General features: G+C 33.4%; 55 protein-coding genes (1 of these 55 running past the window's edge). 23 read left to right on the top strand and 32 right to left on the bottom strand.

Annotation, left to right across the window (positions count from 1 at the left end):
• The 18 genes from DCO46_RS08960 to DCO46_RS08870 form a co-directional block, all read right to left on the bottom strand.
• Positions 1-366 carry the 5' portion of a hypothetical protein gene (locus tag DCO46_RS08960; protein WP_116752217.1) on the bottom strand. 1,662 nt of this gene lie to the left of the window's left edge, so only the first 366 of its 2,028 coding nucleotides appear in the window; its start codon is at positions 364-366; its stop codon lies off the left edge, out of view.
• A gap of 80 nt (positions 367-446) precedes the next feature.
• Positions 447-1,193: a 3-oxoacyl-[acyl-carrier-protein] reductase gene (gene fabG, locus DCO46_RS08955; RefSeq protein ID WP_116752216.1), complete on the bottom strand. Its 747-nt coding sequence runs from the start codon at positions 1,191-1,193 to the stop codon at positions 447-449.
• A gap of 169 nt (positions 1,194-1,362) precedes the next feature.
• Entirely contained in the window at positions 1,363-1,590 is a 228-nt protein-coding gene (locus DCO46_RS08950; protein WP_116752215.1) for a hypothetical protein, read from the bottom strand.
• Between the two features lie 514 nt (positions 1,591-2,104).
• Positions 2,105-3,442, bottom strand: coding sequence for a DUF4302 domain-containing protein (locus DCO46_RS08940; protein WP_116752213.1), 1,338 nt, complete (start codon positions 3,440-3,442; stop codon positions 2,105-2,107).
• A gap of 34 nt (positions 3,443-3,476) precedes the next feature.
• Positions 3,477-4,337, bottom strand: a complete 861-nt coding sequence (locus DCO46_RS08935) for a putative zinc-binding metallopeptidase (RefSeq protein WP_116752221.1) — start codon at positions 4,335-4,337, stop codon at positions 3,477-3,479.
• Between the two features lie 19 nt (positions 4,338-4,356).
• Positions 4,357-5,835 (bottom strand): RagB/SusD family nutrient uptake outer membrane protein, encoded by a 1,479-nt coding sequence (locus tag DCO46_RS08930; RefSeq protein WP_116752212.1) that lies wholly within the window; start codon positions 5,833-5,835, stop codon positions 4,357-4,359.
• 10 nt (positions 5,836-5,845) lie between these two features.
• Positions 5,846-9,559 (bottom strand): SusC/RagA family TonB-linked outer membrane protein, encoded by a 3,714-nt coding sequence (locus DCO46_RS08925; protein WP_116752211.1) that lies wholly within the window; start codon positions 9,557-9,559, stop codon positions 5,846-5,848.
• Positions 9,560-9,862: 303 nt separating this feature from the next.
• On the bottom strand, positions 9,863-10,975 hold the full coding sequence (locus tag DCO46_RS08920; RefSeq protein ID WP_116752210.1) for a FecR family protein: 1,113 nt from the start codon (positions 10,973-10,975) through the stop codon (positions 9,863-9,865).
• Positions 10,976-11,065: 90 nt separating this feature from the next.
• Positions 11,066-11,674 (bottom strand): RNA polymerase sigma factor, encoded by a 609-nt coding sequence (locus tag DCO46_RS08915; RefSeq protein WP_116752209.1) that lies wholly within the window; start codon positions 11,672-11,674, stop codon positions 11,066-11,068.
• 374 nt (positions 11,675-12,048) lie between these two features.
• Entirely contained in the window at positions 12,049-12,477 is a 429-nt protein-coding gene (locus DCO46_RS08910) for a hypothetical protein (protein WP_116752208.1), read from the bottom strand.
• Between the two features lie 161 nt (positions 12,478-12,638).
• Positions 12,639-13,511 carry a succinate--CoA ligase subunit alpha gene (sucD, locus tag DCO46_RS08905; protein WP_089050750.1) on the bottom strand — a complete coding sequence of 291 codons (873 nt, stop codon included), beginning with the start codon at positions 13,509-13,511 and terminating at the stop codon, positions 12,639-12,641.
• Between the two features lie 84 nt (positions 13,512-13,595).
• Positions 13,596-13,958: a nuclear transport factor 2 family protein gene (locus DCO46_RS08900; protein ID WP_116752207.1), complete on the bottom strand. Its 363-nt coding sequence runs from the start codon at positions 13,956-13,958 to the stop codon at positions 13,596-13,598.
• Between the two features lies 1 nt (position 13,959).
• On the bottom strand, positions 13,960-14,889 hold the full coding sequence (locus tag DCO46_RS08895; protein WP_116752206.1) for a UDP-3-O-(3-hydroxymyristoyl)glucosamine N-acyltransferase: 930 nt from the start codon (positions 14,887-14,889) through the stop codon (positions 13,960-13,962).
• A 137-nt stretch (positions 14,890-15,026) separates the two neighbouring features.
• Positions 15,027-15,593 (bottom strand): elongation factor P, encoded by a 567-nt coding sequence (gene efp, locus DCO46_RS08890; RefSeq protein ID WP_026985157.1) that lies wholly within the window; start codon positions 15,591-15,593, stop codon positions 15,027-15,029.
• Between the two features lie 116 nt (positions 15,594-15,709).
• On the bottom strand, positions 15,710-16,495 hold the full coding sequence (gene lpxA, locus DCO46_RS08885) for an acyl-ACP--UDP-N-acetylglucosamine O-acyltransferase (protein ID WP_089050747.1): 786 nt from the start codon (positions 16,493-16,495) through the stop codon (positions 15,710-15,712).
• A 75-nt stretch (positions 16,496-16,570) separates the two neighbouring features.
• Positions 16,571-17,959 (bottom strand): bifunctional UDP-3-O-[3-hydroxymyristoyl] N-acetylglucosamine deacetylase/3-hydroxyacyl-ACP dehydratase, encoded by a 1,389-nt coding sequence (locus DCO46_RS08880; RefSeq protein WP_116752220.1) that lies wholly within the window; start codon positions 17,957-17,959, stop codon positions 16,571-16,573.
• Positions 17,952-18,995 carry a UDP-3-O-(3-hydroxymyristoyl)glucosamine N-acyltransferase gene (lpxD, locus tag DCO46_RS08875; protein ID WP_116752205.1) on the bottom strand — a complete coding sequence of 348 codons (1,044 nt, stop codon included), beginning with the start codon at positions 18,993-18,995 and terminating at the stop codon, positions 17,952-17,954. Before lpxD ends, DCO46_RS08880 begins: the two co-directional genes overlap by 8 nt.
• Before the next feature lie 39 nt (positions 18,996-19,034).
• A complete protein-coding gene (locus DCO46_RS08870; protein WP_116752204.1) occupies positions 19,035-20,264 on the bottom strand; it encodes an HD domain-containing protein in 1,230 nt (409 codons plus the stop codon).
• A gap of 225 nt (positions 20,265-20,489) precedes the next feature.
• Here DCO46_RS08870 and DCO46_RS08865 point away from each other — a divergent pair, with 225 nt between their 5' ends.
• The 5 genes from DCO46_RS08865 (at position 20,490) to DCO46_RS08845 (ending at position 24,832) form a co-directional block, all read left to right on the top strand.
• Positions 20,490-22,043, top strand: coding sequence for a bifunctional response regulator/alkaline phosphatase family protein (locus DCO46_RS08865; RefSeq protein ID WP_116752203.1), 1,554 nt, complete (start codon positions 20,490-20,492; stop codon positions 22,041-22,043).
• 109 nt (positions 22,044-22,152) lie between these two features.
• Complete coding sequence (gene tsaE / locus DCO46_RS08860; RefSeq protein WP_116752219.1) at positions 22,153-22,560, top strand: tRNA (adenosine(37)-N6)-threonylcarbamoyltransferase complex ATPase subunit type 1 TsaE; 408 nt, start codon at positions 22,153-22,155, stop codon at positions 22,558-22,560.
• Positions 22,561-22,662: 102 nt separating this feature from the next.
• The gene (locus tag DCO46_RS08855; protein ID WP_116752202.1) at positions 22,663-23,136 is read left to right on the top strand and encodes a GNAT family N-acetyltransferase; all 474 of its coding nucleotides are present in this window, start codon (positions 22,663-22,665) and stop codon (positions 23,134-23,136) included.
• A gap of 85 nt (positions 23,137-23,221) precedes the next feature.
• Positions 23,222-24,421: an alanine dehydrogenase gene (locus tag DCO46_RS08850; protein WP_116752201.1), complete on the top strand. Its 1,200-nt coding sequence runs from the start codon at positions 23,222-23,224 to the stop codon at positions 24,419-24,421.
• Between the two features lie 36 nt (positions 24,422-24,457).
• On the top strand, positions 24,458-24,832 hold the full coding sequence (locus tag DCO46_RS08845; RefSeq protein WP_116752200.1) for a DUF4258 domain-containing protein: 375 nt from the start codon (positions 24,458-24,460) through the stop codon (positions 24,830-24,832).
• Between the two features lie 141 nt (positions 24,833-24,973).
• Here the strand turns inward: DCO46_RS08845 and DCO46_RS08840 are convergent, their stop codons facing one another.
• On the bottom strand, positions 24,974-25,639 hold the full coding sequence (locus tag DCO46_RS08840) for a uracil-DNA glycosylase (protein ID WP_116752199.1): 666 nt from the start codon (positions 25,637-25,639) through the stop codon (positions 24,974-24,976).
• Positions 25,640-25,772: 133 nt separating this feature from the next.
• On the opposite strand from DCO46_RS08840, the gene DCO46_RS08835 reads away from it, so the two are divergent.
• Both DCO46_RS08835 and DCO46_RS08830 read left to right on the top strand, forming a co-directional pair.
• Positions 25,773-27,938, top strand: coding sequence for an endonuclease MutS2 (locus DCO46_RS08835; protein WP_116752198.1), 2,166 nt, complete (start codon positions 25,773-25,775; stop codon positions 27,936-27,938).
• Between the two features lie 213 nt (positions 27,939-28,151).
• Positions 28,152-28,565 (top strand): thiol-disulfide oxidoreductase DCC family protein, encoded by a 414-nt coding sequence (locus DCO46_RS08830; protein ID WP_116752197.1) that lies wholly within the window; start codon positions 28,152-28,154, stop codon positions 28,563-28,565.
• A gap of 164 nt (positions 28,566-28,729) precedes the next feature.
• On the opposite strand, the gene ettA is transcribed toward DCO46_RS08830, so the two are convergent.
• From ettA to holA, 3 genes are all read right to left on the bottom strand, one after another.
• A complete protein-coding gene (gene ettA, locus DCO46_RS08825) occupies positions 28,730-30,421 on the bottom strand; it encodes an energy-dependent translational throttle protein EttA (RefSeq protein WP_073481331.1) in 1,692 nt (563 codons plus the stop codon).
• 80 nt (positions 30,422-30,501) lie between these two features.
• Positions 30,502-30,684 (bottom strand): CAL67264 family membrane protein, encoded by a 183-nt coding sequence (locus tag DCO46_RS08820; RefSeq protein WP_035680915.1) that lies wholly within the window; start codon positions 30,682-30,684, stop codon positions 30,502-30,504.
• A gap of 66 nt (positions 30,685-30,750) precedes the next feature.
• On the bottom strand, positions 30,751-31,755 hold the full coding sequence (gene holA, locus DCO46_RS08815) for a DNA polymerase III subunit delta (protein WP_116752196.1): 1,005 nt from the start codon (positions 31,753-31,755) through the stop codon (positions 30,751-30,753).
• A gap of 98 nt (positions 31,756-31,853) precedes the next feature.
• Here holA and DCO46_RS08810 point away from each other — a divergent pair, with 98 nt between their 5' ends.
• From DCO46_RS08810 to DCO46_RS08800, 3 genes are read left to right on the top strand one after another with little or no spacing between them, the layout of a single operon-like run.
• Positions 31,854-32,306 (top strand): type I restriction enzyme HsdR N-terminal domain-containing protein, encoded by a 453-nt coding sequence (locus DCO46_RS08810; RefSeq protein ID WP_116752195.1) that lies wholly within the window; start codon positions 31,854-31,856, stop codon positions 32,304-32,306.
• A 17-nt stretch (positions 32,307-32,323) separates the two neighbouring features.
• Positions 32,324-33,343 (top strand): glycosyltransferase family 2 protein, encoded by a 1,020-nt coding sequence (locus DCO46_RS08805; RefSeq protein ID WP_116752194.1) that lies wholly within the window; start codon positions 32,324-32,326, stop codon positions 33,341-33,343.
• 34 nt (positions 33,344-33,377) lie between these two features.
• Complete coding sequence (locus DCO46_RS08800; protein ID WP_116752193.1) at positions 33,378-34,211, top strand: flagellar motor protein MotB; 834 nt, start codon at positions 33,378-33,380, stop codon at positions 34,209-34,211.
• 189 nt (positions 34,212-34,400) lie between these two features.
• Here the strand turns inward: DCO46_RS08800 and DCO46_RS08795 are convergent, their stop codons facing one another.
• The 5 genes from DCO46_RS08795 to DCO46_RS08770 form a co-directional block, all read right to left on the bottom strand.
• Positions 34,401-35,021 (bottom strand): L-threonylcarbamoyladenylate synthase, encoded by a 621-nt coding sequence (locus DCO46_RS08795; protein WP_116752192.1) that lies wholly within the window; start codon positions 35,019-35,021, stop codon positions 34,401-34,403.
• Between the two features lie 152 nt (positions 35,022-35,173).
• Entirely contained in the window at positions 35,174-35,587 is a 414-nt protein-coding gene (locus tag DCO46_RS08790; protein ID WP_116752191.1) for a hypothetical protein, read from the bottom strand.
• 1 nt (position 35,588) lies between these two features.
• Complete coding sequence (locus DCO46_RS08785) at positions 35,589-37,925, bottom strand: ATP-dependent helicase (RefSeq protein WP_116752190.1); 2,337 nt, start codon at positions 37,923-37,925, stop codon at positions 35,589-35,591.
• A gap of 531 nt (positions 37,926-38,456) precedes the next feature.
• Positions 38,457-38,756, bottom strand: a complete 300-nt coding sequence (locus DCO46_RS08775) for a hypothetical protein (RefSeq protein WP_116752188.1) — start codon at positions 38,754-38,756, stop codon at positions 38,457-38,459.
• 112 nt (positions 38,757-38,868) lie between these two features.
• Positions 38,869-39,636: a sulfite exporter TauE/SafE family protein gene (locus DCO46_RS08770; protein WP_116752187.1), complete on the bottom strand. Its 768-nt coding sequence runs from the start codon at positions 39,634-39,636 to the stop codon at positions 38,869-38,871.
• Positions 39,637-39,760: 124 nt separating this feature from the next.
• Here DCO46_RS08770 and DCO46_RS08765 point away from each other — a divergent pair, with 124 nt between their 5' ends.
• The 5 genes from DCO46_RS08765 (at position 39,761) to DCO46_RS08745 (ending at position 45,647) form a co-directional block, all read left to right on the top strand.
• The gene (locus DCO46_RS08765) at positions 39,761-40,282 is read left to right on the top strand and encodes a hypothetical protein (protein ID WP_116752186.1); all 522 of its coding nucleotides are present in this window, start codon (positions 39,761-39,763) and stop codon (positions 40,280-40,282) included.
• Positions 40,283-40,697: 415 nt separating this feature from the next.
• Positions 40,698-42,281 (top strand): hypothetical protein, encoded by a 1,584-nt coding sequence (locus DCO46_RS08760; protein WP_116752185.1) that lies wholly within the window; start codon positions 40,698-40,700, stop codon positions 42,279-42,281.
• A gap of 69 nt (positions 42,282-42,350) precedes the next feature.
• On the top strand, positions 42,351-43,451 hold the full coding sequence (locus DCO46_RS08755) for a phosphotransferase family protein (RefSeq protein ID WP_116752184.1): 1,101 nt from the start codon (positions 42,351-42,353) through the stop codon (positions 43,449-43,451).
• Entirely contained in the window at positions 43,438-44,403 is a 966-nt protein-coding gene (locus DCO46_RS08750; protein ID WP_124019553.1) for a T3SS effector HopA1 family protein, read from the top strand. Before DCO46_RS08755 ends, DCO46_RS08750 begins: the two co-directional genes overlap by 14 nt.
• An 11-nt stretch (positions 44,404-44,414) precedes the next feature.
• Positions 44,415-45,647, top strand: a complete 1,233-nt coding sequence (locus DCO46_RS08745; RefSeq protein WP_116752182.1) for a lanthionine synthetase LanC family protein — start codon at positions 44,415-44,417, stop codon at positions 45,645-45,647.
• A 65-nt stretch (positions 45,648-45,712) separates the two neighbouring features.
• On the opposite strand, the gene DCO46_RS08740 is transcribed toward DCO46_RS08745, so the two are convergent.
• Positions 45,713-46,612, bottom strand: coding sequence for a patatin family protein (locus tag DCO46_RS08740; RefSeq protein WP_116752181.1), 900 nt, complete (start codon positions 46,610-46,612; stop codon positions 45,713-45,715).
• A gap of 55 nt (positions 46,613-46,667) precedes the next feature.
• Positions 46,668-48,728, bottom strand: coding sequence for a M1 family metallopeptidase (locus DCO46_RS08735; RefSeq protein ID WP_116752180.1), 2,061 nt, complete (start codon positions 48,726-48,728; stop codon positions 46,668-46,670).
• Positions 48,729-48,821: 93 nt separating this feature from the next.
• Here DCO46_RS08735 and DCO46_RS08730 point away from each other — a divergent pair, with 93 nt between their 5' ends.
• Genes DCO46_RS08730 through DCO46_RS08720 form a run of 3 tightly spaced genes read left to right on the top strand, consistent with a single transcriptional unit; the run spans position 48,822 to position 50,805 of the window.
• Positions 48,822-49,583 carry a diphthine--ammonia ligase gene (locus tag DCO46_RS08730; protein ID WP_165828884.1) on the top strand — a complete coding sequence of 254 codons (762 nt, stop codon included), beginning with the start codon at positions 48,822-48,824 and terminating at the stop codon, positions 49,581-49,583.
• A gap of 21 nt (positions 49,584-49,604) precedes the next feature.
• Complete coding sequence (locus DCO46_RS08725; protein WP_116752179.1) at positions 49,605-50,111, top strand: hypothetical protein; 507 nt, start codon at positions 49,605-49,607, stop codon at positions 50,109-50,111.
• 4 nt (positions 50,112-50,115) lie between these two features.
• Positions 50,116-50,805 carry an aspartyl/asparaginyl beta-hydroxylase domain-containing protein gene (locus tag DCO46_RS08720; protein ID WP_116752178.1) on the top strand — a complete coding sequence of 230 codons (690 nt, stop codon included), beginning with the start codon at positions 50,116-50,118 and terminating at the stop codon, positions 50,803-50,805.
• 12 nt (positions 50,806-50,817) lie between these two features.
• On the opposite strand, the gene DCO46_RS08715 is transcribed toward DCO46_RS08720, so the two are convergent.
• Positions 50,818-51,357 (bottom strand): DUF1697 domain-containing protein, encoded by a 540-nt coding sequence (locus DCO46_RS08715; RefSeq protein ID WP_116752177.1) that lies wholly within the window; start codon positions 51,355-51,357, stop codon positions 50,818-50,820.
• 48 nt (positions 51,358-51,405) lie between these two features.
• Here DCO46_RS08715 and DCO46_RS08710 point away from each other — a divergent pair, with 48 nt between their 5' ends.
• The 5 genes from DCO46_RS08710 to DCO46_RS08690 all read left to right on the top strand — a co-directional run bounded on the left by DCO46_RS08710 (position 51,406) and on the right by DCO46_RS08690 (position 55,678).
• Positions 51,406-53,220 carry a recombinase family protein gene (locus DCO46_RS08710; RefSeq protein WP_116752176.1) on the top strand — a complete coding sequence of 605 codons (1,815 nt, stop codon included), beginning with the start codon at positions 51,406-51,408 and terminating at the stop codon, positions 53,218-53,220.
• A gap of 22 nt (positions 53,221-53,242) precedes the next feature.
• Positions 53,243-53,782, top strand: coding sequence for a hypothetical protein (locus DCO46_RS08705; protein ID WP_116752175.1), 540 nt, complete (start codon positions 53,243-53,245; stop codon positions 53,780-53,782).
• A gap of 99 nt (positions 53,783-53,881) precedes the next feature.
• On the top strand, positions 53,882-54,661 hold the full coding sequence (locus DCO46_RS08700; protein ID WP_116752174.1) for a hypothetical protein: 780 nt from the start codon (positions 53,882-53,884) through the stop codon (positions 54,659-54,661).
• A gap of 21 nt (positions 54,662-54,682) precedes the next feature.
• Positions 54,683-55,006 carry a hypothetical protein gene (locus DCO46_RS08695; RefSeq protein WP_116752173.1) on the top strand — a complete coding sequence of 108 codons (324 nt, stop codon included), beginning with the start codon at positions 54,683-54,685 and terminating at the stop codon, positions 55,004-55,006.
• Positions 55,007-55,048: 42 nt separating this feature from the next.
• On the top strand, positions 55,049-55,678 hold the full coding sequence (locus DCO46_RS08690; RefSeq protein WP_116752172.1) for an Abi-alpha family protein: 630 nt from the start codon (positions 55,049-55,051) through the stop codon (positions 55,676-55,678).
• Positions 55,679-55,700: 22 nt separating this feature from the next.
• Here DCO46_RS08690 and DCO46_RS08685 read toward each other — a convergent pair whose 3' ends face one another.
• Complete coding sequence (locus tag DCO46_RS08685) at positions 55,701-56,318, bottom strand: recombinase family protein (protein ID WP_116752171.1); 618 nt, start codon at positions 56,316-56,318, stop codon at positions 55,701-55,703.
• Positions 56,319-56,379: 61 nt separating this feature from the next.
• On the bottom strand, positions 56,380-56,718 hold the full coding sequence (locus DCO46_RS08680; RefSeq protein WP_124019552.1) for a hypothetical protein: 339 nt from the start codon (positions 56,716-56,718) through the stop codon (positions 56,380-56,382).
• Positions 56,719-57,671 lie beyond the last annotated feature (953 nt).

Raw genomic sequence — 57,671 nt, 5'->3', positions numbered from 1 at the left:
TTCTTTTGAAGATTTTAAGTCCGCATCAAACTGATACGACTGAATATCGAATTTTTCCTGAAGTGCAGCATTAGAAGTTAATTCTTTATACAATTCAAGAACTTTTTTATCTGATTTTAAAGCAGTGACAGATCCTGAATTATCTACTGCAATTGCCAGGGGTGTTTTTGTTATCTCCAGGGAGTTTTTTGTCACAACCGGATTTATCAGTAAAACCAATAGTCCAAAAATGGCCAAAAAACGTAAAAAAGCCAAAAGTATAATCACATTGGATTTACTTTTGGCTTTGAAAAAATATTGAAAATACGACAAACCACCCGCTATTACTATTGAAAGTAATAATAATAAAATCGTGTTTGTAGTCATATATATTTTAGTTTATAGTTTTGAGTTTATCGTTTTTGGTTGCAGAACAATAAACAACAAACCATTAACAATTAACAATTTTAGGTAAGCATTCCTCCGCAAACATTAAGAACTTGTCCTGTAACGTAACCGCTAAGGTCTGAAGCCAGGAATAAACATGCGTTTGCAACATCTTCCGGAGTTCCTCCTCTTTTTAAAGGAATACCTTCTCTCCATCCTTTTACTACATCTTCACCTAATTTTGCAGTCATTTCAGTTTCAATAAATCCTGGAGCAATTGCATTGCAACGAATATTTCTTGAACCTAATTCAAGTGCTACAGATTTTGTAAAACCAATTGCACCGGCTTTAGACGCTGCATAGTTAGTCTGCCCTGCATTTCCGGATACTCCAACTACAGAACTAATATTGATAATTGAACCTGCACGTTGTTTCAGGAAAGTTTTCTGAATTGCTTTTGTCATATTAAAAACAGATTTCAGGTTAACATCAATTACCTGATCAAAATCGGCTTCAGACATACGCATTAACAGGTTGTCTTTTGTGATTCCGGCGTTGTTGATTAAGATATCAACGGTTCCAAAATCAGCCAAAACAGCGTCAACAAAAGTTTGCGCTTCATTAAAATCAGCTGCATTTGATTGGTATCCTTTTGCTTTTACGCCAAGACTATTAAGTTCAGCTTCAAGTGCTTCAGCAGATGCTACAGACGAACTATATGTAAATGCTACGTTTGCTCCGTGTTTAGCAAAAACTTCAGCGATTCCTTTTCCAATTCCGCGGCTTGCGCCAGTAATGATGGCAACTTTTCCTTCTAGTAATTTCATATTTAGGTATTCGTTTTTATTTTTTGAAATACAAATATAGATTATTTGGGCGTTTAATAAAATTTGTCATTGAAAAAATGGCTTCAATAATCCTATTGATTAGATAATCAAATTAAAAAAAACCGTTTTAGAAAGTAAAACGGTTTTTAATTTTTTAACATTCAAATTTTTAACATTCAATAATAGTTCCGTCCGGTAAAAATGTTGGAAGACATGGTACTGGCTCATAAATATCTGCACATGGAAAATTTGGATAATTTGCCGGATTTGCCCCCACGGGAGCCCAGTTACCATCTGAACAAACCGGATGTACCGGTGCTCCTTTTCCGATAATGTTTTTTTGCTCTTCTTTACCAAGCACTTCAACTCCTCTTGAATTTAAAATTGATTTCAACATAATAGTAAATGTATTAGATATTCATTAGCTCAATCATTTTATGTCCGTTGAGATTCAGACTAATCGTGTTAAATTAAAAAACCAGAGAAAAAAAACAGCTCAAAATTGAGCCGTTCTCTTCAAAATAAAAATTAAAACTAAAACTTTATATGTGATCTTGTTTTGTGATAAAAAAGAAAGCTATCATTATTACAGCCATAAACAACATGCTGTAGATTGACGATTTAAAATTTTCCGTATTATTGATTTTGTCTTCTTTTCTTTGCTTATTTAAATTATAAATCGCAAAGGGAATTGCAAGGATTATCGATAGATATTGATAAGGCCTTAGGTACTCATAGTAATACTGGTTTATTAATAAATGTCCAATTCCCCAGATAAGAACTACAACAAGAGCTGGTGTAAAAATTTTCTTGATCATATTATCTTTAATTTTTTAATAGTGAGCAATTAAAAGAGACAGTTCAAAATTCTGAGCTGTCTCTTCTCAAAATAAATTAAAAACTAAAATTTTCTACAACTGATAAGTAGTCATTCTAAAACTGCTTGATGCACTGGTAAATGTATAAATAGTGTTAGTGTACGTAATTTTAAAATCTTCTCTTTTTACATATAATCCTGCGGTAGTCAGAAATTCTGCATCCAGTTCGGCTAAGAAGCCAGGTGTTGGAATTATTGCTGCGCCATCATCCCAATAATCATCAGTTAAAACAATTGTTTTATTGGCTGTATTTTCACTGGTTGTTACTGTGTGATACAGGCTTGGTTTTCCTCCATTGAAACGGTATTGTATATAAGTTCCAAAAGGTGAATTAAAATAAATCTGGATTCTGGCAATTTTTTGATTAGCTGGTAAAGTTGCATTTGCTTTATCAATCAAGTATCTGAAATAATCAGAAGTTGTAGAAGCTGTATATAGGTTAGCTGCTATATAACCAACTACCATTTGTGGCTGTCCATCCAATAATTTTTTGTAATCATCTGTAATTATTGGCGGTGAATTTGTGAATTTAATAGTTGCACTTACTCCACCCGTTCCTGTTGCTACAAAATTATTAGTTGCGGCGTCATACACAAAGTTTGATAATTTTTGACCTTTTACTACTACAGCCGGTTTTACTATTGCTCCTGTAGGAGTATAGGATAAAGCCAAATTGTGACTATCATCAGAATCTAAAGATGTTGCAACACCAAATCGGGCATCAGAATTAAAATCAAATTCATATTGATGTACTGCTGCTCCATCGTTTATTTCTAAAAGCCTGAATAATGGGCTTTCCATGTCTCCGGTAATATGTTCGATAATTGGAGTATTTCCGGCTAAGTCTGTCCAATCCTGAGAGGTTGCTTTGACAAATCTTATTTCCTGAAAGTTTCTGTTTGTTCTAAAAATAATCTCTCCATTTTCCTGTCCATAATAGAAAAACTGAAAATCACCAAGATATCCTTTTCCCAAAAGTGCTGGAGTTGGAAAATTATCAGACTGAGACAACAAATGGATTCTGTTGGCAGTAGTAAAAACTAAACTTACGGCACTACCCAACTGGATATCATACTGGCTTCTGTGAATAGAAGTATCACCATCATAATCTGATGCCATATCTACTTTCCCGTCAGGAAGAAATTTAAATAAATGGGTAAAACCTCCTAATTGTGTACTGTCTGTATAATAAACTAATTTCCATCCTTTATCTGACGAAAGTACAAGATCCTTTAATTCTTTTTTCTGAGCATTTAGACGCTCTGTTGGTGTACTGTCAAATTTATCGTCAACTTCTGTGTTGTTACAAGAAGCCCATAATATTGCTGTAAAAACAATAACAAGGTACTTAAGTATATTTTTTACTTTCATAATATTAATTTTTATAATTAATGTTCAGGATGTTTTATAGTTCAATAACTTCATCTGTATTCTTTTGTGCTTCATCTCTTAAAGCATAAAAATCTATACCGAAAGCATCTTTATAATACTGAACAACAATAGCTTCTTTTTTAATCAGATTCGCTTTGGCTGTCGGGCTAACCACACTTGCCAGAAACGCTGCATATTCTGCTTCTGAATATGTTAATATTGTTGATGCTGTTTCTGCAAAATCTTCGTAAACATTTAATCTCGCATAACTTGTAATAAATCCTAATTCTCTTGAAGTTGCAAGTGAATAAATATACCAGCTTGAAGTATATCCCGATGGTGTTAATTTTGACCAGGCCTGTACATCAAATGGTTTTGTCTGATTTAGGATGTGAACATACTCATGCTGAATAGTATGAATAAATTCGGTTACATCCGGTCTGCTATTTTTGTTCAGATAATCTACCTGAAAAAGCGTAACCCTTTGTCCTCCTTCTGCTAAACCTAATATCTGTGTACCTGTTGTATTAAGGTTTGTTCCTCCCACTAAAACAAATTCTCTTGGTGAAATTTTCTTAACAAAATCAGCTCCTCCGATAGTAGAATAACTATCAATCCAGATTCTTTTTACGATCTCAAGTGCAGGCTGTACTTTATCTACTGTTGGCGGAAACAAGAAACGATTGTTGTCTACCAAATTCTGGTTCCACTCATAATATACTTTGATATTGTAAGGATCTAAAAAACTACTCGTAATCCATTGATCTAAAGGAGTTTTACTAGGCACTGAATAATCTAACTGACTTTCTGTAGGCTGATCTTCATGAGCACAGGCTGCAAATAATACTGCTCCGGTAATTATTGCAATAAATCTTTGTACTTTTAATATTTTCATACTATTTAAAATTAAATTTTTATCTAGGATTTTTTTCGATACCATTATCTGATGCTCTTTGCGGTATTTGCAACGCTCTTCTCTTATCTCCTTTTGTCAAAACATTATTTCTGACTACTTGTCCGAATTGAACTGTGTTATGTGTTACAACAAGATCAAAACGTTTGATATCAAACCATCTCATTCCTTCCTGAATAAAATCTCTTCTTCTTGCTTCTGCAATAGCTTTGATGTAAGATGTTTGTAGCGGTGTCAAAGCATAAAACGGAGTGAACTCGTTTGCAACAGCCGGATATGTATCGACAATATATTCTTCAGTTAAGATATCTGTTGAAGGATCATAATCTTCAATTCTTGTTCCTAAAAAGTATTGCAATTCAGCCCTTGCTTCTGACAATTGATTTTTCATTACATGAGCTTCAATTCTGTTTAAGAAAAATTCATCATTACTCAACAGTACTGTTCCTGTGTAAGGCTCTCCAATACCTGCAGTTACGTTTGTATACTTAAAGTATTCGTAAAACTTAGGCATCAAAACATTATTTTCATAAAACTGTGATGTATAGATTAACCACGGTTTTCCAAAAAGATACGTATCAGAACCTAAAATTTCGTCTGCTCTGTTGGCAGAAAGATAAAATCTGTTTACATACCCTCTTCCTGCAATAGAGTTTGGATAAGCCACCAACAGGTTTGTTGGATTCTCAACTCTTGAATACACAATTTCTTTTTCAGCAGATGGTGCAGCATTAAAAGCATCATAATCTCTAAGGTTTGTTGGTTCTGAACCCAGATCTTTTGAATATTCCAATACTTTATCCCAATCTCCTTTTACTAAATAAAAACGGCTGGCAAAAGCTTTCGCAGCTTGTACATTAAAATGGTATTTTGGTTCTTTGTAATTACTTGTTACATACTTCATCCCTTCTGTAATATCCTGCTCAATAAAATCAAACACTTCTTTGACACTATTACGTTTGTATTGTGCCAGCAATGCTGTTTCTGGTTTTGTTACGTATGGTATACCCAAATCTGTTGCCGCAGTTGCAGGATTATAACGTTGTGACCAGAATGAAACCAACATAAAGTGCGAGTATGCTCTTGCAAATAATGCTTCTCCTTTTTGCGGATTTAAACTGGAAGGGTTTCCAAGTTCGTCAATTGCAACCAATGCCTGATTTGCAGCTGCAATGGCTCTATAGCATGAATTCCAGAAATCTCCTTCGGTATCAACACCAAACTGAGTTTGCATTTCCCAGTTAAAACTCTGGGCATTATCTATATTAGATGCCGCCATTTCACTGTCAAAAACGTTGTCAGACATTGTTTCTGCAATTACTGCATAAGTTCTGTCAGGATAGGCAGTTACTAATAATTCTGATATTTTTTCCGGTGTATCTATTTGAGTTCTGTTATCTGGTACTTCTGATAAAAAATCATCACAACTTGTGAGCGTGATCAATATCAATAGCGATAAAGTTATTTTTATATTTTTCATAATCAATTTATTAAAATGAAATATTTATAGCAAAAGTATATTGTGATGTAATAGGCAAAGCTACCCCTCCGGTATTACGGAATTCCGGATCTTGTCCGTGTAAAGCTTTGTCTGAATAAATCAACCAAGGGTTTACTGCTGATCCTTTTAGCGTAAATGTGCTAAGACCTAATTTTCTTTTGTAATCTTTTGGAAATTCCCAGCTAAGTGAAACATTTTTCAATCTTACAAAATCACCATCAGCAACTCTTACATCAGAAAAATTATAGGTATTGTATGCAATTGCTAAATCATTAGTTCCATAATTTCTGTTTAATAATCTATCTGCAATTACAGGAACGTTTGTATAATTTTCGTCTCCCGGATTAATCCATCTGTTTGTATATTCTTTTGTAAACACAGTTAAATCATTGTATTCATTACTGTAAACCGGGTTTAAACGAACTTTATTTCCTCCTGAACCTACTACAAAAACATATAATGACCAGTTTTTATAAGTAAATGTATTCGCTAAACCAATAGATTTATTTGGCTCAATAGACCCTTCATATTTCAAATATTTGGTAACATCATTTGTATCCTGAAAATCAGCTCCGGTAATGTTACTCCCTGCTCCGTCCTGTAAATTAAAGGTTGGTAAACCCTGATTATTCAATCCTGTAAACTGGTAAGAGTAAATAGAATTTCTAGGGTGTCCAACTGCATTTCCTCCATTTGAATCTACTAAATCAAAAGCTGATGGTCTGTTGGCTAATTTTGTAATTTTCTGATCATAAACTGACATGTTTAATGTTGTTGACCATTTAAAATTATCTGTTGAAATATTTTGTGTTGTAAAACCAAGCTCAATACCTTTTGTCTCCATATCGGCATTATTACCTTGTTTTACGTCTTCTCCACCTACACCAGAAGTAATTACATAATCAACTAAATCAAACGCTTTACGGCTGTAAACGTCTGCAGTCAACTGTACTCTGTTATTAAACATTCCTAAATCAACACCAATATTAGTTTCAAATTGTTTCTCCCAGGTCAAATCGCTATTTTGCAAATCTTCAATGTTTATTGCATTTTCTCTGTCTGAAAGATTAAAACGATCTGTGATATAACTTTTATAAATAGCTAATGAATTTGTCGCCGGACCAGCAGTTGCAGTAAGTCCGTATGAAGCTCTTAGCGCCAGAGTATTTATAGATTCAACATCTTTCATGAATTTTTCTTCAGCCACATTCCATTTTCCACTAAAAGTATATGTTGGAAGCCATCTTCCTGAACCGCTGTTTCCTTGTCTGTTAGATCCGTCATAACGTCCTGTGATAGATCCTGTATAACGACGATCGTAAGTGTAACCTACTTTTCCAAAGAAACCTACTGTTCTTTCTCTTTCTTCACCAAATTCATAATAAGAATCTCCTCCGTTTACAATTTTTTCAATCATTCTAGGGTCAATAAAAGAAGTAAGACCTTTGTCATATTGAATTCCGACAGCAGTAAAATTGTCATTTTTTCTGTCTACTGATCTAAGTTCTGTACCAAAGAAACCTTCAAGTTCATGTTTATCTTTAATTGTATTTCTATAAGTAATACTATTTCTGATATTATATGAAGTCATATCATTAGTGAATTTTCTTAAGAATCCACCACTTGGCAATACAGATACTTTTGGAGCAGTCGGATCATTTGGGTCCTGATACAAGAATACGTTGTCATCTTGTATTTTAGTATTTATATTATCCCCTACACCAGCATTATAGGCACCTACAACATTTGATCCTTCCATAACTTTGTGCTCTCTCGAGGTATTGGCATAACGTGCAGAACCAGTAAGATTATAAGTTAAGTTCTTGTTGATTTTATAATCAACATCCACCTGGAAACGAATATCATTTACTTTTATATCTAATGTATTGTTTTGTAATTCGTTAACAATATTCATTGGAGCCCAGTTGTTTTGGTAGTATTCAAAATTACCATTTTCATCATAAGGCCTCAAAGTTCTGCTGGTATTTAAAACATAATTAAATGGATTAATATCAAAATCCCTTGTAGTACGACCGTATACAACGTCTTGTTTGCTTTCATAAGCTCCAGGAGCACCCTGATTACGAATAGATCCTAATGTGGATAAAGTAACATTTAATCTGTCATTTACATAAAAAGTTCCTTTTATGTTAGATGACAATTGTTTAACATTATCAGCAATAGTCCATCCCGGATCTCCATAGTATCCTAAAGAAGCATAAAATGTATTGTTTTTTCCACCACCTGAAAAACTTAAGGAATGAGTTTGAGTGATCGAAGGTCTGAACAAAACACTAAACCAGTCTGTGTTTGCTAATTCATATTTTTTTAGAAAATTATTGATGTACGGCTGTTCATTTTTAACGCCAAACTGACCATTTGATGTATCGTAGCGATTAATTTCTTTTGCAAGAATATTATATACTCCACCAAATCTTCCAGTATATGAAGAACTTAAGTCAAGATAACCTTTTGCTTTCATTTCCTGAAAAACACTCATAGATTCCTGAGAATTCAGGATATCATATTGTGTATAACTAGGCACAGTTCTTACGGTATTCTCTACAGAATAAGTCACTTTTAGAGGTGAATCTCTACGACCTTGTTTTGTAGTAACAACCACAACTCCGTTTAAAGATCTTGAACCATAAATAGAAGTTGCAGATGCATCTTTAAGAATTTCAATACTTTGAATATCATTAGCATTTAAACCTGCTACAGAAGAACTTAACAATGTTGATGAATTTCCTGAAGCTAAATCTGCAAATGACATATTGATAATATCTTCCTGTACAACACCATCAATAACCCATAATGGTTTTGTATCTCCAAAGATTGAAGAAGATCCACGAACAGTAATTTTTGGAGCTGTACCAAAAGTTCCGGTAACGTTTTGAACCGTAACCCCTGCTGCTTTTCCTTCAATCATTCTGCTGACATCTACTACACCATCAACTTTTAATTCGGCACCTGAAATTTTACTGATTGCTCCGGTAAAAGTTCTTTTAGATGTTTTTTCGTAACCTGTTGTTACAACAACTTCTTTTAAGTTTTGGCCAGCTTCACTTAAAATTACTGTAGGAGACGTATTTTCTATTCCGATTTCTTTAGTTTCCATACCAACATAAGAAATCACCAATGCTGTACTGTTTGCAGGCATGTTGATCGAAAAATTTCCATCAAAATCTGTCAGAACAGCAATTTTTGTTCCTTTAGCCAAAACAGTTGCACCCGGAAGCGGAACACCGCTTGGGTCAGTTACTTTTCCTTTAATGATTGGCCCCTGCGCTAAAATATCAAATAATGTATTTTGCGTTTCTGCGCCTGTAAAAAGATTTTTATTGCTTTTTTGCAATACAATCTGATTACTAATTTCTGTATAAGTGATATTTAAAGGCTCCAGAATTCTGGACAAAATATCCGATAATGCTTCGTCATTAGCCTCTATACTAATTTTCTGGTTCAGTTGAGTTATTCTTGAATTATAAGAAAACTTTACGTGAGCAGATTTTGAAAGTTTAGATAGTGTATTGTCCAAAGTCAAATTTTCAACTGTAATTGTTACTTTGGTATCTAATTTCTTTTGTCCATTTATATCGTTAGCCATAGCAACACTTGAAAATACAAGCGCTAAGACAAACTGAAATAGTGTTATTTTCATGATTCGATGGAGTAATCGTTGTTTAACAACTGGTTTTTTCATAATTTTGGTTTGTTTTGATTAATACTGTTTAGAGCGTATTTTAAGAAACAATTGAATTCCTTTTTACAGAAAGAAATTCAACCTTATTGAGTGTCGGAATGTTACAGCATTTCGGCACTTTTTTTTGCATTCTAAATTCACATAGGCGTTTATTTTAAATTTTTAAATACTTTATTCAGGGGTTTAAATTTTACTGTTTTTAAAGAAATACATTATGTTTTATTTGTTAAATCATGAGATTTTACATCAAAAAAATTCAATTTAAAACAACAGAATCAGACATAATTAATTTCAAAATTGGTATTAATTACATCCTTCCGATGTTATGATAATCTGATTTCCGTTCATCTCAAAATTGGTATTATTACCAATACTTCTACAGACAATTTTTAATTTTTCTGTTAGCGGCTGATCACTAAGAGAAGTTGTAAGATGACAATCTTTTAATTTGTTTTCAGGATAATCAATATCAATCAGGTAAGCCTGCTCTATTGTCTCAAAAATTTGAGAAACAGGGATATCATTAAATTCAAAACTTAATTGCTCAATATTTCCAACACTCTTTACGAGTACTTCATCCTGGGTAATATTTGTAATTTTCTTAAAAACCAAATCGCTGCGCACGAAACGCAACGCCTGGTTAGGAAGCAGGACAACCTCCTGCTCAGAGGATGAAACTAGTTCATTAGATTTTACCTTAACTTTACCGGTGCGAACAAGAACTTCCACATTGGGCTGATCAGAATAAGCCTTAACTCTAAAGCTGGTTCCGACAACTTTTGTGACAATTTCATTTGCATAAACGTAAAAAGGTTTTTTAGGATTTTTACTAATTTCAAAGAAACCTTCGCCGGATAAATAAACCTTTCTTTCGTTTCCGGTAAAGATTTTAGGATAACTTAATTTACTATTGGGTTGCAATAAAACAGAACTTCCATCAGATAAGGTAATAATTTGTGGTTTGTCCGAATTATTTGTTTGTTCAACCAATCCTTCACTATTGGTATCAATAAGTTCATTATAGGTTACAGCTTCGTGGGTAACATTGATTGTATTTCTATAAAACCAAACTGACATTAAACCAAACAGCAATGATGCAGCAACACCATAAAAGAAATATTTTCTAAGAAATCTTAAATTACTGTTTTTGGATAAATCAATTTTATTTTCTTTGTTTTCAATTTTCTGCCAGGTTGTCTGCAACGCATTGTAAATATCAGAAGGTGATAATTTTGAATTTGGCACTTTCATGGCAAGTAAAAACAATCTTGCGTCTTCAACCAATTTTGCACGTTGTTGACTCTCTAATGTCCATTCTTCCCAGTTGTCTTCATCTACTTTAGATAAAATCCACAGCTGAAATGATTCATCAGATAGAAAATCTTCAATTTCGGTATATTTATTACGTTTTTGCATGTATTAAATGAGGTTACAAAAACATAGAGGACAGAACTCTTATTATATACTCACCAAATTGTGATTTTTTTTTATTTTTTTTGAAAAAAATTAAAAAGTGCCTGATGATAATACCGCTATTAAGGAAAAAGCTCCTTTCCATTCCTTACGAAGAGTAAGTAAACCGCGATATAATAAGTTACTTGCCGACTGGTAATTTACATCCAGCATTTCTGCAATTTGCTCTACCGTTAGTCCCTGATGGTATCTCAGATATAGAGCTTCTTTTTGCCTTTCTGGCAAATCATTTAATAATTTATTAAGGTGAGAAACTTTTTCTTTTGTAACGTAATCATCGTCAATAAGATCATGTTCTACCGAAAATTTTAATAAAAAAGCAACAGAATCAGTACTTGCGGCTTTACGAAAAATATGGTCTCTTTCGTTTAAACGCGCAATTCGTTTACGAACACTTGACAGCAGATAGGCTTTTACGACTACTGAACTCTGCAAACTATTTCTATAAACCCAAATATCTGTAAATACATCCTGCACGCAGTCCTGTACTTTCTCTTCAAATGGAGAGAGCGAATTCCCATAACTTACTAAATCACTATAATACCTCTCAAACAAAATAGAAAATGATTTTTCATCACCCTCCTTGAGGCTTACCCAAAGTGCATTATCATCAAAAGTGGTTAGTGAAATTTTAGTTTTCATAATTTGATTGGGATAGTATTATTAAAAATAGCTCCTTTTGTTAATGCAGAGAAAATATTTTTTTAACATTATTATTCTACATTGTGCGATAAATATATAAAAGCAAAAATTTAAAAACAATTTATTTACAAAAAAGAGACAGTTTTCTAACATTGAAAAACTATCTCTTTTTCCTATATTACAGTGAATAACCATAATTTTTAAGGTAAAATAAAATTGTTATTTTTTAAAAATTGTAAGATTTAACCTAAATTCGTTTTTAAGACAATTTTAACATTTTATTGCAGTTTGCACTGAAAATGAAAAAAAAATCTGAAAAATAAAAAAGCCCTACTAATTATAGCAGGGCTTTTTTATTCTTGATCGATTGCTTTTTAGAACGCAACATTCCATCTTGGCAGTTTTGCATTTTCATCCAGAAAATTTTGCAAAACCTGTCCTTCAACAGTAGTCGGAATACCTTTTGAATCAGCATTAAATGTTTCATACCAAACTACTTCTAAAGCTGAAATGTTTTCCAGCTTCATTTGTGCAGGCCATGAATATTTTCTTCCTGTCTTAGCAAATTGATGTCCATTTACGATTTTATCATAAAGACCGCCATTCTTACTTTTCAAAGTTCCATCATTTTGGACAGTCCCTGTTGAACCTACCATGATTAATTCTTTTGCATCACCTTCAACAGCATAAACAACAAATACTCCTGCGCCAGATTCCGGTGCGTTACAAGCCTGTTCTAAGCTGTCCTCTACTGTAAAAGTAAAACTGTTGCTTACTTTAAACTTTTCTAATTCTTTGTACATATTATTTTTTTAAGCTTCTAAGATACTGAGGTTCTAAGACGCTATGTTTTTTTGTTTATACCTCAGTATACTAAAATATAAAAAAGTCTCAAGAAATATTGAGACTTTTTTGAAATTTGATATTTCATTCCGTTCCGAAGTTTCAGGATCGGAAATGAAAATTATCCAAGTATTTCTTTTACTTTTTTACCAATTTCAGCTGGTGAATCAACAACGTGAATTCCGTTGTCTCTCATAATTTGTTTTTTAGCAGCAGCTGTATCATCAGAACCACCAACAATAGCACCTGCGTGACCCATTGTTCTACCAGCAGGAGCAGTTTCTCCAGCGATAAAACCAACAACTGGCTTACGGTTACCATCAGCTTTAACCCATTTAGCAGCATCAGCTTCTAATTGACCTCCAATTTCACCAATCATGATGATAATTTCAGTTTCAGGGTCATTCATTAATAATTCAACAGCTTCTTTAGTTGTAGTTCCAATAATTGGATCTCCACCAATACCAATAGCCGTAGTAATTCCTAAACCTTGTTTTACAACCTGGTCAGCAGCTTCATACGTTAAAGTTCCTGATTTAGAAACGATACCAACTGTTCCTTTTTTGAAAACAAAACCTGGCATAATACCAACTTTAGCTTCACCCGGAGTAATAATTCCAGGGCAGTTTGGTCCGATTAATCTTGAATTTCTTTCTTTAACATAATTATTTGCTTTAATCATATCTGCTACAGGAATTCCTTCTGTAATAGCAATAATTACCTTAATTCCGGCGTCAGCAGCTTCCATAATTGCATCAGCAGCAAAAGCCGGCGGAACAAAAATGATAGATGTATCAGCACCAGCCTGATCTACAGCATCTTTTACTGTATTAAAAACTGGACGATCTAAATGGCTTGTACCACCTTTTCCGGGAGTTACACCACCTACAACATTAGTACCGTACTCAATCATTTGAGAAGCGTGGAAAGTTCCTTCGCTACCTGTAAATCCCTGAACAATTATTTTGGAATCTTTATTAACTAAAACACTCATGATATATATTTTATGTAGTTTTTAAAATTGTGTTGCAAAAGTAAGGTTTTGTAATGTATTTTAACCTTTTTGTCATCAAAAAAATCAAGAAAATTGACTCATCTGATAACCACGATATAATTTATTGTCTTTAATTTGCCAAATGGTAGAAAAATGAGCCAGCAACATTTCTTCTCTCGGGTTTTCTATAGTTTTAACGTAGTGGGAATAACGTATTGATACTAAATCATCTTCAGCTATAATATGGCTAATCCTGACTTTTGAACGGACATACGCACGACTAAGCTCATTAGCCATATCTAACATCGTGTTATAATCCATTTCGATTAGACCTTTGGTGCTATGCCAATCTAACTTTACATCAGGATGTAAATACGTTTTCATGATCTCGCTGTCAATCAGGGCATCCGACTTATAAAATTTTTGAACAAATTCTTTTATCGACATATTACTTCAATTTATTTAAAATTTCAGGAATCTTTTTGATATTGGCTAATTGTTTTAACTTTTCTCTTGATTCTTCGATTGGAGTTCCAAAATAAGATTTTCCTCCTTCAACCGATTTTGTCACTCCTGTTTGTCCCATAATAACAGCCTTCGCTCCTATTGTGATACCACTTGTTGTCCCTACTTGTCCCCAGATAGTTACTTCATCTTCTATAATCACACAACCCGCAATACCGGTCTGTGAAGCAATAAGACATTTTTTACCAATTACTGAATCATGCCCAACATGAACCTGATTGTCTATTTTAGTCCCTTCTCCAATGGTTGTATCTCCTGTAACGCCTTTGTCAATAGTACATAATGCACCAATACCAACGTTATTTTCAATAACAACTCTTCCTCCGGAAATCAGCTGATCAAAACCTTCTGCACGTTTTTTATAATAAAATGCATCAGCTCCCAAAATACTACCGGCATGAATAATCACATTATCGCCAATAACCGTATGGTCATAAATAGATACATTTGAATGAATCAGACAGTTCTTTCCGATTTGTACGTGATTACCAATAAATGAATTAGGCTGAATAACAGTTCCTTCTCCAATAACCGCAGAAGCTGAAACAGCAACATTTGCAAACTGAAAAGGTTTAAAGTGTTTGGTTAAAGTATTAAAATCTCTAAAAGGGTCATCAGAAATTAAAAGAGCTTTACCTTCCGGGCATTCTACTTTCTTATTGATTAAGACAATAGTCGCAGCCGATTGTAAAGCTTTATCATAATATTTTGGATGGTCTACAAAAACTATATCTCCAGGCTCAACAACATGTATTTCGTTCATGCCTAAAACCGGAAAGTTTTGGTCACCTATAAATTCGCACCCGAGCAAATTTGCAATTTCTTGTAAAGAGTGAACTTTTGGAAATTTCATATTTTATAATTAGAAAATTTGTCAATTAGAAAATGTGTCAATTAGAAAATGAGTCAGCCAGAAAAATGAATGTTCAAAATTATGTCTATTCAAAAATTTTCTAATTGACTCATTGACAAATCATCTCAATTAAGAAACTACTCTTTTACACGCTCCATATAAGAACCCGAAGCAGTATCAATTTTAATTTTATCACCTTCGTTGATGAACAACGGAACGTTTACTGATGCTCCGGTTTCTACCGTAGCAGATTTTGTAGCATTTGTAGCTGTATTTCCTTTTACTCCCGGCTCAGCATAAGTTACTTCAAGAATTACAGAAGATGGCATATCTACTGATAAAGGTAAATCAGTTTCAGTATTTACCTGAACCATTACACTTGTTCCTTCTTTTAATAAACCCGGAGCATCTAAGATATTTTTATTCAAAGAAATTTGCTCAAAAGATTCTGTATTCATAAAGTGAAATTCATCACCTTCAGCATACAAAAATTGGTAATTATGCGTTTCAACACGCACATCGTCAATTTTATGTCCGGCAGAAAATGTATTATCTAATACTCTTCCTGTAGTTAAACTTCTTAATTTTGTTCTTACGAATGCAGGACCTTTTCCAGGTTTTACGTGAAGAAATTCAACGATTTTATAAATATCGTGATTGAATTTAATACACAATCCGTTTCTAATATCTGATGTAGACGCCATTTTGTTTTTTATTTTAGATTTTAGAATGTAGATTTTAGATTCTCAACAAGATTAAATTCTACATTATTTTATTTTTATTTTTTTTAATTTACAATTTAGAAATCTAAACTCTAAAATTAATAGTTTCCTGAATAACCTTTCATGATTCCTCTTGATGAATTTCTGATAAAATCTAAAATTTCATCTCTCTCTGGAGTAGCTTCCATTTCAGCCTCAATTATACTCAAAGCTTGTGTTGTATTGTAATTTTTTTGGTATAAAATTCTGTAAATTTCCTGAATTTCCCTTATCTTATCAGTACTAAAACCTCTTCTTCTCAGACCTACAGAGTTTATTCCTACGTAAGATAATGGTTCTTTTGCAGCTTTTGTATATGGAGGAACATCTTTTCTAACCAAAGATCCACCAGAAATCATAGCATGGTCTCCAATATGAATAAATTGATGAATAGCAGCTAAGCCACCAATTACAGCATGGTTACCAACAACCACGTGACCTGCCAGTGCAACCCCGTTTACGATAATAGCATTGTTACCAATTTCACAATCGTGTGCAATGTGTGCATAAGCCATAACCAGACAATTATTTCCCAGAATAGTTTGCCCTGAAGCCACTGTACCCCTGTTGATAGTTACACATTCTCTGATGGTACAATTGTCACCAATAATAGCCAAAGAATCTTCACCTCCAAATTTTAAGTCTTGTGGAACAGCTGAAATTACAGCCCCAGGAAAAATATTACAATTTTTTCCAATACGGGCACCTTCCATGATGGTTACATTTGAACCAATCCAGGTACCATCACCAATAATAACATTATTATGAATCGTTGTAAAAGGTTCAATTACAACATTTTTAGCGATTTTAGCGCCAGGATGAACATATGCTAATGGTTGATTCATCTGTATGTTTTATATTTTTAATTAAAAATAGTCTGATTTGGGCAACAAACGTAAACAATAATTTTGATTAAACTATTATTGTTTTTTTACAATTTGCGCCATTAATTCTGCCTCAGTAACTAATTTTCCATTTGCGTATGCATTTGCCTGCATATGACAAATTCCTCTTCTGATAGGAGAAATCAATTCACATTTGAAAATTAAGGTATCACCAGGCAATACTTTATGCTTAAATTTAACATTATCTATTTTCATAAAATAAGTCAAATAATTTTCCGGGTCCGGAACTGTACTTAGAACTAAAATCCCTCCTGTTTGTGCCATTGCTTCTACAATTAAAACTCCTGGCATCACCGGAGCTTCAGGGAAGTGACCTACGAAGAAATTTTCATTCATTGTTACATTCTTCAAACCAACCACATGACGATCAGACATTTCAATAATTCTGTCAATCAATAAAAATGGTGGCCTGTGAGGAAGCATCGCCATGATCTTATGAATATCCATCAGGGGCTCCTGATTTAAATCATAAACCGGAACATGATTCCTTTGTTCTATTTTAATAATTTTAGCCAGTTTTTTAGCAAATTGAGTATTTACAAAATGCCCTGGTTTATTTGCAATAATTTTTCCCTGAATACGAACCCCAATAAGAGACAAATCTCCAATAACATCAAGTAATTTGTGTCTTGCAGCCTCGTTTGGGTAATGTAAAGTCAAGTTATCTAAAACACCGTTAGGTTTTACGGAGATTTCATCCTTACCAAATGCTTTCTTTAAATTTTCCATTGTAGAAGCAGAAATTTCTTTATCTACATAAACAATTGCATTATTTAAATCTCCACCTTTAATAAGTCCGTTTTCTAATAATGATTCTAATTCATGTAAAAAACTAAAAGTTCTTGAACTTGCGATTTCTGCTTTAAAATCAGAAATACTTTTAAGTGTGGCATTTTGAGTACCTAAAACTTTAGTACCAAAATCTACCATTGTTGTAACCTGATAGTCATCACTTGGCATTACAAGAATTTCACTTCCTGTTGCTTCGTCAGTAAATGAAATAACTTCTTTTACCACATACACATTACGACTAGCATCCTGCTCTTCAATTCCTGCTTTTTCTATCGCTTCAACAAAATATTTTGATGAACCATCCATAATTGGTAGTTCAGAGGCATTCAGTTCAATAATAATATTATCCAAATCGCAACCAACTACTGCAGCTAAAACGTGTTCCGGAGTCTGAATTTTTACTCCTAATTTTTCAAGATTTGTACCTCTCTGCGTATTAACAACATAATTAGCATCAGCTTCAATAATTGGCTGACCTTGCAAATCAACTCTCACAAAAGTGAAACCATTATTAATTGGAGCAGGTTTAAAAGTCATTGTAACTTCTTTTCCAGTATGTAGTCCAACTCCTGTTAGTGAAATTTCATTCTTGATGGTCTTCTGTTTAACCATTATTTCCATTTTTTGGGTTTATTACTTGTTTTTTTAATTCTTCCAGTTCGGTCACAATTTTAGGTAAGTTCTTAAAATGAACATATGATTTGTTAAAATCTGTATACCCAAGTGACGGCGTTCCCTGAAGGATTTCATTATCCTTAATGTTTTTTGCTACTCCCGATTGAGCCTGCAGCCTCACATTGTTTCCTATAGTTAAGTGGCCTGCTATACCAACCTGCCCACCAATCAAACAGTTTTCACCAATTTTTGTAGAACCCGCAACACCTGATTGTGCTGCAATTACAGTATTTTTACCAATTTCTACATTGTGTGCAATCTGTATCTGATTGTCCAATTTAACTCCTTGTCTGATAATCGTAGATCCCAGAGTTGCTCTGTCTATTGTAGTATTGGCACCAATATCTACATTATCCTCTATAATAACATTACCAATTTGTGGTATCTTGCTATATACACCTTCTTCATTTGGCACAAAACCAAAACCATCAGCACCAATTATAGTCCCTGAATGTATAGTGCAAAAATTGCCAATTATAGTTTCAGAGTATATTTTAGCGCCTGCAAAAATATACACATTATCACCAATAACAACATTATCACCAATAAAACTGTTTGGATATATTTTTACATTATCACCCAAAACCACATTTTGTCCAATATAACTAAAGCTTCCCAAATAAAGATTTTCTCCGTATTTAGTTCCTTCCGTCATAAAAGATTGTGGTTCTATCCCGTTTTTATTCAATTTTACCTGATTATAAAACTGCAAAAGTTTAGAAAAAGAAGCATAAGCATCTTCAACTTTTATGAGAGTAGTAGTGATTTCAGATTCTGGTATAAAGCTGTCGTTAACAATAGTTACTGATGCTTTTGTAGTATATATATAGTTGATATATTTAGGATTAGCCAAAAAAGTAAGGGATCCTTCCTCACCTTCTTCGATTTTAGATAAACGGGAAACTTCTGCGTTGGGATTCCCAACAACTTCTCCTTCTAAAATTCCTGCTATTTGTTCTGCTGTAAATTTCATCGCGACAAAAATATAAAAAATAGATTTTAAATGTTAATTTTAGATAAGTTGTTTTGGAAAACAGATGTAATATTTTGTCACCAATTTAGATAACGATTTCAAATTCAACTGATCAGAAGCTTCAACAACATCTTCAATTGTTTTGTCTTTTTTCAAAATCCTTATAGGTTCAGCTTCCTTGCTGTAGGCCTGATTTTTTATTTTTCCTCTAAAAATAAAATAACCTGCATCTACTGCCGATATATGATGTTGTTCTGCAAATTCTTCTTTTAACGATTGTGATTCCTCCATCGGAATTTTTTCTGCACTCAGTTTTATTTTAAGCAAATCCCTGTTAATGATCATTTTACTCAAAGTAGAAAGTATGAAATCATCTTGTTTCTGCCATGCCTTCAGAGCGCTTATGATATCAAAATCATCCAGTTGCGAAAACAAATCCAGCTTATCAGCATCAAAGTTTTCTAATGTGATTTTGTTCTTCATAAAATACTGAAGAGGCTCGCTGCATGGTAAATTCACTCCTTTCAGCGTTAATTCTTTGGCTCTTTTTAATACTTTCATTAAAATTAACTCTGCCACCAAACTTGTTTTATGCAAATAAGCCTGCCAATACATTAATCGTCTGGAAAGCAGGAATTTTTCAACAGAATAAATCCCTTTTTCTTCAATAACCAAAACTCCGTCAACAACATTCATCATCTGAATTAATCGTTCAGAATTTACATTTCCTTCAGCAACACCGGTGTAAAAACTATCACGTTTTAAATAATCCATCCGGTCCATATCCAACTGACTCGAAATCAGTTGCAGCATGAATTTCCTATGGTATTCACCCTTAAAAACCTGAATGGCCAAACTTAATTTACCGTCAAATTCATCATTCAGCCTATTCATAAACAATAATGAAATAGCTTCATGATTGACATCTTCAACTATACTTTTTTCCATGGCATGCGAAAATGGCCCGTGACCAATATCATGCAGCAAAATAGCTATATATAGTGCATTTTCTTCTTCAGAAGAAATCGCAACACCTTTGAAACGAAGGGTTTCAACTGCTTTTTGCATTAAATGCATGCAGCCCAATGCATGATGAAAACGAGTATGATTGGCTCCCGGATATACCAAATAAGACAAACCCATTTGAGAAATACGGCGCAAACGCTGAAAATACGGATGCTGGATTAAATCGTAAATAAGCTCGTCTGGGATGGAAATAAACCCGTAAATGGGATCATTGAATATTTTTAACTTATTAATGTGAGTCACTATTTGGTTATTTTTTAAGTCAACAAATATAAGTAAATAACTATAAAGAGTTTTCTGATTTTTACTTAAAAATATTAAGTTTTAATACTAATCGTTAATTAAAGAAATTTCATTCTAAAATAATTTAAATAAAAAAAACGCATTTCTTTATTCTGAATTTTATACTATTTTTAATACTTTTTAAGTTCTATACCTTGTAAATTGCAATAAAATTAAAATTCGTTTATGGATAAGATAAAAATACTTTGGGTTGATGACGAAATCGACCTTTTGAAACCACATATATTATTTCTTGAAAAGAAAAATTACCATGTTACCACCTCCAATAATGGTTTAGACGCCATTACTTTATTTGAAGAAGATAATTTTGACATTGTTTTCCTTGATGAAAATATGCCCGGAATGAGCGGTCTGGAAACGCTTTCTGAGATGAAAGAAAAAAAATCAGCTATTCCGATGATTATGATCACTAAAAGTGAGGAAGAATACATCATGGAAGAAGCTATAGGCTCTAAAATTGCCGATTATCTGATAAAACCGGTAAATCCCAATCAAATCTTATTGAGTTTAAAGAAAAATCTCGATGATTCAAGGTTAATTACCGAGAAAACTACTCTTGATTATCAGAAAGAATTTAGAAAAATCTCCATGGAATTAGCGATGGTTAATTCGTATGAAGACTGGGTTGAATTGTATAAAAAATTACTTTTCTGGGAATTAAAGCTGGAAGACATTAACGATCAGGCGATGATTGAAATCCTTGAATCACAAAAGGTTGAAGCCAACTCTCAGTTCGGAAAATATATCGAGCGTAATTATGAAGACTGGTTTGCACCCAAAGCAGACAAACCTATTCAGTCGCATGATTTATTTAAAGAATTAGTTGTTCCGGAAATAAAAAAGAAAGACAAACCTATTTTATTTGTGGTAATTGATAATTTGCGTTACGATCAGTGGAAATCTTTTGAAACAGTGATTTCAAATTATTATAAATTAGAAAAAGAAGTTCCTTATTTCTCTATCCTTCCAACAGCTACTCAATATGCCAGAAATGCAATATTTTCAGGTTTAACGCCTTTGGATATGGAAAAAAAGCATCCTGAATACTGGAAAAATGACGTAGAAGATGGAGGGAAAAATCTTTATGAAGCCGAATTTTTGTCCGCACAATTAAAACGTTTAGGACTTAATATTAAGGAAGATTATTTTAAAATTACCAATTATGCAGGCGGTAAAAAATTAGCCGAAAATTTCAAAGCCTTAAAAGGAAATGACCTTGTTACAGTTGTTTACAACTTTGTAGATATGCTTTCGCACGCCAAAACAGAAATGGAAGTGGTAAAGGAATTAGCTTCTGATGACAAGGCCTACCGTTCGCTGACCTTAAGCTGGTTTAAAAACTCTCCTTTGTTAGAAATCATCCAACAGGCACAGCTTTTAGGCTTCAAATTAATCCTGACAACCGACCACGGAACAATAAATGTAAAAAATCCGTCGAAAGTTGTGGGAGATAAAAATACAAGTTTAAATTTGCGTTACAAAACCGGACGTAGTTTGACGTATGAGCAAAAAGATGTGTATGTGGTAAAAGAACCAAAAGTAATTGGTTTGCCCGCTATAAACATGAGCAGTTCGTTTATTTTTGCCAAAAATGATTTCTTTCTGGCCTATGTAAACAACTACAATCATTATGTGAGTTACTACAAAAATACCTACCAGCACGGTGGTATTTCATTAGAAGAAATGATTATTCCGTTTTTGGTTTTTAATCCTAAGTAAAGAAAGCCGCTACGAATTTCACAAATTTGCACTAATTTATTTTTAAAACTAAAAATTAAATTTTAATTCGTGAAAATTCGTGAAATTCGTGGCAAAAATAAAATATACAATGAACATCGTTTTTTCATTAGATCAAATTCAGGAAGTTGCCGGGCAGATTATTGCTTCAAATCCAAAAAAAATCATTCTTTTTAATGGAGAAATGGGAGTTGGAAAAACTACTTTAATCAAGCAATTATGCAAAACTTTAGGAGTTGAAGGCGCGACAAGCAGTCCTACTTTTTCCTTAGTTAATGAGTACTATACTTCTAATAATCAAACCGTTTATCATTTTGACTTTTACCGATTAAACAAAGAAACAGAAGCACTCGATATGGGTGTTGATGATTATTTGTATTCAGGAAACTGGTGCTTTATCGAATGGTCTGAAAAAATTGCCAGTCTAATTCCGGAAGAACATTCTACAATTACTATTGAGCTATTGGAGGATGGAAAAAGAGAACTAAAACTAAATTAAAATCTTTGTGAATCTCTGCGGAAATTTTGAGAATCTTTGTAAAAAATCACACAGAGATAAAATGAGGAATTTATCACAAAGAAAGACAAAAAAACATCCGAAATGAATTCTCAAGACAATGTAGAAATAATCCCTTTTTCATCTGATTTAAAAGAACATATCAAAACTTTAAACAAAGAGTGGCTTCAAAAGTATTTTAAAGTTGAAGAAAAAGATGAACTGACACTTTCTAATCCGCAGGAAGAAATTATTGATAAAGGCGGAATGATTTTTTATGCCAGATATGATAACGAAATTATCGGTACTTTTTCCCTGATAAAAGTGGATGAAGATACATTTGAGTTAGCAAAAATGGCTGTTTCGGATAAAGCGCAAGGCTTGGGAATTGGAAATAAAATGTTAGTTTTCTGCCTGAATCTGGCCGAAAAAAACAATATCAAAAAAATACTTTTATACTCTAACAAAAAACTCTTACCAGCGCTGCATTTATATGAAAAGTTCGGTTTTGTCGAAGTACCATTAGATGCAGGACTTTATGAAAGAGCCGATATAAAAATGGAGAAAATATTATTATGAACTAACCTTGTTTTAAGAGCAGAAAATTAATACTAATTTTAAAACTTTTTGCGTAATTTGCATCTTTAAATTTTGTAATCATCCCATGTCAATAACCTTAACTCCATTTACGAAACAACAATTACTTCCACAGGAAGAAAAACTTGAAGTTGGCCGTTTTAAAAGAGAACTTTTCATAGGAATTCCTAAGGAAACAAGTTACCAGGAACGTCGTATTTGCCTGACTCCCGATGCTGTTAATTCATTGACATATGAAGGACACCGCGTTATGATTGAATCCGGTGCAGGAGAAAGTTCAAGTTATACAGACAAAGAATACAGCGATGCCGGTGCAGAAGTTACAAAAGACACTAAAAAAGTTTTTGGCTGTCCGTTTTTACTAAAAGTAGAGCCTCCAACTTTGGCAGAAATTGAAATGATAAATCCTGAAACGGTTATTATTTCTGCTATTCAGTTAAAAACAAAAAAGAAAGCTTATTTCGAAGCTTTGGCCCAGAAAAAAATCACCGCACTTGCTTTTGAATATATTAAGGACGAAGACGGATCTTATCCGGCTGTAAAATCATTAAGTGAAATTGCGGGAACAGCTTCGATCTTAATAGCTGCCGAATTAATGATTACAGATGAGTTCGGAAAAGGACTTTTATTCGGAAATATCACAGGCGTACCTCCTACTGATGTTGTTATTTTAGGCGCAGGAACAGTGGGCGAATTTGCAGCTAAAACCGCAATTGGTTTAGGTGCAAACGTAAAAGTTTTTGATAATTCAATTACAAAATTACGCCGTTTACAAAATAATTTAAATCAAAGAATTTTCACTTCTACTGTTCAGCAAAAAGCATTATTAAAAGCTTTAAGACGCTGTGATGTTGCTATTGGTGCTATGCGCGGAAAAGAACGCTGTCCTATTATAGTTACTGAAACCATGGTAGAACACATGAAAAAAGGTGCTGTAATTGTAGATGTCAGCATCGATACCGGAGGTTGTTTCGAAACATCAGAAGTAACAACCCACGAAAAACCAACTTTTATAAAAAGCAATGTTTTGCATTATTGTGTACCAAACATTCCTTCCAGATATTCCAAAACTGCCTCATTATCAATCAGTAATATCTTAACTCCTTACCTTCATCAGATCTCAGAAGACGGAGGCTTAGAAAGTGCTATAAGATGTAATAAAGGCTTAAAAAACGGAATTTACTTATACCACGGAATCCTTACCAACAAAGCCATTGGAGAATGGTTTGATTTACCTGATAACGATATTAATTTACTTGTATTTTAAAAGAACTTTAATGTACCTTTGCAAAAATTTTATTTCATGAAGTTCGTACATCGTTTTGCTTATTATTTGATTGGTCTCGTAATGGGATGTTTTGTTGTAGCAGCTATTTTTAGCGGAAAAGACACTCGCTGCAATTATTTTCCAAACGCCAGAGTTCTAAACAACCTTCGAACAAAACCTTTTCAATATTCTGATAAAGCTATCCAGACTTTAAACGAAAAATGGGTTGACACAGCAGATATTAAAAATACATTAACTTACGGAGATGTTGATTTTGACCAAAGCAATGTATCTTTCAAAAAAGGAAAACTTTATATTATTGAAGGAAAAACGATAAAAAATCAGGAAATTATTCTAAAAGTAATTAATTACGAAAACAAAGCCATTCTTGACGAGATTGTAAAAAAATAAAACAAATTAAGTCTTCTGTTTTTGCAGATTTTGCAGATTCAGAAGATTTTTTTTTAATTAAAATATTTTACTTAAAGTCACAAAGACGCAAAGTTTTTCCTTTGCCCCTTGTCGCTCTGAAACTTTGTCACTTTTAAAAAATTACCACTCAATCTCCTTTAATCCCTTTGATTTTAAAAAGTCGTTTGTCTGACTAAAATGCTTATTCCCAAACCAAAATCCGCGGTTCGCACTCAAAGGTGAAGGATGTCCGGATTTTAAAATATGATGTTTTGAACCATCAATCAAAGCTGCTTTTTTCTGGGCAAAACCTCCCCAAAGCAGGAAAACAACATTTTCTTTTTCAGCTGAAATTTGCTTAATTACTGCATCTGTAAATTTTTCCCAGCCTTTTCCCTGATGACTTCCTGCCTCAGATTGCCTAACCGTCAACGTAGCATTCAAAAGAAAAACACCCTGATCTGCCCAGCGTTCCAAATTACCTGTTTTAGGCATTGGCTTGCTCAAATCAGTTTCTATTTCTTTGAAAATATTATGTAATGAAGGAGGAAACGGAATTCCGTCATTCACAGAAAAACACAAACCATTCGCCTGATTTGGTCCGTGGTAAGGATCCTGACCTATAATAACAACTTTTACCTGATCAAAATGACAATGATCAAAAGCAGAAAAAATCTGACTTCCTTTTGGATAACAAACCTTAGTAGTATATTCTGATTTTACAAAAGCAATTAATTCATTAAAATATGGTTTTTCAAATTCTTCATTCAAAACCGGTTTCCACGAATCATGCATTTTAACGTCCATATTTTTTTTAGGCTAAATTCGGAAATTTTCTAATAAAATCATATTCGCCTGACAATAAAATTTAGGTATACCGTTTGTAGAATTCAATCATATAGTTTTTGTACTTTTGTGTATACTTTGTTATAAAAATTAAATGATTAGCATTACAGAAAAAACATTACAGGATTTACAATTTCCAACGGTTCTTGAAACCATTTCAGCAGGATGTAATACTGATATCGGAAAAGAAAAAGCCTTAAATATAACTCCATTTAAAGATAAAGAAACTCTGATGCAGGCTTTGATGCAGACATCTGAGTATGTTTCATCGTTTCAGAATAATAACGCAATTCCGAATCACGGTTTTGATGCTATTACGAATGAAATCAAATTCCTGGCAATTGAAGATAGTTTCCTGGAAGTCGGTAGTTTTAGAAAAATTGCTACACTTTCGTCAACATCAAATTTTCTTTTGAATTTCCTTAAAAAATTTGATGATTATTATCCAAACCTAAATGCAAGAGCTTCAAGAGTAGAATATACAAAAGATATTGTAACCCTAATTGATGCTATTGTAGATAAATACGGAGAAATAAAAGACAATGCTTCTCCTGCCCTTTTGAGTATTCGCCAAAACATGAATATTGTTCGTGGAAAAGTAAATCAAAGCTTTGGAGTGGCACTTACGCACAATAACAGCCTTGGTTATTTAGATGATATTAAAGAGAGTTTTGTACAAAACCGCAGAGTTCTAGCGGTTTTAGCCATGTACCGACGAAAAGTAAAAGGCTCTATTTTAGGAAGTTCCAAAACCGGAAGTATTGCCTATATCGAACCTGAAGCCACATTGCAATATTCTCGTGAATTAAGTAACCTGGAGTACGAAGAAAAAGAAGAAATCACCAGAATTCTGAAACAATTATCAAACGCAATCCGACCATTTTTGCCTTTGCTAATTGAGTATCAGGATTTCTTAAGCGATATTGATGTTGTTGCCGGTAAAGCAAAATATGCTAACCGAATCAACGGAATTCTGCCGGCAATTACCGAAGAAAGAAGATTATTTTTCAGAGAAGCGTACCATCCGATTTTGTACTTAAATAATAAACAAAAAAACGAAGTAACGCATCCGCAAACTATTGAATTAAAACAAGATAACAGAATAATTGTTATTTCCGGACCAAATGCGGGAGGAAAAACAATTTCGCTTAAAACGGTTGGATTACTACAATTAATGCTGCAATCAGGAATGCTGATTCCTGTTCACGAACGAAGTGAAACTTTCTTGTTTGACAGGATTTTGACGGATATCGGAGATAACCAATCTATTGAAAATCACCTAAGTACTTATAGTTACCGATTAAAAAACATGAATTATTTCTTGAAAAAATGCAACAAGAAAACCATGTTTTTAATTGATGAATTTGGTACAGGATCAGATCCGGAATTAGGCGGGGCCCTGGCTGAAATTTTCCTTGAAGAATTTTATCATCGTGAAGCTTTCGGAATTATTACAACGCATTATTCAAACTTAAAAATTCTCGCAAACGAATTGCCTTTTGCAACAAACGCAAATATGATGTTTGATGAAAAATCGCTTGAGCCAATGTATAAGTTAGCTCTTGGTCAGGCCGGAAGTTCATTTACATTTGAAGTGGCTTTGAAAAACGGAATTCCGTTTGGATTAATAAATCGTGCAAAAAAGAAAATCGAAGTTGGAAAAGTTCGTTTTGACAAAACGATTGCAACGCTTCAGAAAGAACGTTCGAAGCTGGAAAAAACTTCCATCAATCTTAAAGAAGAAGAAACCAGAGCACGTGAGGAAAGCAAAAAGATGGAAAACATCAATGTAAAAATCAAGCAAAAACTTGAAAGTTATCAGGAACTATATGACAGCAACCAGAAGACAATTTACATTGGTCAGAAAATTGAAGACATTTCAGAGAAATATTTCAACAACAAAAATAAAAAAGAACTGATTGGTGAATTTTTGAAAATCGTTGAGATTGAAAACTCAAAACGTAAAAAAGCAACTCCAAAGGAAAGTAAAGCTATAATTGAAAAGAAAAAAGAAGTTATCGCGGAAGTTTCTGTAAAAGTCGAAGAAATTCGAAAAGAGAAAAAAGAAAAGAAACTTAAACCGGTTATAGAGAAACCAAAACCAATCTTAAAAGTCGGTGACCGTGTAAGAATGCTCGACGGAAGATCGGTTGGAAGTATTGATTCAATCGAAAAAAATAAAGCAACCGTCAATTACGGGATTTTTACTTCTAAGGTTAGTTTGGATGAGTTAGAACTTGTTGAAGCTGCAAAAAAATAAATTTCCGTGTTTATTACGATTTTTCATCCTTGAAAATCATGAAAATTACTCTAAAATTAAAATAAGACGATTTAAGAAAGTATTTCAAAAAAGATAATTACAAAGATGGATATTTTTAAAAAATGGCTTAAAAATAATTTATGAACACTGTTTTTGATTTAAAAAAATTATGAATAATATTTTTTCAATAGAGAAAATAAATGATATGTTTTTATGATAGACCTTCCAAAAAACAAAAAGATAATCCTGTTTGATGGTGTTTGCAATTTATGTGACAGTGCTGTACAATATATCATTAAGCATGACAAAAAAGATATTTTTAGGTTTGTAGCACTACAGTCTGAATTGGGTATTTCGATTTGTAAATATCTTGGAATCAGTTTTTCTAAAATGGACAGTATCATATTATATGATCCCGGGACCGCTTATTTTTATAAATCTTCGGCAGTTATTGAAATCGCCAAAAACTTTGGCGGATTTTGGAAGTTAATTCCGGTTTTTAGAATTGTGCCAATATTTATCAGTGACAGAATTTATGATTATGTTGCAAAGAATAGATATAATTGGTACGGTAAAAAAGAAAGCTGTATGATTCCCACTCCGGAATTGAAAGCTAAGTTTTTGTAAATTCCAATTTTTACGCAATATTGTCATTGTCGAGCTTCTCGCGAAGATTTCTCCTTCGTCGAAATGACAAACAAAACGGAAAAGCCTAATAGAAACAAAAATCCCAAACTCAAATTTATTACAATTTGGAATTTGGGATTTTAAAAATTTGAAATTAACTAAAGTTATCTAATCAATTTTCTGTATTTCAAACGTTTTGGAGTTAAATCACCACCAAGGCGTTTCTTTTTATTTTCTTCATAATCAGAGAAACTTCCTTCAAAGAAATAAACTTCAGAATCTCCTTCAAAGGCTAAAATGTGCGTACAGATTCTGTCTAAGAACCATCTGTCGTGAGAAATAATTACAGCACAACCAGCAAAATTTTCTAAACCTTCCTCAAGCGCACGAAGTGTATTTACATCTAAGTCATTCGTTGGCTCATCCAGTAAAAGTACATTTCCTTCTTCTTTCAATGTCATGGCTAAGTGCAAACGGTTACGCTCACCACCAGATAACATGGAAACTTTTTTATTTTGCTCACCTCCGCCAAAGTTGAAACGTGATAAATAAGCTCTTGAATTAACCTGCTTTCCTCCCATCATAATCAATTCCTGACCATCTGCAAAGTTTTCCCAAATTGATTTATTCGGATCAATATTTGAGTGAGACTGATCTACGTAAGCAATTTTCACCGTTTCACCAACTGAAAATTCTCCGCTGTCAGTAGCTTGTTCACCCATAATCATTTTGAAAATAGTAGATTTACCAGCACCGTTTGGTCCAATAATTCCAACAATTCCGGCTTGCGGCAAAGTAAAGTTCAAATTATCGTATAATAATTTTTCTCCAAAAGCTTTGGCAACATTTTTAGCTTCGATAACATTCGTACCTAAACGAGGACCATTCGGAATATAGATTTCCAGGTTTTCGTCCAGTTGTTTTTGGTCTTCATTTAATAATTTATCGTAATTCTGTAAACGGGCTTTTTGTTTCGTCTGACGTCCTTTTGCACCCTGACGAACCCACTCCAACTCACGTTCTAATGTTTTTCTGCGTTTAGAAGCTACTTTTTCTTCCTGAGCCATACGGCTTGATTTTTGGTCCAACCATGAAGAATAATTTCCTTTCCAAGGAATACCTTCTCCTCTGTCTAACTCTAAAATCCAGCCTGCAACATTATCAAGGAAATATCTATCGTGCGTTACAGCAATTACAGTTCCGGCATATTGTGCCAAGTGCTGCTCTAACCAAAGTACAGATTCAGCATCTAAGTGGTTGGTAGGCTCATCAAGTAACAATACATCTGGCTGTTGCAATAACAAACGACATAAAGCTACACGACGACGCTCACCTCCGGAAAGGTTTTTAATAGGCGTATCACCTTCAGGCGTACGCAAAGCGTCCATTGCAATTTCTAATTTTGTATCGATTTCCCAGGCACCAAGAGCATCAATTTTATCTTGTAATGCTGCCTGACGGTCCATCAACTTATCCATTTTATCTGGATCTGAGTAATTTTCTTCAAGACCAAATAAATCATTTATCTGATTGTACTCTTCTAAAACTGCCATTGTTTCTGCAGCTCCTTCGCGAACAATTTCTATAACTGTTTTAGAATCATCAAGAATTGGCTCCTGCTCTAAATATCCAACAGTATATCCTGGCTGAAAAACTACATCACCCTGATAATTTTTATCAACTCCTGCAATAATTTTTAAAAGAGAAGATTTTCCTGAACCATTAAGTCCCAAAATACCAATTTTAGCACCGTAAAAAAAACTAAGGTAAATATTTTTAAGCACAGGTTTGTCTGCTCCCTGATAGGTTTTACTCAATTTCTGCATTGAGAAAATTACTTTCTTATCGTCTGACATTCTATTTATTTTTAATTTTAATAATTATTTTTTATTGATTTTCTACTGTAATTGATTGTTGCAATAGATATTGAAATTGTTTAAACTCTACCTTTCAATGCATTAAAAACCCAGGCATTGGCAAAAAAACCAACACCAACTGCTACAAATCCCCAGCCGGAAACATCTCTGTATCTAAAAGCTCCAAGACCTATAAGTAACAATCCCATAAGTACCATTATAAAAGTAGCCCATCCTAAAACGGTATTTTTATTCATTCCCATAGTTGAAATAAATATTTTTTAATGTGATTTAATTTTAGAAATGCAAATATCGTGAATTATAACGGCTTAATTAAATATTTTGTAAAGCATTTCTTTTAACAAGTCCGACTGAGGCAGGGCATTTGCTCCAACCCCTTTACTTTTTACATCAATATCACGCAAAGCCCCAACAATCTGGCTCACTTTTCGCATTGGATAATTCTTTACAGCCAAATCATATTCCTTTAAGAAATAAGGATTTACGCCAATGGCAGCCGCCACATTTTTAGGGTTTTTATCTTTTAATCCGTGGTATTTTAAAAGCTGTACAAAAAATCCAAAAACCAATCCGGTTGTCATAACCAATGGATATTCTTTAGGATTATGGGCAAAGTTTTCAGCGATTTTATAGGCTTTAACCTGATTTCTTTCCCCAATCGCTTTTCGGAGTTCAAAAACATTATAATCTTTACTAAAACCTATATTTTCTTCAATATGTTGTGGCGTAATCATGGTTCCCTGTGGCAAAATAATCTGAAGTTTTTCAAGTTCGTTATTAATTTTACTCAAATCAGTACCCAAAAACTCTACGAGCATAGCATTTGCTTTGGGATCAATTGTATATTTTTTGCCGGCAAGAACTCGTTTTATCCAGTCACCAACCTGATTTTCATATAATTTTTTGCTTTCGTAAACAATTCCATTCTGAGCTAATAACTTCGTTACTTTTTTACGTTTATCGAGTGTCTTGTATTTATAACAAAAAACAAGAACTGTCGTTTTCATCGGATTATTGACATACGATTCAATTTTATCAATGTTTCTTGATAAATCCTGTGCCTCTTTTACGATAACAACCTGACGGTCAGACATCATTGGATAACGTTTTGCCGTTGAAACAATATCTTCAACAGAAACATCTCTGCCGTACAATACCGTTTGATTAAACCCTTTTTCATCTTCCGAAAGTACGTTCTGCTCAATATATTCAGATAATTTATCAATATAGTATGGCTCCTCACCCATCAAAAAATAGATAGGCATGATATTTCCGGCCTTGATATCATTAACAATTTTTACAACTTCGTCCATTCAATATTTTTGTTTCATGTTTCAGGTTGAGTTCCAAAACCTGAAACTTTATCGCGAGACTTCGGGAGAAACCTGAAACTATTTTATATTTTTGCTTTATGTTAAAACTAAATTTTCCTAATTATACTTTCCGATTCAAAAATAGCGAAAATAAAGTGTCTATTTTTGATGAAATAAGGAAAAAATTTATCATTCTGACACCCGAAGAATGGGTTCGTCAGCATGTTGTTCATTATTTAATGAAGGAGAAGAAATATCCCAAATCACTAATAAATGTAGAGAAAGTTCTAACCATCAATAAATTACGAAAAAGATACGATATCGTAGTCTTTAATCCTGATGGTTCTATACATATATTAGTAGAATGTAAAGCACCCGAGGTAAAAATTTCACAGGCAACTTTTGACCAGATCGCCCGTTATAATATGACAATGAAGGCACGGTTTTTGAATGTCACGAATGGTCTGAGCCATTATTATTGCCAGATGGATTTTGAAAATGAAAAATATGAATTTTTGCAATCCTTACCGGATTACAAAATAGAATTATAAATTAAAAAAAGGTACTCTTGAATAAAATAGCAGTCGTCATTTTAAATTGGAACGGAGTAAAATTATTAGAGCAGTTTTTACCCTCCGTAATTCAATTTTCTGCAGAAGCCACTATCTATGTTGCAGACAATGCATCAACAGACGATTCTATCCATTTCGTCGAGAAAAATTTCCCCACAGTAAAAATTATCAGAAATGATGGCAATCATGGCTTTGCAAAAGGCTATAATGATGCCTTACAGCATGTAGATGAAGAAATTTATGCTTTGGTCAATTCTGATATTGAAGTCACTGAAAATTGGTTAAAGCCCATTATAGAAACATTTGATAACGAAAAACAAACTGTAATAATTCAGCCAAAAATTCTTGATTTCAAAAACAAGGAATATTTTGAATATGCCGGTGCAGCAGGCGGATTTATTGATAAGTATGGATATCCTTATTGTCGCGGACGAATTTTTGACACAGTCGAAAAAGATAATGGACAATATGATGATAATTGTGAATTATCATGGGCTTCAGGAGCTTGCTTTTTTATTAGAAAAGAAGTCTACAATGAATTAGGAGGATTTGATGAAACCTTTTTTGCCCATCAGGAAGAAATTGATTTATGCTGGCGTGCGCTGAATGAAGGTTACGTTATAAAATACAACTCACAATCAACTGTTTATCATGTTGGTGGTGCAACGCTGAATCAGAGCAATCCTAAAAAAACGTATTTGAACTTTAGGAATTCCTTATTAATGCTGGTGAAAAACCTTCCCAAAAAAGACCTTTTTTTCATCATTTTCTTCCGTATGGTTTTAGATGGAATTGCAGGTATCCGTTTTCTTACACAAGGTAAATTCAGGCATACTTATGCGGTATTACATGCCCATTTTTCATTTTATTGTATATCTTTAAAGTATATAAGAAAAAGAAAGGATTTCCAGATTCAACAATACTATACTGTAAAAAGTATCGTTTACTTATATTACATAAAGAAATTGACTTTATTTAAAGAAATCTTTAACAGTATTCAAAATATTAAAAACTAAATTTGTAAATAACGTCTAAAATTAAATTTAAATTATGAGAAAAATAGTAATTGCACTATCAGTATTAATGGCTTTAACTTCGTGTGTTTCAAAAAAAGAATACGCAGCTTTGGAAGCTAAAAACAAAGAGATTCAAGACTTATTAAATTCTTGTACTGTAAAACTTAATTCATGCCTTGAAGAAAAAGCAGGTCTGGCAGCTACAGCAGAAAGCTACAAACAACATAATCAAGACTTAATAAACAGTTCTAAAGATTTAACAGTTTTAACTACTAAAGGTGCTGAAAATCTTGAAAAATCTCTTGAAAGTTTAAAAGAAAAAGACTTGAAAATATCAAGACTTCAGGATGCTTTAACTAAAAAAGACAGTGTAACTTTAGCTTTGGTAACAAGTCTAAAAGGAGCTGTTGGTATTAATGATCCGGATATCGAAATCAATGTTGAAAAAGGAGTTGTATTTATTTCAATCGCTGATAAACTATTATTTAAAAGTGGTAGTTATGATGTAAGCGATAAAGCAAAATCTGTTTTAGCTAAAGTTGCAAAAGTTGTAAATGACAAACCAGATTTCGAATGTATGGTTGAAGGTCATACAGATGACGTACCGTACAAAAGTAATGGTGTTTTGTTAGACAACTGGGATTTAAGTGTTAAACGTTCTACTTCTATCGTTCGTGTATTATCAGGAGAACTAGGTGTTAATCCGGCTAAATTGATTGCTGCAGGTAGAAGTTCATATGTTCCATTAGTAGCAAATGATACTGCAGAAAACAAAGCCCGTAACAGAAGAACACGTATTGTTGTTATGCCAAAAATCGATCAGTTCTATGATATGATTGAAAAAGAAATGAAAAAACAACAAAAATAATTTAAGGTTTAAATACTTTATAATACAGAAAAAGCAGGTCTAATGACCTGCTTTTATGTATCCTTAACTTTTTTAATAACCAATTAAATATAAATCAAGAATAGCATTATTTTCAATTAACTAACTAAATTTTAACTTAACTAAAGTTAGTTAATATTTTTAAAACCTTTACACTATTTAGGTTTTTTTTTACAAAATATCAATATCTCCTTTTCCTTCTCTGACAATAACAGGTTCATGTTCTGATAAATCTATGATTGTTGAACCAACATTATCTCCATAACCACCATCAATTACCAGATCTACAAGGTTTTGCCATTTTTCAAAAATCAATTCAGGATCTGTAGTGTATTCAATTACATCATCCTCATCACGTATCGAAGTTGACACAACCGGATTTCCTAATTGTCGTACAATTTCCAGGATGATATTATTATCCGGAACACGAATTCCGACTGTTGTTTTCTTTTTGAACTCTTTTGGCAAATTATTATTTCCAGGCAAAATAAAAGTATAAGGCCCGGGTAAAGCTCTCTTTAAGATTTTAAAAGTAGCTGTATCAATTTGTCGTACATAATCTGAAAGATTGCTCAGATCATGACAAATAAATGAGAAATTAGCTTTCTCTAATTTTACTCCTTTAATTTTTGCAATTTTTTCTAAAGCCCTTGAATTGGTTATATCACAACCTAAACCGTAAACAGTATCTGTTGGATAAATAACCAAACCACCATTTTGAAGCACTTTTACCACTTTTGCAATTGCAGCTTCACTGGGTTTATCGGGATATATTTTTATAAATTCGGCCATTCTGTTTTTTTGTTTAAAGTTTGATTTGTTTCAGGTTTCACTTCTGTCAGGCTGAGTTAACCCCGTAAGTTAATAAGCTCTTAGACTTTATTCAGAGTGACAGACGTTTTCCAAAACGTAATTTATATTTAGGACATTAACTAATCAAGTCTTTAATAATCTATTAAACCTTCAAAATAGTAAACATCATTATTTTCAACTTTTGCATCTGACGGTTTTTCAGAAAAAAACACCTCATTAACATTAGAAAAACTATAATTGATTACAGTTAAAATATGAGTTCTCGAATTTAATTGATAATATTTATCATTATCTGTCCACCAAGTTCCTCTTTCATTCCAAACTTTTATTTTACAATCAATAAATGATGTAAATACAATAAAGTAATTTCCATTTTCTTCTCTATTAATAGTCCAGTATTTTGTTTGGATCAGTGTTTCATCATCAAACTCAGCTCCTTTCCAATATCCAACTAATTTTTTATCATTTTTTTTTATTACTATCTCTGATTGTCCACAAACACTAAAAGAAACTAAAAATATTAAACAGCATAATAGTGTATTCATACTATCCAACTATATCTAATTTTGCAAACCTCAGTAAAAGTTTCTTAATACCTCCGACTTCAAATTTGATTTCTGCTTTTTTATCAGCACCAACTCCTTCTAAATTTACTACCTCACCTTTTCCAAAGCGTTCGTGCATAACGACATTTCCAACAGTAAGTTTACTGTCAAATAAATTTGCATTTGTAGAAATTGGCGCATTTCCTGATACAGGCTTAAGTTTACGGATATTTAAATCCGGCCTTGGCTCGTTATCAGTGATATGTTTGGGCGGGGTTCCTCCTACCGGTTTTGCCAATCGCAATTTAGACTTATCAATATCTCCAAAAATATCACTATCTATCATTGGTTTATATCGATAATTGCTTTCAGCAGGCGTTAAGTATTCCAAATATTGCGGATCAATTTCTTCAATAAACCTTGATGGATCACTATCTGTAAGTTTTCCCCAACGATATCTTGATTGTGCATACGTTAGATAAGCCTGATGTTCTGCGCGGGTCAGCGCCACATAAAACAGACGTCTCTCTTCTTCCAACTCACTTCTTGTACTCATACTCATGGCGCTAGGAAATAAATCTTCTTCCATCCCGACAACAAAAACATGAGGAAACTCAAGTCCTTTTGCTAAGTGAATCGTCATTAATGCCACACGATCTTCATCTGTGGTATCTTTATCTAAATCGGTTGCAAGTGCTACATCCTCCATAAATTCAGATAAGGCACCTCTTGCTCCGTCTATTTCTCTTTGTCCTTCCGTAAAGTCTTTTATACCGTTCAAAAGTTCTTCGATATTCTGGATTTTTGCCATTCCTTCCGGAGTAGCATCTTTCTTTAATTCCTGAACTAAGCCGGTTTTTTTAGCTACATAATCGGTAATATAAAAAGCATCCTGATTTTGGTCAATAACCTGAAAACTCTGAATCATGGTCACAAAATCATTCAGTTTTTGTTTGGTTCCTGAGTTTAATTTCAGGTCGATTTTGTCAATATTTACCATTACTTCCCAAATCGAGCGTTTGTAATGATTCGCTGCAATGGTCAGCTTTTCAACAGTAGTATCTCCAATTCCGCGTGCCGGATAATTGATGACACGAATTAATGCTTCTTCGTCTTTTGGATTGATTACCAAACGCAGGTAGCATAAAACATCTTTAATTTCCTTACGTTGATAAAATGATAATCCGCCATAAATCCTGTACGGGATATCTCGTTTTCTCAACGCATCCTCCATGGCACGGGATTGCGCATTTGTACGATACAAAATAGCGAAAGAACCATTGTGAAGCTGATTTTGCATTTTCTGTTCAAAAATCGTACTTGCCACAAAACGTCCTTCTTCTGCATCGGTCAAACTGCGGTGAATTTTAATCTTTGGGCCAAAATCATTGGCTGTCCAGACAATTTTATCCAGTTTGGTTTTATTCTTATCAATAATGGTATTCGCTGCTTCAACAATATTTCGGGTGGAGCGGTAATTTTGTTCTAATCGAAATGTCTTTACCCCTTCATAATCCTTTTGAAAATTCAGGATATTATTGATATTCGCTCCACGGAAGGCGTAGATACTCTGCGCATCGTCCCCAACCACGCAAATATTCTGGAATTTATCAGATAAAGCCCTTACAATCAAATACTGAGAGTGATTCGTATCCTGGTACTCATCAACCAGTATATAGCGGAAACGATTTTGATATTTAGCCAATACTTCCGGAAAACGAGTCAGTAATTCATTGGTTTTCAATAATAAATCATCAAAATCCATTGCTCCGGCCTTAAAACATCTTTCAACATATTGCTGATAAATATCTCCCAGTCTTGGTTTTTTTGCCATAGCATCGGCTTCAACCAGTTCAGGATTGTTAAAATATGCTTTTACGGTAATCAAACTGTTCTTGTAACTCGAAATCCTGCCTAAAACCTGCTTTGGTTTGTAGATATCACGATCTAATTGCATTTCTTTTATAATGGAAGAAATCAATCTCGCAGAATCCTGGGAATCATAAATTGTAAAATTGGACGGATAACCCAAATGCTCTGATTCTGAACGAAGAATACGTGCAAAAATCGAGTGAAAAGTTCCCATCCAAAGATTTTTTGCTTCAGTTGGTCCAACAATATCAGAAATCCTGTGTTTCATTTCCCTTGCCGCTTTGTTGGTAAAAGTCAGCGACAAAATATTAAATGCATCAACACCCTGATGCATCAGGTAAGCAATTCTAATCGTTAAAACACGTGTCTTTCCTGAACCTGCACCAGCAATAATAATCATTGGCCCGTCCTTTTGTAAAACGGGTTCTCGTTGCGCTTCGTTGAGCTGGTCTATATATTTATGCATGAAGTTTTCTCCTTTTAGGCAAAAATAAGAATTAATCCTCTAATTAGCTACTAAGTTTCTGAGGTTCTAAGCAGCTAAGTTTTTTACTTTTTGAAGCCAAAAAACAGGCTTTTTATTAAACATGGTTTCCCGCTTTCGGCTTTATCTCTGCGAGGATATCGCCTCTATCGGGGCTAGAATTAAACAATTTGTTTTCTTTGAATATTTTGAAAGAAAATTCTTTAATTTTTAAAAACCTTTTATATTTGTACAACTTATAAACTAATAATGAAAGTAAAATTAACCGAAATTGCTGAAAAGACTTATTTTCAAATTATTAGTAAATATAATGATTCTAAATCAGCTAAATTCTCGAAGCAAACTATTGAAACGATAGAGATGATTGTACAAAACAATCTTATCGGTTCAAGGTATAAAAAAACTTCCTTTCGCAAGTTTCTTATATCAAATCAAGTTTATTTATTTTATATAATCGAACAAGAAGAAATATACATAGTTCTATTCTGGGATAATAAAAGGAATCCAGCTGAATTAGATGTTATACTTAGCTCTTAGTTTTTGTTTGAAATCTTCAAAATCAATAGTTCTGCCGGCTTTAATATCTTCTTCGCTTTTTTTCAATTCCTGCATTAAAATTTCTTCAGGAAACAATAAGGTCGTAATTAATTTCACTTCTTGATGCGTAAAACTATTCGATTTTAATTTCCGATAATAAGTTGCATGTTTTAAGCCTAATTTTTGCATAAAAAATTCAGCTTTATAATAAGATTTACTAATCAATTCTGGTAAACTACAAATGTAATTCTCGTAATTTTGGACTATTTCTATCATTAAATGATATTTTCTGTATTATTATTTAACAAAAATAATCTAATAAAATGATATTTAGTAGAAAAATAAGTTAAAAAAAATTAGTAGTCCGGAATCTTAGTATCTCATAACCTTACTTAAAAAACACGTCGTACGCAAAGCGAATCAGTGTTCCAACGACAACAACCAAAAAGAAAATCCTGATAAATCCGTTTCCTTTATTGATCGCCAGTTTAGCACCAACCCAGCCACCAAGTCCGTTACTTACCGCCATTGGAATTGCTATTGACCAGATGATTTTTCCTTTGATCATAAACAAACAAATTGAGCCAAAATTTGTCGCCAGATTGACCATTTTAGCATTCGCGGAAGCGTGAAGAAAATCAAAACCTAAAAGCGCAATAAAAGCCACTACAAAAAAGCTGCCCGTTCCGGGACCAATAAATCCGTCATAAAAACCAACAATTACACTAATAATAACGGCATAAATAATTTGTGTTTTAGCTGAATGATCTTTGGCAACATGTTGTCCGAAGTTTTTCTTGGCGTATGTATATATGAATAATAAAGATAAAACCACAAGCAAAAGCGGTTTCATAAAATCATTGCTTACCAAAGTCAAAATAGTAGACCCCAAAAACGCTGAAGGAACGGCTAAGCACATCATTATTAAAAGCAACTTCCATTGAATCACTACTTTCTTAAGATATTGAAAAGCAGCAAAAGCCGTACCGCTAAAAGCCGGGATTTTCAAGGTGCCAATAACTGTAGAAACTGGGAGATTAGGTAATAAGATTAACCCCATTGGCGTCTGGATTAATCCGCCACCACCAACAATGGCATCAATAAATCCTGCAGCAAAAGCCGCTAAACAAAGTAAAATTATAATATATGAATCCATTTATGATTGGTTTCGGTCGGTTTATAATGTTGCATGCAAAAGTAAACTTCCCTTTTATTTATTACAATAAATTTAAAGTGGATTTCTCCTCAAAAAGTATATTTTTGTTGAAAAATTTACAAGAATGGATTTTACGAGAATTATAGAATTAGCAAGTTATACTTTGCCAGCCATTGTTACCGGATTTGTGGCTTACAGTTTTTTTGAATTACATATTAAGAACAATGACAGAAAGCGGGCTTTTTTATTAAACAAACAGGCTCATAAAGAATCTCTTCCGATACGCTTGCAGGCTTACGAGCGTATGACTTTGTTTTTGGAGCGTATCAATCTTACTAAATTACTGATCAGAATTACGCCTATTTCTACTGAAAAACATGATTATGAGAATTTTGTAATTGACCAGATTGAGCAGGAATTTGAACATAATCTTACGCAGCAAATTTATATGTCTGATGAATGCTGGACGATTATTACCACTGCAAAAAACTCTACGATTCAAATGATTCGTAAAGCAGCAATGAGCGAAAGAGTTGACAGCGCAGACAAATTGCGTGAAGTGATTTTAAACGATTTATTAGAAAAACAATCTCCAAGCAATGCTGCTTTAGGTTACATCAAAAATGAGGTTGCCGAATTGTGGTAACAAATTTACTTTCTGATACCTTTGCTTCTTCAATAAAATACATAAATAACTAAATAACAATTAGTTAAACAACTATTTTATATTATACCCTTTCATTATTTGGAAGGGTATTTTTTTTATGCCCTATTTCTCTTCTTTCATGACATAGAATTTCCTGCTCATGCCATTTCTTCCCTACAAGGCTAATTAGCCAGGTAATTTTATTTCCGAATAATAAATTAAAAGCTAGCATTATTAATTATTCGGCTTATCAAATAAAATGATTTACGACAATAAAACCAACATGTGCTTACATGACATCGCAAATTAAAAATATTGTCAATCAGTATTATAACGATAAGCAACCCCACCAAAACATAGGGAAGAAAACCGAAAAACCCTGAAAAAGAGTAGGTATCTAATCAACCATTAAATTATGTCTAAAATTTCAAACGTAGAAAACGGGGCTGTGTACGAAGGGTACGATAGCCTTGCCGCTTCAGAGTGGTGTACGCCCTCATTCCTGGGTTGTAGTGCGTGTATCTCTGCCAGTGCCGTAAAAGGTCAGGTTACAATTACGATAGGATTAAAAACTCCTTTTGGAAGTGTAAGTAAAAGTTTCAGCTTTAACACCAATACAAGCTTTACATGGCAGCCATTTAGCAAATTCAAAATTACAGTGAGCATCACTAACTTCAATGAAGCCGGTGGTGTTTTTAGTTTTGATTTAGGTCTGAATCCATGCATTGATGTTCCGTTCCTTGGATGGAAATGTTTTAACTATAGTCATACATTTACAGTTCCTCTATTACTTGCTGGTATCCAAAGTGATATAGATGATAGTCAATTTGTAAGTCTGTTAACACTTCACGCAAGTGGATCGTTAAATGCACCTTGCCAATGTGATGATCATTCCGGATCTTCTTTACTAAAAGGAGATATTTATAGTAATTATTTAAACAATCAGGCAGCAATACCTACATTACCGATCAGCCAGTGTATACCAACTGTATCTTGTACAGGTATATCTCCTATTTGCTCTCCACAAGAAACGGGAAAACCTGTTACGATATTACCAACAATGCCTTGGCAGTGCTTGATTCCTACAGTTACACTTTGTACAACTATTCCTGCTATATGCCTTTCACAACAAGCACCAGAAGCAGCCTCTGCTGGTATACCAACATTGCCAATAAGTCAATGTATACCTACAGCATCTTGTACGGGTATTTCTCCTATCTGTTCTCAACAACACAGCGTTGGAGCAAATGCAGCTGCAATACCTACATTACCAATTAGCCAATGTATACCTACAGCATCTTGCACAGGAATACCTTTCATTTGCAGTGCTGCTCAGGTCAATACAGGATATTTGAATGCAGGACCACCACATTCAGTAGTTTGTTGGCCGACTGTGCCAATGGCATGCAAGCCAGGAGTTGCTACAGATAGTGCAGCAATACCTACATTACCGATCAGTCAATGTATACCGACAGCATCTTGCACAGGAATACCTTTCATTTGTGCTGCGCAACAACAGGCAAATACTGCAGCGATTCCAACATTGCCAATTAGCCAATGTATACCTACAGTATCATGTACAGGAATATCTCCTATTTGTCTGCAACAACAACAGCAGGCAAATACTGCAGCAATTCCAACATTGCCAATTAGCCAATGTATACCTACAGTATCATGTACAGGAATATCTCCTATTTGTTTGCAACAACAACAGCAGGCAAATACTGCAGCAATTCCAACATTGCCAATTAGCCAATGTATACCTACAGTATCATGTACAGGAATATCTCCTATTTGTTTGCAACAACAACAGCAGGCAAATACTGCGGCGATTCCAACATTGCCAATTAGCCAATGTATACCTACAGTATCATGTACAGGAATATCTCCTATTTGCTTGCAACAACAACAGCAGGCAAATACTGCAGCAATTCCAACATTGCCAATTAGCCAATGTGTGCCTACTGTATCATGTACAGGAATACCATTCATTTGTTAACCATCCATTTTTAAAAATCGCAGGACCTTAAAAGTCCTGCGATTGTTTTTAAACTTTAAAACTAACATTATGCGATTAACACCCGAATCTGTATATCAGTACTTACATAAGCGTCAACTTATAAATGAAGATGATGTTGTTAAAGGTCGTTTTATGGTTCATCCGGTAAAAACGAGAAACAATATTATGAAAATTTTAGTTCAGCCGCATAACTCTCTATTTGTAAAACAAATGGATACTGATTTGGTATCTAATAATTTATTTCTAAGGGAAATAAATACCTATAATTTCTTTAAAAATAGTTCTGAGTTTGCGTCAATAGCGTCTTTCGCTCCTGAACTTTTAGATTATGATGATGAAAATAATATTGTGATTACTGAGCTTTTATACAATGCCAGAAACTTACATGAATATTATATGCTTACAAAAAACTTTGACATTAATCTCGCTTACGAGCAAGCCACAATATTATCAGAATGCCATATTATTCCGGATTCCAAAACAGATATTTCTGAATTACCAAAGACATTGCCCTGGGTTTTGCAACTGGATAAATATAATGCTAATCAGTTTTTTTTAAATAATGAATTCAGTGCAAATATCATTCAGTTAATTAAGGAAAACCATGTATTGCAAAACACATTAATTGATTTAGCCACGTCCTGGCAATACACGCACTTCATACACGGAGACATTAAATGGATTAATTTTTTAACTATTGAAGATAATGGAGGTTTCACACAAAAACTAATCGATTGGGAATTAGCTGATATTGGAGACCCTATGTGGGATGTAGCTGGTTTAATGCAATCGTATATTACAGTATGGCTCCTTGGTTTCGACAATAATGATCCTTCCAGTTATAAATTACCAGAGTATATGCAACCTTATGATCTTAAAAACACACAATCATCAGCTCAGGCATTTCTTTATAAATACATGCAATTAAAAGAGTATCCAGAATCTTATTATACCACTTTTTTAATTAAAGTTATGCAATTCACAGCGGCAAGAATTATTCAGACCAGTGTCGAAGGCATAACTTATAATTCAAAAATAGAAGCCAATAATATGCGCTGTATTCAGCTTGCTTTTAATATTATGAATGATCCAATTGTTGCATTAAATGAATTGTTTAATATAAAAGTGTATGATTATGTTCCAGGATAAAGTCATTATTAACGAACTTACACGGCTTATTAGTCAGTTACATATTTCAGACGCGTTTATAACGTTTCGAAACAAACAGTATGCGGTTACCTCTGAAAATAAACTATCCTATCTTACCAGTATACTGTATTCTGAATGTTATGCTTTAAAAGAAAGTTGTCAATCAGGAACAGACAACAGACAATTTGATTTCACCGAAACTGATGATGCTTTTACAGAGATGTTATCACAAAATAATCATAGTAAAAATAAGACTGAAGAGAACTGGATAGTAAAAAGTATTTATCCCAACGGCTATTTAGAAATTGCAAAAGAGACCGAAATTCGAATTGTTGCGGCATCTGCATTATTAAATATACCTGCAGGTGCAACAGCAGAAACTGGACAAATTGTAACGGTATTATTTCCAAAAGAAGACAAATACAGGCAACCCACTTTTTATTATGTTTTCAGCAATCAGTATTTTAATGCATCACAAAAATTAACCCGTATTTACTGGAATTGCACCAGTGAAGGCGCAGCTGTTCTTGTTAATGCTGTTACCAGCAAACTAAATCATTATAATATTCCTTTCCTTTTTAAATGTCTTAATCATCCTAATTTTTATTTCCGTCGTGATGCCGCTGTGTTGTACATAGAAGATTCAATGCTTTCTATCATTAATATGATTTTGCCTGAAATTTGTGAAGAAATGAAAGAATATCTTGAGGAAGATGTCCCGCTTTTTGCCTACGCTTATGCAAAAGGTGTTGGTATAGCCGAAAGTCCAAACGAATATGAAAGTTTCGGAATGAACCGGGCAGCAATTATAGCGGAAACTTTACTACAAACAGCATCAAAAAATCAGGATGCAAATGCAATTCTAAATGAAATTACAACCGCATTTAGCAATAGAGGAATAAGCCCAAAAGCAACTTACCTTAATAAGGGATCAAAAATAATATTCAATTAAAAAAAAATACCATGAACCAGACCGACAAAAATAATTTTCTTGAAACTGCCTGGAATATTGGCTGTCATTTAATGAAAAGTAGTATTTGGCATAATAAATCCTGTACGTGGCAAGGGTATTCATTTGAACCTTTGGATGGTACTTATCAACCTGTCATGAAGACCTTTGGCCCTGATGTGTATTCCGGAACTGCCGGTATTGCTTTGTTTTTGAATGCTTTATACAAGGAAAAAAAAGACCCGATTTTACTTAAAACGATAGAAGGCAGTATAGAACAAGTCAAATCAACTATGTACGATGCTATCAATCATGGTTTCTATGCGGGAAAACCGGGAATTGCTGCTGCTCTGATAAAAATAGGAAAAGAAATGGAAAGGGAAGATTGGGTAAAAGATGGAATCGATTTACTGAATAGCATTCCTTCTGAATCTCTTCAATCATATGAAATTGATATTATCAGTGGTGCAGCCGGAACAATACCTGTTCTTTTAGATTGCTATACAACGTTCAGACAGCAGGCGTTTCTTGATAAGGCTATTGCTTTAGGCCATTTACTATGTAATGCCGCAGTTAAAAATAATAACGTCTGGTCCTGGGCAACAGTGCCTTCCAAAAAGAATCTGACAGGTTTCTCACACGGTTCGTCGGGAATAGCTTTGGCATTGTTGCAATTGTATCAGGTAACGGGAAATCAGACTTTTTTAGAAGGTGCAGAAGGTGGCTTTAATTATGAGCGTCAGTCTTTTGATGTCTCACAGCAAAACTGGCCGGATTTCAGAGATGATGTAACTTCGGTTTCTACAGGAAATATATGCAGTATTGCATGGTGTCATGGCGCACCCGGTATCACAATATCCAGATTAAAAGCCAATCAGCTTTACCCTGATCAGGTTTTTACAAATGAAATGAATACTGCCCTGACTACCACATCCAAATCTATTTATAATAGTCTGATAGAAAATCTCAGCAATACCAATTACTCTATCTGTCATGGTATAGCCGGAAATGCCGACATTATCCTTGATTGTGGAGGAACTGAATACCAACAACTTGCAGAAGCCGTAGGAAATGCCGGCATTAGCAAATATCAGGATAATAATATTCAGTGGTCAACAGGATTAAGTACAGGACATTACACCCCAGGACTTATGATGGGTGTTGCAGGTACTGGTTATTTTTATCTCCGTCTCTTTGATAAAGAAAAACATAAAAGTCTCTTAGTACCGCAACTGGGACTTTCCTAATATAGAAAAGGTCGTAAATAAATAACTTTACGACCTTTTCTATTTTACTATTTTAAAGAATGAATTTATTTGTTATCACTCATCACTTCAGATTTATTCTGAGCATACTCATAACCTTGTTCCCACCACTCTTTCATGACTTCTTTGTTAAAAATCAGAGCATTATCCGTTAATTTTGTCGGGGTGTAGTATAAGTTAAGTTTCACATTCTTATTGTTTGCCATAAGTTTTCCTATAGCAATATCGTGTTTTTCAACCTGATCCAGTGCAATTCTAAACAAATCGATCATCAGTGAAAACGGGTTTTTACCAATTACCATTTTGCTTGTATTGACTTCTGTTTCGAGAATAATAACGTCTATTTCGGTAGCACCACGATTTATAGCTTCACGGATTGGCACTAAACTGGAAAATCCTCCGTCGCCATATTCATAATTATTTTTGGTTACCAAACTCATAAACGGAATATAATTACTGGAAATCCAGGTCCAGTCACAAAATTCTTCGTAACTGCACTCTTTTACCGATTTATACTCTGCTTCGTTTTTGGTTAAATTGGTAACGGTAACAATGACATCCGAATTTAGTTTTTTGAGTTTATTAAAATCAGACAGTGAAAAGTTGCTTTTGATATATTTCTGCAAGCCTTTACTTTCGCCAAAAGTTCTTTTTCCTTTAAAAAACTGACGTAAAACATTAAAGTGGTTGATGGTAACAATATCAATTCCGTCTTTAACTTTTACCACAAAAGGGCAAATATTAAAGATTTTATTCATCGTTACATTTGTATAGACCCAATGAATTTTTTTAATATGCCCAAGAGCCAAATGCGGAATTAATAAACTTCCTGTCGAAGTTCCTAAATACATATCGTACTCGTGCCTTTTTTCTTCTATTAAATACTGTGCGACACCACCGGCAAATGCGCCTTTACTGCCGCCACCGGAAATAACCAATGCTCTCATAAACTTAATGTAGGTATTTTTTTGTTTTGGGGTTGATGAGTAATTTTTAACAAAATCATTCTTTTAGCAAACGATTTAACTGGAACTGTTCATCGGGGGTCAAATTAGGCAAAATTCTTTCAAACGACGCACGCATTTCCGAATTTTTTAATAAAATTCTAATAGAATCTCTTCCAAATTTCGAAAACTGCCACATATGATGGGTAGTAGAATTCACTAAATTACTCAAAACCTGATCGTTAATCAGTTTAAAAGCAATTAGTTTCTCCAGTGCATTTTGCCGTGTGGTGGCTTCGTATTTGGTTGAAGAAAAAGCAATTAATTCAGAAATCAGAGTTTCGGGATTTTCACTGTAATCCGGAGTTGATAATGCCAGTGAAAGCCACAAAGTTCGAAGATTATAGTCGTTGAAACCAATCCAGTTCTTTGATTTATTTAAGTATGCTGTCCGGTGATCAGGAAAGTTTTTCCATAAATAGTATAAAGCAATTTCCTGTGTCTGATACGATTTATCATCTAATAAAGTTTCATATTCAGTTCTGAAATCTTCCGGAATCTGACTAAGCGTACCAGCAACTGCCTGACGAACCTGCAAATTATTGGTATGCATTGCAAGCTGTAAAAGTTCTTTTTTAGCTTCATATTTTTCAGTCTGAACCTGGTCAACAATCGCTTCTTTTACAGTATGATATACATCTGATTTTAGCGTTTTGATTAAAAAATCCTTTTTTTCAGGCAAAGGTATTTTCTTTAATTTATCTACTTCCAGTCGAATTTGAATTGCTTTATTTTTACTCAATAAAGCATTTGCAGCCGGGGTATCAAAAGCAACCGATTCCAGCCATGTTTTCTGAAACTGAACCAGGTCAAAATCAGAAACTTTCCTTATTTCATCAAAGAAATTCTCCGTATTTACGGTTTGATAGGCATATTTTTTCAGGTAACTTTTGATTGCTTTTTTGAAAGCCTTGTCTCCAATTGATTCATGAAGAACAAACAATGCCCACGCCCCTTTTTCATAAAAAGTCAGCGAACTTGCTTTTGCATTCAAAACCGGAATTGAATCTGTCCTTGACGCAAACTTAATCTGCTGTGCCGTTTCATATAATTTGGAATAAAAATAATCATCTCCAAAAATATCCCTTTCGGCAAGTAAAGCATAATAAGTTGCAAAACCTTCCTGAAGCCAGTGATGTGTACTGCTTTGAGCGGTAATCAAATCTCCAAACCAGTGATGTGCCAGTTCGTGTGCATCGACATTTGTGTAATTTCTGTCTGTAAAACCTGTAGAGTCCACCACATAACGGGTTGTAAATAATGTTGAAGTCGTATTTTCCATTCCCCCGTAAAGAAAATCACGAACAGGAATTTCCCTGTAAATTTCCCAGGGATATTTTACTCCTATTTCTTTTTCCAGAAAATCAAAAATGCGTTTTGAATATCGATAAGTCGGTTCAAAACGGTCTGCGTCTTTATTTTCCAGATAATATTCTAACGGAATTCTGGATTTTGACTGCAATTGTTTTTTATCAAATTTACCAATCGCCAGCATTAGCAAATACGAACTCATCGGATTTTTCATTCCGTATTGCCAGTGAAACTGATTGTTGTTTTCTGTTTTATTTTGTAAAACTCCGTTAGAAATTACCTGATATGCTGCATCATACGTAATTCCGAGATTAAAAATCACTTTTTCATTTACATCATCAAAACTCGGAAACCAATTGCTTGTGTACCTGCCCTGCCCCTGCGTCCAGATTTGTACTTCCGAATTCTCAATAGCAACAAAATACAAGGCTTGTTTTGGTTTAGCCGAATACTCAAAAGTCAGGTGGTTTTTGCCTTTTTGAAAATTATAAGCAATCTTTAATTCTTTCCCGGTATTTACAAAAATCACTTCTTTTCCATCTATTTTCACTTGTGTGAATTCCATGTTTTTCGCATCAATTTTAATGGTATCAGTGGGTTGCAGCACATCAAAAGCGTAGTCTATAGAACCGGAAAGTGATTTTTCCTGAGCATTTAATTTTAATTGAGCCGAAACTGATTTAAAATCAACAAATTGGGTTTGCTGTGCAAAAGAAAAACAGCTTATAAAAAAAAGAATATATTTCATTGAAAATAAATTAATACCAAAATTCCAAAGTTACAAAGGTTTGATAAACAAATCGAATGAAATTTGTATGTTTACTATACAAATTTCAAAATCGTGTCAAAACCAATCAAGGCCATATTTAACTGGAGCAGCGGAAAAGATTATGCTCTTAGTCTGTATAAAATTTTACAAAATCGTGATTATAAAATTGAATATTTGCTGACAAGCGTCAATGAGCAGTTTCAGCGAATTTCAATGCACGGCGTTCGTGTCGAATTACTTGAAGCACAAGCCAAAAGCATTGGTTTGCCATTAAAAATCATGCAGATTCCTGAAATGCCAACAATGGAAGTTTACGAAAATATAATGATACAAACCTTAACCGAATTAAAAAGAGAAGGAATTACCCATTCTGTTTTTGGTGATATATTTTTAGAAGATTTGCGAAAGTATCGTGAAGTTCAGCTCGCAAAAATTGGTTTTGAAGGCGTTTTTCCAATCTGGAAAATCCCATCGGAAGAATTAATTCAGGAATTTATACAATTAGGTTTTAAGACTATTGTGGTTTGTGTAAATGAACGCTATTTGGATAAAAGTTTTGTTGGCCGGATTATAGATCAGGATTTTATAAATGATTTGCCTGAAAATGTAGATGTATGTGGAGAAAATGGTGAATTCCATACCTTTACATTTGACGGTCCTGTTTTTTCCGAACCCATTAATTTTGAAATTGGTGAGATCGTTTACCGGAAGTATGAAAAGCCAAAAACCGAAAATTCATCAGATACTGCTTGTGACACGAGCGCTTCTGATGCTTTTGATTATGGATTTTGGTATTGCGATCTGATTTCCAAACAGATTATCAGTCCTGAATAAAATACTTTAATATAATTGTTTATGATTGCATTAAAACAAAGTTTAGAGGTAAAAAAAGTTTTATCTTTCCTTGACGAAATCAAGATTCAGGTTGTTGAAAAAGAATTAGATGGCACCTTTTTACCCGGATTAGATTTAGGACCGGACTGTATTTATATCGATTTTGAAAAATTATTATATCCGGGAGATATTCTGCACGAAGCCGGACATTTGGCAGTAACAACAGCTTCTGAAAGAAAATGGATCGGAACAGATAAAATCTCCAAAGACTGGCCAACAGACGGTGAAGAAATAGCAACAATTCTCTGGTCATTTGCAGCAGTAAAATACCTGGATTTGCCACTTGAATTTGTGTTTCATCCCAATGGTTATAAAAATGATTCTGAATGGCTTATTTCGAATTTTTCTACAGAAAATTATATCGGACTGCCTTTTCTGGAATGGATTGGACTGACTTTGGGTAAAGAACGCGCAGAAAAAGAAAACAAAGAAGCATTTCCTGTAATGCTAAAATGGTTAAGAGATTAAATTTATGGATACACTAATACGCTCAATTAAATTTCCGCTTGTTTTTGATACTGAAAAGCTAAAAAAGGATCTTTCCCTTATCATGAACAAAAACTGGGTAGATCATTATAATACAAATGATTATACCGGAAAATGGACTTCGGTTGCCTTAATGTCGAAAGATGGAAAATCAGAAAGTATTTATGCTTTTTCAAGTGGTAATGATGAGATTAGAAATACCGAAATTTTAGATTCCTGTACTTATTTCAAAGAAGTTCTGGATGGTTTTCTTTTCGAAAAAACAGCAGTACGATTGTTGCAGCTGGCAGTTGGCGCAGAAATAAAACCACATTCTGACCATTGCCTGGGGTACGAAGACGGTTCATTCAGATTACATATTCCGATTATTACCAATCCCGATGTTGAATTTATTCTCGACGGAAAACGCCTGATTATGAATGAAGGCGAATGCTGGTATATTGATGCCAATTTTGAGCACTCAGTTGCCAACAGAGGGCAACAAGACCGAATTCACCTGGTTATCGATGGCGTGCGCAATGACTGGACAGATGAATTATTTTATAAGGAAGCGTCTGAAAACCAGTTTCAAAAACCTGAAATCGTAATGAGCGAAGAACAAAAATCATTGATGATTGCCGAACTTGAACGAATGAATACCAGCGCGGCAAATGACATAATAAAGACTTTAAAATAATTTTTAAAGCCTTTATTCTTCATACATTTTCAACAGGTTTGTAACGGTATTCCAGTTTCGTATTGTGCCTGTAATATTTAGTTTTTTCTCAATATATTTAAGTTCCAGTCTTGTTTTTCCTGCGCCAATGGCATATTTGATAAAAATCCTGTTTTCGTCAATAACTGCTTCATCTGGTTTAAACTGACTGATTTTCAGATCATGAATGTTTTCTTTTTTAAGTACACTGGCAACAAAAACGACATATAGCTTTTTGATATCAATGTCCTTTTCTTTTACGAAAGGATTATTTTTAAAACACAATTCCAAATCTTCTTTGGCAATCACAATAGCAGGAACCTCATGACCAAAGACCCTGAAAATTTCCTGTTTGATCATGAAACCCACTTTTGATGCACTTTCTTCTTCCGTGTCAACAAAAACATTTCCGGATTGCAAATAAGTCCTGACATTTTGAAAACCTAAACTTTCGAGCATTGTTTTTAATGCCTCCATTTTCATCATATTGTGACCTGAAACGTTGATGCCGCGTAGCAAGCATAAGTGTACCATACTTTGATTTTTTATATTTATGTTTGTATTCAAATTACATTTTATTCTATGTCTACAATCAATCTGGCGATATATGTGAGGGTTTCTACACAGGAGCAAACTTACTCACGCCAAGTCGAACTAATACAGAATTATATTTCATCGCAATATAGAGATATTGAAGTTAATATTGATATATACTCCGAGAAAATATCAGGATTTAAAACCGCTAATAAAAGACCTGAATTAACAAGACTGCAATCTGTAATTGAAGCTGACCCTTCTTATTATAAATGTGTTTATGTAACAGAACTCTCCAGAATCGGCCGTAACCCAAATGAAGCACGTGTAATAGTAACATCAATACTAGAAAGAGGGATTGATGTTTGTGTAACATCAACAAATGGCGGTTCACACTTCTTAAATCCAGATGGAACTATTAACGATGTGCAATTTGCAGTACTAGGTTTACTGATGGACTTCGCTAAAATTGAAATATCAATCTTTCGGCAAAGAACTGCAACTGGTTTAAGAAGTAAAATTATGAAAGGTGGTTCAGCAGGTGGAGTTCTTCAACCCTTTGGATATACAAAAGATGAAAATAAAAAATTGATTATCGACGCTGAAGAAGCGAAAACAATTGAATACATATTTCAACAGTATTCTGAAGGTGCTGGAATGGGACAAATCGCCAACGAATTAAACAAGAATAAAATACAGACAAGAACGAATAAAGCATTAGAGGGTAAAACATTTAAAGGTCGAGAAGTTGAATTTATTAAATGGACTTCCAACCAAATTTATACAATACTAACAAACACAATTTATTGTGGTGTTAGAATATTCAGAAGGCGACCAAAAAAGAAAGATGAATCTAACAAAGACCCTGTTGAACCACCTGAACCGTTTGATGCACCAGAAGTAGCAATAGTGTCAAAAGAATTGTTCGATAGATGCACTGAGATTAGAGAAAATAAGAAAGGTAATGGAAGAAATATTGATACCAAAAATGTAATACTACTCCAATATTTGACAACGTGTGGTGTTTGTGGCCGTAATTATACTCATCGAGTGTTAAAGCAAAACCAAACTTACATTTGTTCTTCTAGGGTGGTTAACGGATTTAAAGGTTGTGAAAATTTAGGTGTTAGTATTGACCTAGTTGACAGTTCTATTTATGATATACTTTGCAAGACGCCAACTGTATTACAGTACCTCAACGATACGGCCAGTATTAAAATAGATTTAGAAAGTAAAATAAAAGCTCTGGAATCATCAATTCCTTCACTTGAAAGGGAACTAAAGAATAATGAAATTAAAATTGATAGACTACTGGATGCTAAGCTTAACAACGAAGTAAAACCAGAACGTTTTAAGATTAAGAATGATGAACTTGAGGCAACATCAGAAAACCTGATTTCACAACTTGAAACAAAACAAAAACAATTAGAATCATATCGAAAATCAATTGCCAATCTTACTGGTGCAAGATTAGATAACAAAATTCTAATTGATGCTAAAAATGATAGAAACAAACTTAAGTCAATCTACAATCAAATAATCAAAAATGTTACAATAACAGCAATCAACTTTCAATTCATTCGATTGGATATAACACTTCAAATTAACGGCCAAGTATTGGACGGAACGCTTCGTGTTGTTGTCGATAGAAAAGGCGTGAGAAAAAAACCGTTCCTGTATCGATATCAAGATAAATATCTCAAAGTTTACAATCCTAGTGAAGTTGCTGATGAAGATTATTACGAATATGTGACAGACAACAGCGAATTTGAATATAGGAACTTAGCCGACTATAATAACATCATAAAGGATTTTAAAATCATATCAGATAATATAATCAACATATATCAAGAACAAAAATAATCACATTTTTAAAAACATTATTATGAGCAACATTACAAATGACCAAAAGATACAAGCAAAATTAGATGCCGAAATTGCAAAAGTAACAGCGCAAGCAGAAAAAGACCTTGCTGAAAAAATTGAAAAAATTAAACTGTCAGCTGAAATCGACATTGCCAGAAACGATTTAAAGGAAAAACAAAGCAGTGAAGCAATTGCACTCTGGACAAAACACTCAAAAGAAAAAAGAGAACTTGAAGCAAAGCACGCAAAACAACAAAAAGATTTTAAAACAAAGCACGGTGTTGAATATCGAGTTGCAAGTATCAATAAAGTTCGAAATGTAATCTTATCAACGGACGAAAAAATAAAGTTAATAAAATCTATGAGGAACACCGATAATACACCAAAGTATACTTTAACCGCAACAGGTGAAATCGTTGGCAGCAAAGGTGAACCTATTAAGTCAACAATTGTATTTAAAAATAATGGAAAGAAAGAAACTTTAAGTGTTTCAGCATTAGCAACTCATTTGAAAAATGAATATGCAAACACAGTACAAGAACTTAGCGCATTAAATTAAAAATAATCCTACGTAATAATACGGTAATTAATACATCACATATTTACATTACCTTATAAATTACCTATGTTTGTTGTAATAAACTAAAACATTTAATCTATGAAAAAACTTTTACTATTTGTTCTTATAATAATCTCAATTAAAGCACAAGCACAATTCCCAGGAAACCATCCTGAACTTTTACTTAATAAAGAGGTAAAAGTATTACCACTTGCCGACGTTTTACAGCAATACGGTTATCGTAATTTTCATAAAAATAATGAAATGAAAATAGTTGATAAACCAATTAAACACGACTTACTAGCTGACAAAACTTTCAAAGTAACTGAGATTACACCTTTTGAAAAATATGGTTCGAAGAAATTTATTCTGAAGTTAGAGTCTGGTAAAGATGCTTACTATTACGAGTATGACCCAAAGCACGATTACGAATATAACTTAGAAGCCATTGGTGGACTTCAACTTCCAGAAGGAATTTATTGCGAAGATATCAAAACTGAAACTGATAAGTTTACTGGTGAAGTTAGAGCAAACAGTCCGTACTCTGAGGGTTTTAGTTTTATGAAAACAATTAAAGATGGTAAGACGACTATTTATTTAGCAGTAAACGAAGCTGGGGCAACAGCAAATGTTGGTGGCAAAGGATTATTTTTATTATTAAGCAATGGGAAAAAGATTGAAAAACCGAATGCTCCAATTGATGTAAAAGTAAACAAAGGTGCTAAAGGTTTTTTATATAGTGCTTTCGTTCCATTAACAACCGAGGATATTAAACTATTAACTGAAAACCAAATTACAGATAATAGACTTTACATCTATGATGGCACTGTTAAAAATGGTCAGAAGTTATCTGAATATTTAAAATGTTTAAGTAAATAAAAATTGTTAATTCACAAAATTATGACAATTGAAGAATGGAATAACCTAGATACTTTTTTCGATGAGATTGATTCAGAGTTTTACTTCGCCTACTCTGATTATAAAAATGGTTCAAATCAAAAAAAGAGAGCTGAAGCTGAAAGAATCATTCGACAAGTAGTCGACAGAGCAGACCGTAAAGTCAAACAGCATATAGAAATTTACAATCAATATACTGGTGGTGAAAATGCAACACCTTATGCCAGAGTTTGTGCTTACGAAGATTTCAAAAGTTACAGCTTTTTCAGAGGAAATATATCTCAGATTCGTGGGATAATAAAAGATGAAATAAAAAAACTTTCGTAATTGCAGTTGATTTAAATATTTACAAAATGAATATTAATTAATATGGGAAATTTAAAATTTGACGTTACTTCAACAGCAATTGAAAAAGGAATTGACTTAGTTGCTGGATTTATTGAAAAACTTGCAGGGTCATCCCTAGAAGAAGCTGGTTTATTGTTGGCAGACAAAATACGAATACGAAGATTAAAAAACCAAATTAAAATATTCTCTGATGCAAAAAAAATTGCTGAAGAAAGTAGTATTACTTTAAAACAGGTAAACTTAAAAACACTCGTTCCTTTATTAGAACTATCATCACTGGAAGAAGATGAAACATTACAAGAAAAATGGGCTAATTTAATTGTAAATTTTAGTGATGCAAGCAAAAACTATGAATCTTCCGTTTTTCCATTTATTCTAAGTCAGCTTTCACGTCAAGAAGTAATTGAATTGGAAGCAATCTATGAAAAGAAAAAATGGCATTCCTTTACTAAACCATTACTACCAGCAATTCATAGAGCAAATTTTAATAGGCTTGGTTTGACAGATTCATTAATTTATACTTCGCAAAACAAAGATAGTGATGACTTAGTTTTTGATACTTTTACTGGTGGTGTAAAGATAACAGCATTAGGAAAAGAATTTGTAGAATGCTGTCGCAGTAAAAGTAATTCAGCAGGTAACCATCAATAGTTAAAGTACATTAAACGGTAGCTTAATGGCTACCGTTTTCTTTTTTATCCAAAATGGCTTTGACCCTAGTTACAGTTGATAATGAACTATCACATAACTTCGCAATCTTGCGCATTGAATTAACACCAGTTTTAATTTCTTTCACAACGTTATCATACTTCTTTAGAAAGTCTTTATCTGATATGGTTGTTCCTTTAATCCTACCTTTGAAGCGACCTTCAGCTTGTGCGATTTTGATACCTTGTGCCTGAGATTCTCTAATGTTGTTTCTGGTAAGTTCGGCCACGTTGGCCAACACATCCGCTATCATTTTGAATATTGGATTTGGTTTGTTATTAGCAAACGATTCTATCCCTAAGTTTTCCACCTTAAGATTAACACTTTTGGAATTGAGGTATTGAATAGTGCTCTGGATATTGAAAGCATCACGACCAATTCTGTCTATTGATTCAACCGTCAAATAATCGACTGTACCAGCTTCAATTGCTTTTATCAGTAGTTGTGCTTGCGGTCGGTCATTGAATGCAACAGCACCGCTTATAACATCAATAAAGACTTGTTCATCTTGGTGTTGTTTAATCGTTTGCCTGATGGTGTTTTGTGTGGCACTTGAAACCCTGATATAACGTGCTTTTTTCATAGTGTGTTTGTATTAGTATATTAAGAAACCACCACAGCACCTCATCCTTTCAGGTTAGAAATTATTTATAATCTTCAATGTATTCAATGTCCTTATCCAATCTATCTTGAAGTTCATCAAAATAAACATCTGTCACTTCTTTCTTGATACTCTTAACATCTTCGATAAGATAGTAACTGTATGTATCATTCCAGCCTAACACGATAAACACCCATCCTTTATGATGGTGTCCGTTAACCAATAAGAACAAACCTTTGTTCCTAACTCTAAGGACTTTCTCAACGCCCCAACTCCAGAATACGTTCTGGTTTTGTTGAAGAAGTTTTAGAGTTTCATCAACATCGAATTCACGTTGAACCAATTCTTCGATATTCTCATATCTTTTATTTAAATTTGCCATAGTCATATGTATTAAATTCGAAAGAATTTGGTGCTGATAAATTAAGGGTTGTTAGCGCAACCCTTTTTTATTTGGTGGTATCTCAATATGTCAATTAACTTGTGTTCCTTTTTTGAACAAGTCAAAGATACAAATAAATAATAATTGTATCCAAATTAAAGTATACTTATTTTTGAATACATTTAAAAATGTTTAATCAGTGAGTTTATTGGGTTGAAAATGTATTCATCAAACAAGGTCTAATTTGAATACAATATTTATTAGCAGTAGCTTTAAATCCTAAGTGGTTAAATTCTTAATGCGTTAAACATCGTTAATATTTGCGCTTTGTGGAAAATCGAGCGTTATATGTAATAATTAATATATATTTGTACATCAATTGTTTATAATAAACAAAAAACCACTCCGAAGAGTGGTAAAAATTAATTTTTCATAGCTAGAATAATTGTTAGTATTACCACTAACACCACTATAACTTTATTCATATGGTTTATTTTTTTAATTAATAATAAGCTATACCCAAAAAACCCTGTTCCAGAGGGTTTTTTTTGTCCCTAATAGTAAGGAAATGATTTCCTAACTCGATGTAAAACTACGATGACAATCATAATATTGGTATTTTTACTCTGTAACAAACTTAAAAACTCGTTGAAGTGTATTAAAACTGTTAAAAAACACCTCGAAAAAGACATTTGTGGAAATTGACTTTTATGCACGCTTTTCTATACTTTTTATGAGGCTAATTTTTATATAACCCGTAATAATATTTTAACATAGGATTATACTTATATATTATTTGTAATTTTACCAAATATTAATCCTAAAAATAAAATAAAGAATGGAAGATAAACACCAAAAAAATTGCAAAGTTCTTAGAGAATTTGTAGATGTTAATGATTTGATAGATAATCATTCAAATATAAATTTCTCTTGTGAATTCGATATTACAACAG

Origin of the sequence: Flavobacterium sp. HTF, from assembly GCF_003105115.1 — a bacterium.
In the GTDB taxonomy this organism is placed as follows: domain Bacteria; phylum Bacteroidota; class Bacteroidia; order Flavobacteriales; family Flavobacteriaceae; genus Flavobacterium.
The sequence above is the reverse complement of the archived record's forward strand: the minus strand, read 5'-3'. Positions and strand labels throughout refer to the sequence as shown.

Bases quoted from the DNA above. Each gene is read 5' to 3' on its own strand.
- DCO46_RS08820 (WP_035680915.1), bottom strand. From the start codon at position 30,684: ATGGGAATGAATAAAAATACCGTTTTAGGATGGGCTACTTTTATAATG.
- DCO46_RS08900 (WP_116752207.1), bottom strand. From the start codon at position 13,958: ATGTCGATAAAAGAATTTGTTCAAAAATTTTATAAGTCGGATGCCCTG.
- DCO46_RS08705 (WP_116752175.1), top strand. From the start codon at position 53,243: ATGAGCAACATTACAAATGACCAAAAGATACAAGCAAAATTAGATGCC.
- holA (WP_116752196.1), bottom strand. From the start codon at position 31,755: ATGGACGAAGTTGTAAAAATTGTTAATGATATCAAGGCCGGAAATATC.
- DCO46_RS08810 (WP_116752195.1), top strand. From the start codon at position 31,854: ATGTTAAAACTAAATTTTCCTAATTATACTTTCCGATTCAAAAATAGC.
- DCO46_RS08950 (WP_116752215.1), bottom strand. From the start codon at position 1,590: ATGTTGAAATCAATTTTAAATTCAAGAGGAGTTGAAGTGCTTGGTAAA.
- sucD (WP_089050750.1), bottom strand. From the start codon at position 13,511: ATGAGTGTTTTAGTTAATAAAGATTCCAAAATAATTGTTCAGGGATTT.
- lpxA (WP_089050747.1), bottom strand. From the start codon at position 16,495: ATGAATCAACCATTAGCATATGTTCATCCTGGCGCTAAAATCGCTAAA.
- tsaE (WP_116752219.1), top strand. From the start codon at position 22,153: ATGAACATCGTTTTTTCATTAGATCAAATTCAGGAAGTTGCCGGGCAG.
- efp (WP_026985157.1), bottom strand. From the start codon at position 15,593: ATGGCGTCTACATCAGATATTAGAAACGGATTGTGTATTAAATTCAAT.
- DCO46_RS08720 (WP_116752178.1), top strand. From the start codon at position 50,116: ATGGATACACTAATACGCTCAATTAAATTTCCGCTTGTTTTTGATACT.
- DCO46_RS08880 (WP_116752220.1), bottom strand. From the start codon at position 17,959: ATGGTTAAACAGAAGACCATCAAGAATGAAATTTCACTAACAGGAGTT.
- DCO46_RS08920 (WP_116752210.1), bottom strand. From the start codon at position 10,975: ATGCAAAAACGTAATAAATATACCGAAATTGAAGATTTTCTATCTGAT.
- DCO46_RS08685 (WP_116752171.1), bottom strand. From the start codon at position 56,318: ATGAAAAAAGCACGTTATATCAGGGTTTCAAGTGCCACACAAAACACC.
- DCO46_RS08760 (WP_116752185.1), top strand. From the start codon at position 40,698: ATGTCTAAAATTTCAAACGTAGAAAACGGGGCTGTGTACGAAGGGTAC.
- DCO46_RS08755 (WP_116752184.1), top strand. From the start codon at position 42,351: ATGCGATTAACACCCGAATCTGTATATCAGTACTTACATAAGCGTCAA.
- DCO46_RS08790 (WP_116752191.1), bottom strand. From the start codon at position 35,587: ATGAATACACTATTATGCTGTTTAATATTTTTAGTTTCTTTTAGTGTT.
- DCO46_RS08840 (WP_116752199.1), bottom strand. From the start codon at position 25,639: ATGGACGTTAAAATGCATGATTCGTGGAAACCGGTTTTGAATGAAGAA.
- DCO46_RS08940 (WP_116752213.1), bottom strand. From the start codon at position 3,442: ATGAAAGTAAAAAATATACTTAAGTACCTTGTTATTGTTTTTACAGCA.
- DCO46_RS08845 (WP_116752200.1), top strand. From the start codon at position 24,458: ATGAAGTTCGTACATCGTTTTGCTTATTATTTGATTGGTCTCGTAATG.
- DCO46_RS08910 (WP_116752208.1), bottom strand. From the start codon at position 12,477: ATGTACAAAGAATTAGAAAAGTTTAAAGTAAGCAACAGTTTTACTTTT.
- DCO46_RS08750 (WP_124019553.1), top strand. From the start codon at position 43,438: ATGTTCCAGGATAAAGTCATTATTAACGAACTTACACGGCTTATTAGT.
- DCO46_RS08745 (WP_116752182.1), top strand. From the start codon at position 44,415: ATGAACCAGACCGACAAAAATAATTTTCTTGAAACTGCCTGGAATATT.
- DCO46_RS08850 (WP_116752201.1), top strand. From the start codon at position 23,222: ATGTCAATAACCTTAACTCCATTTACGAAACAACAATTACTTCCACAG.
- DCO46_RS08800 (WP_116752193.1), top strand. From the start codon at position 33,378: ATGAGAAAAATAGTAATTGCACTATCAGTATTAATGGCTTTAACTTCG.
- DCO46_RS08765 (WP_116752186.1), top strand. From the start codon at position 39,761: ATGGATTTTACGAGAATTATAGAATTAGCAAGTTATACTTTGCCAGCC.
- DCO46_RS08830 (WP_116752197.1), top strand. From the start codon at position 28,152: ATGATAGACCTTCCAAAAAACAAAAAGATAATCCTGTTTGATGGTGTT.
- DCO46_RS08835 (WP_116752198.1), top strand. From the start codon at position 25,773: ATGATTAGCATTACAGAAAAAACATTACAGGATTTACAATTTCCAACG.
- DCO46_RS08700 (WP_116752174.1), top strand. From the start codon at position 53,882: ATGAAAAAACTTTTACTATTTGTTCTTATAATAATCTCAATTAAAGCA.
- DCO46_RS08740 (WP_116752181.1), bottom strand. From the start codon at position 46,612: ATGAGAGCATTGGTTATTTCCGGTGGCGGCAGTAAAGGCGCATTTGCC.
- lpxD (WP_116752205.1), bottom strand. From the start codon at position 18,995: ATGAAATTTACAGCAGAACAAATAGCAGGAATTTTAGAAGGAGAAGTT.
- DCO46_RS08785 (WP_116752190.1), bottom strand. From the start codon at position 37,925: ATGCATAAATATATAGACCAGCTCAACGAAGCGCAACGAGAACCCGTT.
- DCO46_RS08680 (WP_124019552.1), bottom strand. From the start codon at position 56,718: ATGGCAAATTTAAATAAAAGATATGAGAATATCGAAGAATTGGTTCAA.
- DCO46_RS08770 (WP_116752187.1), bottom strand. From the start codon at position 39,636: ATGGATTCATATATTATAATTTTACTTTGTTTAGCGGCTTTTGCTGCA.
- DCO46_RS08930 (WP_116752212.1), bottom strand. From the start codon at position 5,835: ATGAAAAATATAAAAATAACTTTATCGCTATTGATATTGATCACGCTC.
- DCO46_RS08735 (WP_116752180.1), bottom strand. From the start codon at position 48,728: ATGAAATATATTCTTTTTTTTATAAGCTGTTTTTCTTTTGCACAGCAA.
- DCO46_RS08935 (WP_116752221.1), bottom strand. From the start codon at position 4,337: ATGAAAATATTAAAAGTACAAAGATTTATTGCAATAATTACCGGAGCA.
- DCO46_RS08775 (WP_116752188.1), bottom strand. From the start codon at position 38,756: ATGATAGAAATAGTCCAAAATTACGAGAATTACATTTGTAGTTTACCA.
- DCO46_RS08695 (WP_116752173.1), top strand. From the start codon at position 54,683: ATGACAATTGAAGAATGGAATAACCTAGATACTTTTTTCGATGAGATT.
- DCO46_RS08715 (WP_116752177.1), bottom strand. From the start codon at position 51,357: ATGGTACACTTATGCTTGCTACGCGGCATCAACGTTTCAGGTCACAAT.
- fabG (WP_116752216.1), bottom strand. From the start codon at position 1,193: ATGAAATTACTAGAAGGAAAAGTTGCCATCATTACTGGCGCAAGCCGC.
- DCO46_RS08725 (WP_116752179.1), top strand. From the start codon at position 49,605: ATGATTGCATTAAAACAAAGTTTAGAGGTAAAAAAAGTTTTATCTTTC.
- DCO46_RS08795 (WP_116752192.1), bottom strand. From the start codon at position 35,021: ATGGCCGAATTTATAAAAATATATCCCGATAAACCCAGTGAAGCTGCA.
- DCO46_RS08855 (WP_116752202.1), top strand. From the start codon at position 22,663: ATGAATTCTCAAGACAATGTAGAAATAATCCCTTTTTCATCTGATTTA.
- ettA (WP_073481331.1), bottom strand. From the start codon at position 30,421: ATGTCAGACGATAAGAAAGTAATTTTCTCAATGCAGAAATTGAGTAAA.
- DCO46_RS08865 (WP_116752203.1), top strand. From the start codon at position 20,490: ATGGATAAGATAAAAATACTTTGGGTTGATGACGAAATCGACCTTTTG.
- DCO46_RS08915 (WP_116752209.1), bottom strand. From the start codon at position 11,674: ATGAAAACTAAAATTTCACTAACCACTTTTGATGATAATGCACTTTGG.
- DCO46_RS08895 (WP_116752206.1), bottom strand. From the start codon at position 14,889: ATGAAATTTCCAAAAGTTCACTCTTTACAAGAAATTGCAAATTTGCTC.
- DCO46_RS08925 (WP_116752211.1), bottom strand. From the start codon at position 9,559: ATGAAAAAACCAGTTGTTAAACAACGATTACTCCATCGAATCATGAAA.
- DCO46_RS08710 (WP_116752176.1), top strand. From the start codon at position 51,406: ATGTCTACAATCAATCTGGCGATATATGTGAGGGTTTCTACACAGGAG.
- DCO46_RS08690 (WP_116752172.1), top strand. From the start codon at position 55,049: ATGGGAAATTTAAAATTTGACGTTACTTCAACAGCAATTGAAAAAGGA.